Source organism: Pseudomonas sp. KnCO4 (assembly GCF_045344305.1).
GTDB classification, from domain to species: domain Bacteria; phylum Pseudomonadota; class Gammaproteobacteria; order Pseudomonadales; family Pseudomonadaceae; genus Aquipseudomonas; species Aquipseudomonas anuradhapurensis.
The window spans coordinates 4520695-4577567 of the sequence record NZ_CP174199.1 but is presented as its reverse complement, the minus strand read 5'-3'; the positions used below and the strand labels follow the sequence as shown (position 1 = coordinate 4577567).

The following is a 56873-nucleotide window of genomic DNA, read 5'->3' as shown; positions in this document are numbered from 1 at the left end:
GCAGCGCTTGCTGATCGGTAATGCGGTTGACCTGGAGCTCGATGGCAGCGGGCGTTTCCTGGTGCCGCCCCGTTTGCGTGAGTACGCCAAGCTCGACAAGAAGGCGATGCTGGTGGGGCAACTGAACAAATTCCAGCTGTGGGATGAAGATGCCTGGAACGCGGTTTCGGCAGCCGACCTCGCAGCTATTCAACAACCGGGTGCCATGCCCGACGAATTGCGTGACCTGATCCTGTGACCATAGATAGCGGCTTCAACCACATTACCGTCCTGCTCGACGAGGCTGTCGAGGCATTGGCCCTGCGCGCCGACGGTTGCTATCTGGACGGCACCTTCGGCCGTGGCGGACACAGCCGGCTGATTCTCAGCAAGCTCGGGCCGCAGGGGCGGCTGCTGGGGTTCGACAAGGATCCACAGGCGATTGCCACCGGGCAAGCGCTGGCGGCCGAAGACGGCCGCTTTGTCATTGTGCAGCGCAGCTTTGCCGAGCTGGGCGCGGAAGTGGCCGAGCGCGGCCTGCATGGCAAGGTCAGCGGCGTGTTGCTGGACCTGGGCGTGTCCTCGCCGCAGCTGGATGACCCGCAGCGGGGCTTCAGCTTCCTCAATGATGGCCCGCTGGACATGCGCATGAACCCGGACCAGGGCATCAGCGCCGCCGAATTCATCGCCACCGCGCCCGAGGAAGAAATCGCCCGGGTATTCAAGGAATACGGCGAAGAGCGTTTTGCCAAGCGCATGGCTCGCGCCGTGGTGCTGCGCCGCGAACAGCAGCCGTTCACCCGCACCGGCGACCTTGCCGAAGTGCTGAAGGTGGCCAACCCGGCCTGGGAGAAGGGCAAGAACCCGGCGACCCGTGCCTTCCAGGGCTTGCGCATCCATGTCAATAACGAACTCGGGGACCTCGAAACGGGCCTCGAGGCCGCGCTCGACGCGCTGGAAGTCGGTGGTCGCCTGGTGGTGATCAGTTTCCACTCGCTGGAAGACCGTATCGTCAAACTGTTCATGCGCAAGCTGGCCAAGGGTGAGGCAGACAACCTGCCGCGCAACCTGCCGGTGCAGCACAAGGCCTTCGAGCCGAAAATCAAGCTTGTCGGCAAGGCCCAGTTCGCCTCCGACGCCGAGCTCAAGGCCAACCCGCGGGCGCGTAGCGCGGTGATGCGGGTCGCGGAGAAGCTGCGGTGAGCAGGTTGTTTGCCAAACCTTTGCCAGGCGGAAGCTTCCTGATGCTTCTGCTGTTCGTTGCCGTGCTGGTTTCGGCCATCGCCGTGTCCTACAGCGCGCACTGGAACCGCCAGTTGCTCAACACCCTGTATGGCGAATTGAACGAGCGCGACAAGGCCCAGGCCGAGTGGGGCCGGCTGATTCTCGAGCAAAGCACCTGGACGGCTGCCAGCCGTATCGAAAGCCTGGCTTCCGAGCAACTGAAGATGCGCGTGCCCTCCGCTGACGAAGTACGGATGGTGGCGCCATGATGAAGCTCGAAGGCGCACTGTACCCGTGGCGCTTCCGCGTGGTGATCGCCTTGCTGGCGATCATGGTCGGTGCCATCTGCTGGCGCATCATCGACCTGCAGGTGGTCGACCGCGACTTCCTCAAGGGGCAGGGCGATGCGCGCAGCCTGCGGCACATCCCTATCCCGGCGCACCGCGGCCTGATCACTGACCGCAATGGCGAACCGCTGGCGGTCAGTACCCCGGTCACTACCCTGTGGGCCAACCCCAAGGAAATGCAGGCGTCCAAGGAGCGCTGGCCGCAGCTGGCCGCAGCGCTGGGGCAGAACCCGCAGCAGCTGATCGAGCGCCTGACCCAGCAGGCGAACAAAGAGTTCATCTACCTGGTCCGTGGCCTGACCCCGGAGCAGGGCCAGCACGTGCTCGACCTGAAAGTCCCCGGTGTATATGGCCTGGAAGAATTCCGCCGGTTCTACCCGGCCGGTGATGTCACCGCGCACATGGTCGGCTTCACCGACCTCGACGACCACGGCCGCGAAGGGGTGGAGCTGGCCTATGACGAGTGGCTGGCCGGCGTGCCCGGCAAACGGCAGGTGATCAAGGACCGGCGCGGCCGGCTGATCAAGGACATCCAGGTCACCAAGAACGCCAAGGCCGGCAAGACCTTGGCGTTGTCGATAGACCTGCGCCTGCAGTACCTGGCCACCCGGGAACTGCGCAACGCCATTGCCGAACAGGACGCCAAGGCCGGCAGCCTGGTGATCATGGACGTCAAGACCGGTGAAGTCCTGGCCATGGTCAACCAGCCGACCTACAACCCCAACAACCGTCGCAGCATGTTCCCCGCGGCGATGCGTAACCGGGCGATCATCGACGTGTTCGAGCCGGGCTCCACGGTCAAGCCGATTTCCATGAGCGCGGCACTGCAGAGTGGCCGCTGGAAACCGACCGACAAGGTCGAGGTGTACCCGGGTAGCCTGCAGATCGGTCGCTACACCATCAAGGACGTGTCCAAGAGCGAGGGGCCGATCCTCGACCTGACCGGCATCCTGATCAACTCCAGTAACGTCGGCATGAGCAAGATCGCCTTTGATATCGGCGGCGAGGCCATCTACCGGGTCATGTCCCAGGTCGGCCTGGGCCAGTACACCGGCCTTGGCTTCCCGGGCGAACGCGTCGGCAACCTGCCCAACCACCGCGAATGGCGCAAGGCCGAGACCGCGACCTTGTCGTATGGCTATGGCGTGTCGGTCACTGCCCTGCAACTGGTGCACGCCTACGCGGCGCTGGCCAACGACGGCAAGATGGTGCCGCTGTCGATCCTCAAGGTCGACAAGGCACCGGAAGCGGTGCAGGCCATACCGAAGGAAACCGCCGAAACCATCCAGGGCATGCTGCAGCAGGTGATCGAAGCGCCACGCGGTGTATTCCGCGCGCAGGTGCCGTTCTATCACGTGGCCGGCAAGTCCGGTACCGCGCGCAAGGCCACCGTGGGTTCCAAGGGCTACACCGAAAACGCCTACCGCTCGCTGTTCGCCGGCTTCGGGCCGATGAGCGACCCGCGCTACGCCATCGTCGTGGTCATCGACGAACCGGGCAAGGGCGGCTACTTCGGTGGCCTGGTTTCGGCACCGGTGTTCAGCAAGGTCATGTCCGGCACCCTGCGCCTGATGAACGTGCCGCCGGACAACCTGCCGCCACCCGCCCCTGTCGAACAATCGCAAGTCAATGCCGCAGCAACCGCCAAGGGAGGGCGTGGATGATGACAATGCCATTGAGCAAGCTTTTCGCCCACGCCAGCCGTGACCCGCTGATCCGTGAACTGAGCCTGGACAGCCGCAACGTGCGCCCGGGTGACCTGTTCCTGGCCGTGCCGGGCGCCAAGGTCGATGGCCGCGAGCATATTGCCGATGCCCTGGCCCGTGGCGCTGCCGCTGTGGCCTATGAAGAGCAGGGCGCCAACGTGCTGCCGCTGACCGAGGTGCCGCTGATCCCGGTCAAAGGCCTGGTCGCCCAGCTGTCGGATATCGCCGGTCGCTTCTATGGCGAGCCGAGTCGCCAGCTCGACCTGGTCGGCGTCACCGGCACCAACGGCAAGACCAGCGTCACCCAGCTGGTGGCCCAGGCCCTTGACCTGCTCGGCCAGCGCTGCGGCCTGATCGGCACCCTGGGTACCGGCTTCTACGGTGAACTGCAGAGCGGTCGCCTGACCACGCCGGACCCGATCGCCGTGCAGTCGACGCTCAACGACCTGAAAAAGGCTGGCGCCAAGGCTGTGGCCATGGAGGTTTCCTCCCACGCCCTGGAGCAGGGCCGTGTCGCCGCGCTGGAGTTCGACATCGCGGTGATGACCAACCTGTCCCGCGATCACCTCGACTATCACGGCAGCATGGAGGCCTACGAGGCCGCCAAGGCCAAGTTGTTCGCCTGGCCAAGCCTGCGCTGCCAGGTGGTCAACCTGGACGATGCCTTCGGCCGTCGCCTGGCCGACGACTTTGCCCGCCGCCCGAGCTTCGACCATGTCGAGACCCGGCTGCTCAGCTACAGCCTGGAAAACCCGGACGCCTCGCTGTTCTGCCGGGAAGCGCTGTTCAACGATGATGGCGTGCGGGCCACGCTGGTCACCGCCCAGGGCGAGCGTACCCTGCGCAGCCAGCTGCTGGGCCGCTTCAACCTCAGCAACATGCTCGCCGCCGTGGCCACGTTGCTGGCGCTGGACTATGCGCTGGACGAGATTCTCGACGTCACCCCGCAACTGCAGGGGCCGGTGGGCCGCATGCAGCGCCTGGGGGGCGGCGACAAGCCGCTGGTAGTGGTGGATTACGCACACACCCCGGACGCCCTGGAGAAGGTGCTCGAAGCCCTGCGCCCGCACGCGCACGGCAAGCTGCTGTGCCTGTTCGGCTGCGGCGGTGATCGTGATCGTGGCAAGCGCCCGCTGATGGCCCAGGTGGCCGAGCGCCTGGCCGACCGCGTGCTGGTCACCGATGACAATCCACGTAGCGAAGACCCGCTGCGCATCTTCGACGACATCCGCCCCGGTTTCGCCAGGCCTGCCAAGGTCGAGTTCGTCGCCGGTCGCGGCAATGCCATTGCGCACCTGATCGCCAGCGCCGCCGCCGACGACGTGGTCGTCCTGGCAGGCAAGGGGCACGAGGATTACCAGGAGATCAATGGCCAGCGCCAGGATTTCTCCGACCTGATCGAAGCCGAGAAGGCACTTGCAGCCTGGGGGGCGCCACATGCTTAAGCCGATGTCACTCAGCCAGCTGACCACAGCACTGGGTGGTCAGCAATTGGGCGCAGACGCCACGTTCACTGGGGTCAGCATCGACAGCCGTAGTGTTACTGCCGGGCAACTGTTCGTCGCCCTGGCCGGCCCGCGTTTCGATGGCCATGACTACCTGGCCGATGTGAAGGCCAAGGGCGCTGTCGCGGCGCTGGTCGAGCGCGAAGTGCCCGACGTCGACCTGCCCCAGCTGCGGGTAGTCGACTGCCGCCTGGCCCTCGGCCAGCTTGGCGCGCTGAACCGTGCCGCTTTCGCCAAGCCGGTAGTGGCCATTACCGGCTCCAGCGGCAAGACCACGGTCAAGGAGATGCTGGCCAGCATCCTGCGTACCCGTGGCCTGGTGCACGCCACCCGCGGCAACCTGAACAACGACCTCGGCGCACCGCTGACCTTGCTGGAAATCACCCCGGAGCACAGCGCCGCGGTCATCGAACTGGGCGCCTCGCGCATCGGCGAGATCCGCTACACCGTCGGCCTGACCCGACCGCAGGTGGTCATCATCAATAACGCCGGTACCGCCCACGTTGGCGAGTTCGGTGGCCCAGAGAAGATCGTCGAGGCCAAGGGCGAAATTCTCGAGGGCCTGGGCGAGGGGGGCACGGCCATCCTCAACCTGGCCGACAAGGCGTTCGGGATCTGGCGCAAGCGCGCCGGTGACCACCGCGTTATCAGTTTTGCCCTGGACAACCCGGAGGCCGACTTCCACGCCAGTGGCATCGGCCGTGATGCCCGTGGCTGCCCTTCGTTCACCTTGCACGGGCCTGACGGCAGCGTGCCGGTGCAGCTGAACCTGCTGGGTACCCATAACGTCAGCAACGCCCTGGCTGCTGCCGCTGCCGCGCATGCCGTCGGTCTGAGCCTGGACGGCATCGCCGCCGGCCTGGCCGCGGTGCAGCCGGTCAAAGGCCGCACCGTGGCGCAGCTCGCGCCGAATGGCGTGCGCGTGATCGATGACAGTTACAACGCAAATCCCACCTCCATGTGCGCGGCCATTGATATACTCGCCGGCTTTTCCGGGCGCACCGTCCTGGTGCTTGGGGATATCGGCGAACTGGGGCAATGGGCGGAAGAAGGCCACCGTCAGGTGGGCGCCTACGCATGTGGCAAGGTCGACGCCCTGTATGCCGTAGGCGCCAACATGGCGTATGCGGTACGGGCATTCGGTGCCAATGGTCGCCATTTCGCTACACAAGCTGAGCTGATCGACGCGGTTCGCGCCGAAAACGCCAGCGACACCACTATCTTGATCAAGGGCTCGCGCAGCGCTGCGATGGAAAACGTCGTGGCGGCTTTGTGCGGTGCCAGCGGGGAGAAACATTAATGCTGCTGCTGTTGGCCGAGTATCTGCAACAGTTCCACAAAGGCTTCGCGGTCTTCCAGTACCTGTCCCTGCGCGGGATCCTCGGTGTACTGACCGCGTTGTCGCTGGCGCTGTGGCTGGGGCCGTGGATGATCCGTACCCTGCAAATCCGCCAGATCGGCCAGGCCGTACGTAACGACGGCCCGCAATCGCACCTGTCCAAGTCCGGCACCCCGACCATGGGGGGCGCGCTGATCCTCTCCGCCATTGCCGTCAGCACCCTGCTGTGGGCCGACCTGACCAACCGCTACGTGTGGGTGGTGCTGATCGTGACCCTGGCGTTCGGTGCCATCGGCTGGGTCGACGACTACCGCAAGGTCATCGAGAAGAACTCGCGGGGCCTGCCGAGCCGCTGGAAGTACTTCTGGCAGTCGGTGTTTGGCCTGGCTGCAGCGGTGTTCCTGTACCAGACCGCGCCGACCAGCGTCGAGACCACGCTGATCCTGCCGTTCATCAAGGATGTCACCATCCCGCTGGGCATCGGTTTCGTCGTGCTGACCTACTTCGTCATCGTCGGCTCGAGCAACGCGGTCAACCTCACCGACGGCCTCGACGGCCTGGCGATCATGCCGACGGTGATGGTCGGCGGCGCCTTGGGCATCTTCTGCTACCTGTCGGGTAACGTGAAGTTCGCCGAATACCTGCTGATCCCCTACGTGCCGGGCTCCGGCGAGCTCATCGTGTTCTGCGGCGCACTGATCGGTGCCGGCCTGGGCTTCCTGTGGTTCAACACCTACCCGGCGCAGGTGTTCATGGGCGACGTCGGTGCACTGGCGCTGGGCGCTGCGCTGGGCACCATCGCGGTGATCGTCCGCCAGGAAATCGTGCTGTTCATCATGGGTGGCGTGTTCGTCATGGAAACCCTGTCGGTGGTGATCCAGGTCGCCTCCTTCAAGTTGACCGGCAAACGCGTGTTCCGCATGGCACCGATCCACCACCACTTTGAACTCAAGGGCTGGCCAGAGCCACGGGTGATCGTCCGCTTCTGGATCATCACCGTGATCCTGGTGCTGATCGGCCTGGCAACCCTGAAACTGAGGTAGATGAGCGTGTCTTTGATCGCTTCCGACCAATTCCGCATCGTTGTCGGCCTCGGCAAGAGCGGCATGTCCCTGGTTCGCTTCCTGGCGAGCCGGGGCATTGCCTTTGCGGTCGCCGACACCCGCGAGCAACCGCCGGAACTGGACACCCTGCGCCGTGATTACCCGCAGGTGGAAGTGCGCTGTGGTGAACTGGACGTGGACTTCCTGTGCCGTGCCAGCGAGCTGTACGTGAGCCCCGGCCTGGCCCTGGCCACCCCGGCCCTGCAGCAAGCGGCAGCGCGTGGCGTGAAGCTGTCCGGCGACATCGAGTTGTTCGCCCGCCATGCCAAGGCGCCGATCATTGCCATCAGTGGCTCCAATGCCAAGAGCACCGTGACCACCCTGGTCGGCGACATGGCGGCCAAGGCCGGCAAGCGTGTCGCGGTCGGTGGCAACCTCGGTACCCCGGCGCTGGACCTGCTGGGCGACGAGGTCGAGCTGTACGTGCTCGAGTTGTCCAGCTTCCAGCTGGAAACCACCGACCAGCTCAACGCTGAAGTGGCGACCGTGCTGAACATCAGCGAAGACCACATGGACCGCTACAGCGGCCTGCCGGCCTACCACCTGGCCAAGCACCGGATCTTCCGTGGGGCTCGCCAGGTCGTGGTCAATCGCCAGGACGCGCTGAGCCGGCCGCTGCCGGTGGAAGGCCGCCCGTGCTGGACCTTCGGCCTCAACCAGCCGGACTTCAAGGCCTTTGGCCTGCGTGAAGTCGACGGCGAAAAATACCTGGCGTTCGAGTTCCAGCTGCTGATGCCGGTGCGCGAGCTGAGGATTCGTGGCGCCCACAACCAGAGCAACGCGCTGGCCGCCCTGGCCCTGGGCCATGCTGCCGGCCTGCCGTTCGAGCCCATGCTCGAAGCCTTGCGCGAGTTCACCGGGCTGGCCCACCGTTGCCAGTGGGTCCGCGAGCGCAACGGGGTGAACTGGTACGACGATTCCAAGGCCACCAACGTCGGCGCCGCCCTGGCTGCCATCGAAGGCCTGGGCGCCGATATCGAGGGCAAGCTGGTGCTGATTGCCGGTGGTGATGGCAAGGGTGCCGATTTCGCCGCGCTGCGCGAGCCGGTCCAGCGCTTCTGCCGCGCCGTGGTGCTGCTTGGCCGTGACGCCGAGCGCCTGGCCGAAGCCCTCGGCGATGGCGTGCCGCTGCTGCGGGTCAAGACCCTCGACGATGCCGTACAGCAATGCGCCGACCTGGCCCAGGCGGGTGATGCCGTGCTGCTGTCGCCGGCGTGCGCCAGCCTCGACATGTTCCGCAACTTCGAAGAACGCGGGCGCCTGTTCGCCCAGGCGGCAGGAGGTCTTGCATGATCTTCGGCATTCTCAAGCCGTACCCGTCGCCGCTGATCAGCGGCCGGGGCATCGACCTGGACTTCCCGATGCTGGCCGGCTGCCTGGCACTGCTGGGCCTGGGCCTGGTGATGATCACCTCGGCCTCCTCGGAAGTGGCGGCGGTGCAGTCGGGCAACCCGCTTTACCACATGTTCCGCCACCTGGTGTACGTGTTCCTCGGCCTGGTGGCCTGTGGCGCGACCATGATGGTGCCGATCGCCACCTGGCAGCGCATGGGCTTCATGATGCTGCTGGGCGCCTTCGGCTTGCTGGTGCTGGTGCTGGTACCGGGTATCGGTCGTGAAGTGAACGGTTCCATGCGCTGGATCGGTTTCAGCTTCTTCAACGTGCAGCCTTCGGAAATTGCCAAGGTGTTCGTGGTCGTGTACCTGGCCGGCTACCTGGTACGTCGGCAGACCGAAGTGCGTGAAACCTGGATGGGCTTCTTCAAGCCGTTCATCGTGCTGCTGCCCATGGCTGCCCTGTTGCTGATGGAGCCGGACTTCGGCGCCACCGTGGTGATGATGGGCGCGGCGGCGGCCATGCTGTTCCTTGGCGGTGTCGGGCTGTTCCGCTTCAGCCTGATGGTGGTGCTGGCGGTGGTGGCAGTGTTCGTCCTGGTACAGGCCCAGCCTTACCGCATGGCGCGCCTGATCACCTTTACCGACCCGTGGTCCGATCAGTTCGGCTCGGGCTACCAGCTGACCCAGGCGCTGATTGCCTTTGGCCGTGGCGAATGGCTGGGCGTTGGCCTTGGCAACAGCGTGCAAAAGCAATTCTACCTGCCGGAAGCGCACACCGACTTCGTGTTCTCGGTGCTGGCCGAGGAGCTCGGTGTGGTCGGCTCGCTGCTGACCATCGCGCTGTTCGTGTTCGTTACCGTGCGGGCCTTGTATATCGGCCTGTGGGCCGAGAAAGCCAAGCAGTTCTTTGCCGCCTATGTCGCATTCGGGCTGGCCTTCCTGTGGATTGGCCAGTTCCTGATCAACATCGGGGTGAACGTCGGCCTGCTGCCGACCAAGGGCCTGACCCTGCCATTCCTCAGTTATGGCGGTAGCTCGCTGGTGATCTGCTGTGCCTGCGTCGGCCTGTTGCTGCGCATCGAGTGGGAAAGCCGCACGCACCTGGGCAGCGAGGAACATGAATTCAGCGAAAGCGATTTTGCCGAGGAGACCAGTCATGGCCGCTGACGGCAAGAACGTACTGATCATGGCCGGCGGTACCGGTGGCCACGTGTTCCCGGCACTGGCCTGCGCCCGTGAGTTCCAGGCGCGCGGTTACAGCGTGCACTGGCTGGGTACCCCGCGTGGCATCGAGAACGAGCTGGTGCCCCAGGCGGGTCTGCCGTTGCACCTGATCCAGGTCAGCGGCTTGCGCGGCAAGGGCAAGCTGTCATTGCTCAAGGCACCGTTCACCCTGGTCAAGGCCGTGCTGCAGGCCCGGCGCATCATCCGCCAGCTCAAGCCGGTGTGCGTGCTGGGCTTTGGTGGCTACGTGACCGGCCCTGGCGGCGTGGCCGCGCGGCTGTGTGGCGTGCCGCTGGTGATCCACGAGCAGAACGCCCGTGCCGGTACCGCCAATCGGTTGCTGGTGCCACTCTCGGCGCGGGTCTGCGAAGCTTTCCCGAACACCTTCGAGGCCAGCGACAAACGCCGCACCACCGGCAACCCGGTGCGCCCGGAGCTGTTCATGGACGCGCAACGCGCGCCCCTGGCCGAACGCCGTGCCCGCCTGTTGGTGCTCGGCGGCAGCCTGGGTGCGGAACCATTGAACAAATTGTTGCCTAAGGCCCTGTCCGAAGTGCCCGCCGCGCTGCGGCCAGAGGTGTTCCACCAGGCCGGCAAGCAACATGCGCCGATTACCGCCGAGCGTTACCGCGAGGCCGGTGTCGAGGCTCAGGTAGAGCCCTTCATCAAGGACATGGCCCAAGCCTATGGCTGGGCCGACATGGTGGTGTGCCGGGCCGGTGCCCTGACCGTCAGCGAGCTGGCGGCAGCGGGCCTGCCTTCGATGCTGGTGCCGTTGCCCCACGCCATCGACGACCACCAGACCCACAACGCCCAATATCTGGCCCGGGAAGGTGCTGCCTTCCTCATGCCACAAGCGACAACTGGCGCAGCGCAGCTCGCTGAACGCCTGAACGAGGTGCTGATGCAACCCGAGAAACTCAACGTCATGGCAGGCACCGCGCGGCGCCTGGCCAAACCTGCTGCAACCAGCACCGTGGTCGATATCTGCCTGGAGGTGGCCCATGGTTGAGAGCCAGAAAGCCATGCCCCAGCCGAAAATGGGCCGTATCCGCCGTATTCACTTCGTCGGTATCGGCGGCGTGGGCATGTGTGGCATCGCCGAAGTATTGCTGAACCTGGGCTATGAAGTGTCCGGTTCCGACCTCAAAGCCTCGCCGGTGACCGAGCGCCTGGAATCGTTCGGCGCCGAGATCTTCGTCGGGCACCGCGCCGAGAATGCCGCCACCGCCGACGTGCTGGTGGTGTCCAGCGCGATCAACCCGGCCAACCCGGAAGTCGCCACCGCGCTGGAACGGCGCATTCCGGTGGTGCCGCGTGCCGAGATGCTCGCCGAGCTCATGCGTTACCGCCATGGCGTGGCCGTTGCCGGTACCCACGGCAAGACCACTACCACCAGCCTACTGGCCTCGGTATTCGCCGCCGGCGGCCTGGACCCGACCTTCGTCATCGGTGGCCGCCTGACGGCTGCCGGGACCAACGCCCAGCTGGGCACCAGCCGCTACCTGATCGCCGAAGCAGACGAAAGCGACGCCAGCTTCCTGCACCTGCAGCCGATGGTGGCGGTGGTCACCAACATCGACGCCGACCACATGGCGACCTACGAAGGGGACTTCAACAAGCTGAAGAAAACCTTCGTCGAGTTCCTGCACAACCTGCCGTTCTACGGCCTGGCCGTGATGTGCCTGGACGACCCGGTGGTGCGCGAGATCCTGCCGCAGGTCAAGCGCCCGACCGTGACCTACGGCTTCAGCGAAGAAGCCGACGTGCGCGCCATCAATGTGCGCCAGCAGGGCATGCAGACCCATTTCACCGTGCTGCGGCGTGACCGCGAGCCGCTGGAAGTGTCGGTGAACATGCCTGGCAATCACAACGTGCTCAATGCCTTGGCCACCATCGCCATCGCCACTGACGAGGGCATCAGCGACGAGGCCATCGTCCAGGGCCTGTCCGGTTTCCAGGGCGTCGGTCGGCGCTTCCAGGTGTACGGCGAACTGCCGGTAGAAGGCGGCAGCGTGATGCTGGTCGACGACTACGGCCACCACCCGACCGAAGTGGCGGCAGTGATCAAGGCCGTGCGCGGTGGCTGGCCAAGCCGCCGCCTGGTGATCGTCTACCAGCCGCACCGCTACAGCCGCACCCGCGACCTGTACGACGATTTCGTCCAGGTGCTGGGCGATGCCAACGTGCTGCTGCTGATGGAAGTCTACCCGGCAGGCGAAGAGCCGATCCCCGGTGCCGACAGCCGCCAGCTGTGCCACAGCATCCGCCAGCGCGGCAAGCTGGACCCGATCTACATCGAACGTGGCGTCGAGCTGGCGCCACTGGTCAAGCCGCTGCTGCGCGCTGGCGACATCCTGATCTGCCAGGGTGCCGGTGATGTCGGCGGGCTGGCCCCGCAATTGATGAAAAGCCCGCTGTTCGCAGGCGCCAAGCAGGAGAAGTCGAAATGACCAGCGCCTACGCAAAACTGCACTCGACCCTGGACGTCAAGGCGTTCGGCCGCGTCGCGGTGCTCTACGGCGGCAAGAGTGCCGAACGGGAAGTGTCGCTGAAGTCCGGCGCCGCGGTGATCGACGCGCTGACCACCGCTGGTGTCGACGTGGTCGCCATCGACGTGGGTGACGACCTGCTCGAGCGCCTGCAAAGCGAGAAGATCGACCGCGCCTTCATCATCCTCCACGGCCGTGGCGGTGAAGACGGCAGCATGCAAGGCCTGCTCGAGTGCCTGGGCATCCCTTATACCGGCAGTGGCATCCTTGCCTCGGCGCTGGCCATGGACAAGTTGCGCACCAAGCAGGTGTGGCAGAGCCTGGGTATTCCAACCCCGCGCCACGCGGTGCTGGGCAGCGAACACGATTGCGTTGCCGCCGGCACTGAACTGGGCTTCCCCTTGATCGTCAAACCGGCCCATGAAGGTTCGAGTATCGGCATGGCCAAGGTGAACAGCGTGGAAGAGCTGGTCGCCGCCTGGAAAGATGCCGCCAAGTACGATTCGCAAGTCCTGGTCGAGCAATGGATCCACGGCCCGGAGTTCACCGTCGCGGTATTGCGCGGCCAGGTGTTGCCGCCGATCGCCCTGGGTACGCCGCACGTGTTCTACGACTACGACGCCAAGTACATCGCCAACGATACCCAGTACCGCATTCCGTGCGGCCTGGACAGTGTCAAGGAACAGGAACTGATCGACCTGACCGCGCGCGCCTGCGATGCCATCGGCATCGAAGGTTGGGGGCGGCTGGACGTGATGCAGGACGAGCAGGGCCGGTTCTGGCTGCTCGAAGTCAACACCGCACCCGGCATGACCGACCATAGCCTGGTGCCCATGGCGGCCCGCGCGGCCGGCCTGGACTTCCAGCAACTGGTGCTGGCGATCCTGGCCGAAAGCGTGGCGACGCGAGGTTAACAACCATGCAAGGCGCGATGATACGTCAGCAGCAACCCGTTACCGGCCGTAGCAAGCCGGTGCCGCGTGGTGCCAGCCGGCTGGTGGCCGACGAGCCCGTATCGGCGCGCCTGCCGCGGCCCAGCCTGGGCGGCCTCAAGCGCCTGCTGTGGCCGGTGGTGCTGGTGGCGGCCGGCTTTGGTGCCTATGAAGGCGCCATTCGGCTGATGCCGTACGCCGACCGGCCGATCACCAAGATCGACGTGCAGGGCGACCTCAGCTACATCAGCCAGCAGTCGGTGCAGCAACGCATTGCGCCCTACGTCGCGGCGAGCTTCTTCAGTGTCGACCTGCCGGCGATGCGTGCCGAGCTCGAGCAGATGCCGTGGATCGCCCATGCCGAAGTGCGCCGGGTGTGGCCCGACGAGGTGGTGATCCACCTGGAAGAACAGTTGCCGGTAGCTCGCTGGGGTGACGAGGCCCTGCTCAACAACCAGGGCCAGGCCTTCACCCCGCGCGAACTGGCCAACTACGAGCACCTGCCGCAACTGGCCGGGCCGCAGCGTGCGCAGCAACAAGTCATGCAGCAGTATCAGGTATTGAGCCAGATGCTGCGCCCCTTGGGCTTTTCCATCGCTCGCCTGGAGCTGCGCGAGCGAGGCAGCTGGTTCCTGACTACCGGTGCGAGCAGCGCCGGGCCGGGTATCGAGCTGCTGCTGGGGCGCGACCATCTGGTGGAGAAGATGCGCCGTTTCATTGCCATTTACGACAAGACGCTTAAAGAGCAGATCACCAACATCGCCCGCATCGATCTGCGATACGCCAACGGACTTGCCGTTGGATGGCGGGAACCGATTGCACCGACGACGGCCCAACCCGCCGTTGCGAAGAATTAGAGAGAGGCAGGACCATGGCAAACGCGCATAGCGGCAAAATGATCGTCGGGCTGGACATCGGCACCTCCAAGGTGGTGGCGCTGGTGGGCGAAGTGGGCGAGGACGGCACCCTGGAAATCGTCGGGATTGGTACCCATCCGTCCCGCGGCCTGAAAAAAGGCGTGGTGGTGAACATCGAGTCCACCGTGCAGTCGATCCAGCGCGCTGTCGAAGAAGCGCAGCTGATGGCCGGCTGCCGCATCCACTCGGCATTCGTCGGCGTGGCCGGCAACCACATCCGCAGCCTGAACTCCCACGGCATCGTCGCCATCCGCGACCGCGAAGTCAGCCTGGCCGACCTGGAGCGCGTGCTCGATGCCGCCCAGGCCGTGGCCATCCCGGCCGACCAGCGGGTGCTGCACACCCTGCCGCAGGACTACGTGATCGACAACCAGGAAGGCGTGCGCGAGCCGCTGGGCATGTCTGGCGTACGCCTGGAAGCCAAGGTCCACGTGGTCACTTGCGCGGTCAACGCGGCGCAGAACATCGAGAAGTGCGTACGCCGCTGCGGCCTGGAGATCGACGACATCATCCTCGAGCAGCTGGCCTCGGCCTATTCGGTGCTGACCGACGATGAAAAAGAGCTGGGCGTGTGCCTGGTCGACATCGGTGGCGGCACCACCGACATCGCCATCTTTACCGAGGGCGCGATCCGTCACACCGCGGTGATCCCGATCGCTGGCGACCAGGTGACCAACGATATCGCCATGGCCCTGCGTACGCCGACCCAGTACGCCGAAGAAATCAAGATCCGCTACGCCTGTGCCCTGGCCAAGCTGGCCGGTGCCGGCGAGACCATCAAGGTGCCGAGCGTGGGCGACCGCCCACCGCGCGAGCTGTCGCGCCAGGCCCTGGCCGAAGTGGTGGAGCCGCGTTACGACGAGCTCTTCACCCTGATCCAGGCCGAGCTGCGCCGCAGCGGCTACGAGGACCTGGTGCCGGCCGGCATCGTCCTTACCGGCGGCACCGCGAAGATGGAAGGCGCCGTGGAACTGGCCGAGGAAATCTTCCACATGCCGGTACGCCTGGGTGTACCGCACAGCGTTCGGGGGCTGAGCGACGTGGTTCGCAACCCGATCTATTCCACCGGCGTGGGCTTGCTCACCTACGGCCTGCAGAAGCAGACCGAAGACCTGCCCCTGACCGGTAACAGCAGCAACAACAGCTATGGCGATGAACCGAAGGCCCCGGTGCTTGAACGCTTCAAGCGCTGGGTCCAGGGCAACTTCTAAGTTTCAAAGCAGTAGTGGTAGGCGCGACAACTAGAGAACTGTAAGGAGAGGGAAAATGTTCGAGCTCGTAGACAACGTCCCGCAAAGCCCGGTCATCAAGGTGATCGGCGTTGGCGGTGGTGGCGGCAACGCCGTCAACCACATGGTCAAGAGCAGCATCGAAGGCGTGGAATTCATCTGCGCCAACACCGATGCCCAGGCGCTGAAAAACATCGGCGCGCGCACCATCCTGCAATTGGGCACTGGCGTGACCAAGGGCCTGGGTGCCGGTGCCAACCCGGAAGTCGGCCGCCAGGCCGCGCTGGAAGACCGTGAGCGCATCGCTGAAGTGCTGCAGGGCACCAACATGGTGTTCATCACCACTGGCATGGGCGGCGGTACCGGTACCGGTGCTGCGCCGATCATCGCCGAAGTGGCCAAGGAAATGGGCATTCTCACCGTTGCCGTGGTGACCCGTCCGTTCCCGTTCGAAGGCCGCAAGCGCATGCAGATCGCCGATGAAGGCATCCGCATGCTGGCCGAAAGCGTCGACTCGCTGATCACCATCCCGAACGAGAAGCTGCTGACCATCCTGGGCAAGGATGCCAGCCTGCTGTCCGCCTTCGCCAAGGCTGACGACGTACTCGCCGGTGCGGTGCGCGGTATTTCCGACATCATCAAGCGCCCGGGCATGATCAACGTCGACTTCGCCGACGTGCGCACCGTGATGGGTGAAATGGGCATGGCCATGATGGGTACCGGCTGCGCCAGCGGCCCGAACCGTGCGCGTGAAGCGACCGAGGCGGCCATCCGCAACCCGCTGCTGGAAGACGTCAACCTGCAGGGCGCCCGCGGCATCCTGGTGAACATCACCGCCGGCCCGGACCTGTCGCTGGGTGAGTACTCCGACGTGGGTAGCATCATCGAAGCCTTCGCCTCCGACCACGCCATGGTCAAGGTCGGCACCGTGATCGACCCGGACATGCGTGACGAGCTGCACGTGACTGTAGTGGCCACTGGCCTGGGCGCGCGCATCGAGAAGCCTGTGAAAGTGGTCGACAATACCCTGCAGACTGCCCAGCAGGCGTATGAAGCGTCCAACCCGGCGCCGGTTCGCCAGGAGCAGCCTGCAGTCAACTACCGTGACCTGGAGCGCCCGACCGTGATGCGCAACCAGGCCCATGCAGGCGCTGCTGCAGCGGCTAAACTCAACCCGCAGGATGACCTGGACTACCTCGATATCCCGGCATTCCTGCGTCGCCAGGCTGATTAATGGAATTTATCAGGGGTATAAAGGTGATTGGTATTCATCAAAGGTTGGGTCTGTTATCATCCCCAGCCTTTGTTGATACCTGTTCGCAATTTGCGCTGAAGCGGCCAATGCCATGATTAAACAACGCACCCTGAAGAATACCATCCGTGCCACAGGTGTCGGTCTGCACTCCGGGGAGAAGGTATACCTGACCCTCAAGCCTGCACCTGTTGACACCGGCATCGTCTTCCGCCGCGCCGACCTCGACCCTGTGGTCGAAATCCCGGCGCGCGCGGCCAACGTCGGCGAGACAACCATGTCGACGACGCTGGTCAACGGTGACGTCAAGGTCGATACGGTCGAGCACCTGCTCTCCGCCATGGCGGGCCTGGGCATCGATAACGCCTACGTCGAGCTCTCCGCCTCGGAAGTGCCGATCATGGATGGCAGCGCCGGACCCTTTGTATTCCTGATTCAGTCTGCCGGCCTGGAAGAGCAGGACGCAGCCAAGAAGTTCATCCGCATCCTGCGCGAGGTTACCGTGGAAGAGGGCGACAAGCGCGCCACTTTCCTGCCTTTCGACGGGTTCAAGGTGAGCTTCGAGATCGACTTCGATCACCCGGTGCTTCGCAACCGGACCCAGAGCGCCAGCGTCGACTTTTCCAGCACCTCGTTCGTGAAGGAAGTCAGCCGCGCGCGTACTTTCGGTTTCATGCGTGACATCGAATACCTGCGCAAGCACAACCTTGCGCTGGGTGGCAGTGTCGAGAACGCCATCGTGGTCGATGAGGACGGCGTGCTCAACGAAGACGGCCTTCGTTACGAAGACGAATTCGTCAAGCACAAGATCCTCGACGCCATCGGCGACCTCTACCTGCTGGGCAACAGCCTGATCGGCGAGTTCAAGGGCTTCAAGTCCGGCCACGCGCTGAACAACCAGCTGTTGCGCAAGCTGATTGCCGAAACCGATGCCTGGGAAGTGGTCACCTTCGAAGATGCCAGCACGGCACCGATCTCGTACATGCGCCCTGTTGCGGCCGTGTAAGTTCGAACACTCTCTAGTTCATTAAGGCCACCTTCGGGTGGCCTTTTTTATGGCTGGCGCATTTTGCCCGGCAGGTCCGGCCATTCGCGGGCACGCCCGCTCCCACAGGGTGCTCACCGCCTCTGGAGCGGCGCAGGACCTGTGGGAGCGGGCGTGCCCGCGAATGGACTGCGCAGCAGTCCCGAAGGTGTCAGCGCTTGTCCTGGGCGTGAGCTGCCAGCCTTTCCAGCGCTGCGCGCAGCTTGGGGTCAGTGATGCCCTCGGCGGTATCGCGCAGGCTTTCGGCTGCGTTATTGGACAGTTCCGCAGCATGGCCACCACGCTTGGCTGGCACCAGCGGGGGTTGGACCTTGTACAGGATGCGCCTGAGGTTGGCGAATGCCTCCATGCCCTGTAACGCCGACATCAGGCGTTTTTGCTGATAGCGCAGGCGGGTCGCCCAATGGCCGTCGGTTACCACCAGCAACAAGGTACCATCGCGCCACGACGCCACATGGCAGTGCTCGCGGGCGGCCGGTTGCAGCTGGCTTTCCAGCAGGCGTTGCAGGTGCTCCAGGCGTTCGGCCTGGTTCAGCAGCAGGCGCAGCGGGCGCACCTGGCGCAGCAGGGCCGAGGGCGGCTGGGCGGGGGAGGGTTTGTAGGCCATGGGGGTACGCATGAGGTTACATGGTCCGCAGTCTAACATCTCTATGGCCTGAACCGGCCTCTTCGCGGGCTTGCCCGCTCCCACAGGCATTACACGACACTTTGAGCTCTGTGGTGATCCTGTGGGAGCGGGCAAGCCCGCGAAAAGGCCGGTTCAGGCTATACAAGCCAAGAGTCATTCTCGACACCTTTCATCTTGCCGAACCTTGAACTCAGGGAAAATGCCCCTATCTAAAACCAGCCCCCGCCAAAACGCTGTACAAGCATCGTGGCAATCCACCACTTTCCTCACCATCGTTTCCGGGTAGAATGCTCGTTCGCATGCGGCCTCAGGGCTGCACGGGCGACTCATGGGGCCGCCCTCCATCCCTACGTGTGGAAGATCCTGCCGATATGTTTGCGCCTTTGTTAAAGAAACTTTTTGGAAGCAAGAACGAGCGTGAAGTCAAACGCATGCTCAAGACGGTGAACATCGTCAATGCTCTCGAAGAGAAGATGGTGGCCCTCTCCGACGAGCAACTGCGGGGCAAGACCGCAGAGTTCAAGGAGCGCCTGGCCAAAGGCGAGACACTGGACCAGTTGCTGCCGGAAGCCTTCGCCGTGGCCCGTGAGGCCGGCAAGCGCGTGATGGGCATGCGCCACTTCGACGTGCAGCTGATTGGCGGCATGACCCTGCACGAGGGCATGATCGCAGAAATGCGTACCGGTGAAGGCAAGACCTTGGTCGGTACCCTGGCCGTGTACCTCAACGCATTGTCGGGCAAGGGCGTGCACGTGGTCACCGTCAACGACTACCTGGCCCGCCGTGACGCCAACTGGATGCGCCCGCTGTACGAGTTCCTCGGCCTGTCCGTGGGCATCGTTTCGGCCTTCCAGCCGCCGGAAGAAAAGCGCGCGGCCTACGCGGCCGACATCACCTACGGCACCAACAACGAATTCGGCTTCGACTATCTGCGCGACAACATGGCGTTCAGCCAGGAAGAGAAGTTCCAGCGTGAACTGAACTTCGCCGTGATCGACGAAGTGGACTCCATCCTCATCGACGAAGCGCGTACCCCGCTGATCATTTCCGGGCAGGCCGAGGACAGCTCCAAGCTGTACATCGAGATCAACCGCCTGATTCCGCGCCTGAAGCAGCATATCGAGGAAGTGGAAGGCCAGGTCACCCAGGAAGGCCACTTCACCATCGACGAGAAGAGCCGCCAGGTCGAACTGAACGAAGCCGGTCACCAGTTCATCGAAGAGATGCTCACCCAGGCCGGCCTGCTGGCCGAGGGCGAGAGCCTGTACTCGGCGCACAACCTGAGCCTGCTGACCCACGTCTATGCCGGCCTGCGCGCGCACAAGCTGTTCCACCGCAACATCGAATACATCGTCCAGGACGGCCAGGTCCTGCTGATCGACGAGCACACCGGCCGTACCATGCCGGGCCGTCGTCTGTCCGAAGGCCTGCACCAGGCCATCGAAGCGAAAGAGAACCTGAACATCCAGGCCGAGAGCCAGACCCTGGCTTCGACCACCTTCCAGAACTACTTCCGCCTGTACACCAAGCTGTCCGGCATGACCGGTACCGCCGACACCGAAGCGTTCGAGTTCCAGTCGATCTACGGCCTCAACGTGATGGTCATTCCGCCGAACAAGCCGTTGGCGCGCAAGGACTTCAACGACCTGGTGTACCTGACTGCCGACGAGAAATACGCCGCGATCATCGCCGACATCAAGGAAAGCATGAAGCAGGGCCGCCCGGTGCTGGTCGGTACGGCGACCATCGAAACGTCGGAGCACATGTCCAACCTCCTGAAAAAGGAAGGTATCGAGCACAAGGTGCTCAACGCCAAGTACCACGAGAAGGAAGCCGAGATCATCGCCCAGGCGGGTGCGCCAGGTGCGCTGACCATCGCCACCAACATGGCCGGCCGTGGTACCGACATCCTGCTGGGCGGTAACTGGGAGGCCGAAGTGGCCGCCCTGGAAAACCCCACCGCCGAGCAGATCGCCCAGATCAAGGCCGACTGGCAGAAGCGCCACCAGCAGGTGATCGAGTCGGGTGGCCTGCATGTGATTGCCTCCGAGCGCCACGAGTCGCGCCGTATCGACAACCAGCTGCGTGGCCGTTCCGGCCGTCAGGGTGACCCGGGTTCCAGCCGCTTCTACCTGTCGCTGGAAGACAGCCTGATGCGTATCTTCGCCTCTGACCGGGTGAAGAACTTCATGAAGGCGCTGGGCATGCAGTCGGGCGAAGCGATCGAACACCGCATGGTCACCAACGCCATCGAGAAGGCCCAGCGCAAGGTCGAAGGCCGCAACTTCGACATCCGCAAGCAATTGCTCGAATACGACGACGTGGCCAACGAGCAGCGCAAGGTGATCTACCACATGCGCAACAGCCTGCTGGCCGCCGAGAACATCGGCGACACCATCGTCGAATTCCGCAAGGAAGTGCTGGACGCTACCATCAGCCAGCACATTCCGCCGCAGTCGCTGCCCGAGCAGTGGGACGTGGCCGGCCTGGAAGCTTCGCTGGCCAGCGATTTCGCCATCAAGCTGCCGATCCAGCAGTGGCTCGACGAGGACGATCACCTCTACGAGGAAACCCTGCGCGAGAAGCTGCTGAACGAAATCACCAGCGCTTATACCGAGAAGGAAGACCAGGCCGGTATCGAAGCCCTGCGTACCTTCGAGAAGCAGATCCTGCTGCGCGTGCTGGACGACCTGTGGAAAGACCACCTGTCGACCATGGACCACCTGCGTCACGGTATCCACCTGCGTGGTTATGCGCAGAAGAACCCGAAGCAGGAGTACAAGCGCGAGTCCTTCAGCCTGTTCCAGGAGCTGCTCGAGTCGATCAAGCGCGACACCATCCGCGTGCTGTCGCACGTTCAGGTGCGCCGCGAAGACCCGGCCGAAGAGGAAGCCCGCCTGCGCCGCGAGGCCGAGGAACTGGCCAGCCGCATGCAGTTCCAGCACGCCGCTGCGCCGGGCCTGGAAAGCGAGCAACTGAGCGAAGAGGGCGTCGAAGTGGCGGTTGCCTCGGCGCCGGTACGCAACGACCAGAAGCTGGGCCGCAACGAGCCGTGCTGGTGTGGTTCGGGCAAGAAGTTCAAGCATTGCCACGGGCAGATCGAATGATCTGACCAAGCTGTTGTAACCTGAAACATCCGGGGGCCGCTTTGCGGCCCTTCGCGACACAAGGCCGCTCCTGCAGGGAATTGCGTAACCCCTGCAGGAGCGGCCTTGTGTCGCGATGGGGCGCGAAGCGGCCCCGCTCTTCCATTACCTGTTCACCGTATTTTCTAGGAGCGCTCTAATGGCTGTTGGTCTTGGTCCTTTGCCCACCCTGCACCCGGTACCGGGTTTTGAACTCGGTATCGCTTCTGCCGGTATCAAGCGCCCGGGGCGCAAGGATGTGGTGGTCATGCGCTGTGCCGAAGGTTCCAGCGTGGCGGGGGTGTTCACCCTCAATGCCTTCTGCGCAGCGCCAGTGATCCTCTCCAAGCAGCGTGTACAGGGCACCGTGCGCTACCTGCTGACCAACACCGGCAACGCCAACGCCGGTACCGGCGCGCCAGGCCTGGCTGCTGCCGAGCGCACCTGCGCCAAACTGGCCGAGCTGGCCGGTGTACCAGCCGAGTCGGTACTGCCGTTCTCCACCGGCGTGATCGGCGAACCGCTGCCGGTCGAGAAGATCGAAGGCGCGTTGCAGGCCGCCCTCGACAACCTCTCGGAAAACCACTGGGCCGAAGCCGCCACCGGCATCATGACCACCGACACCCTGCCCAAGGGCGCCAGCCGCCAGTTTCAGCACGATGGCGTGACCGTTACCGTGACTGGCATCAGCAAGGGTGCCGGCATGATCCGCCCGAACATGGCCACCATGCTCGGCTACATTGCCACTGACGCCAAGGTTGCCCCGGCGGTGCTCAAGGACCTGATCCTCGACGGCGCCAACAAGTCGTTCAACCGCATCACCATCGATGGCGATACCTCGACCAACGACTGCTGCATGCTGATCGCCACCGGCAAGGCCAACCTGCCGGAAGTCAGCGAAGCCAGCGGCGCACTGTTCGAAGCGCTGAAGAAAGCCGTGTTCGAAGTGTGCATGGAAGTGGCCCAGGCCATCGTCCGTGACGGCGAAGGTGCCACCAAGTTCGTGACCGTGCAGGTCAACGGCGGCAGCAACCACCAGGAATGCCTGGATGTCGGTTACGCCGTGGCCCACTCGCCGCTGATCAAGACCGCGCTGTTCGCCTCCGACCCGAACTGGGGTCGCATCCTTGCCGCTGTCGGCCGTGCTGGCGTGCCGGAGCTGGATGTGAACCTGATCGACGTGTACCTGGACAACGTCTGCATCGCCAGCAAAGGCGGGCGCAGCCCGAGCTACACCGAAGCACAGGGTTCGGCGGTGATGGCCCAGGAAGAGATCACCATCCGTATCGAGCTTGGCCGTGGCCAGTGCAGCGAAACCATCTGGACCACCGACCTGTCCCACGAGTACGTGAAGATCAACGCCGAATACCGTACCTGATGTAAATGGGGCCGCTGTGCGGCCCTTTCGCGACACAAGGCCGCTCCTACAAGCGCTGGCGATCTCCTGTAGGAGCGGCCTTGCGTCGCGATGGGCTGCAACGCAGCCCGAAAAAATCCCAAACCGAATGGAGCCGAACCATGAGCTATCACCTGATCATCGGCGACAAGCTGTATTCCTCCTGGTCGCTGCGCGGCGCGCTGGCCCTCGAACTGGCTGGCGTGCCCTACGAAGAAACCCTGATCAAACTCAACCAGCCTGACACCCGTCAGCGCATCCTGGCCTTCTCCGCCACCGGCAAGGTGCCGCTGCTCAAGACCGAGCACGGGGTGATCGCCGACTCGCTGGCTATCGCCGAATACCTCAACGAGCGCCACCCCGAGGCCCAGCTGTGGCCGGCTGACGTGGCGGCCCGGGCCCAGGCCCGCTCGGCCTGCGCGCAGATGCACAGCGGCTTCCTCGCCCTGCGCAGTGCCATGCCGTTCGACCTGTCGCGCGACCAGGCGCTGGACAGCGTGCCGCTGGAGGTACAAATCGATATCGACCGTATCGTTGCGCTGTGGTCCGAATGCCGCCTGGTGGCCAAGGACAGCGGCCCGTTCCTGTTCGGCAAGCCGAGCGTGGCCGATGCCTTCTTCGCCCCGGTGGCCGTGCGCCTGCGCACCTACCGCGTGGAAGTGCCTGCCGAGGCGGCGGCCTATATCGAGACCATTTATCAGTGGCCGGCCTTCCAGGCCTGGCAACGGGCAGGCCTGGCGGAGCGTGAAGGGTGAAACGGATTCATGTTGTAGCAGCCGTCATTCGCGGCAGCGATGGCCGCATCCTGATCGCGCGCCGTGCCGATACCCAGCACCAAGGTGGCCTGTGGGAGTTCCCCGGTGGCAAGGTGGAGGCGGGCGAGGGCGTCGAAGCGGCGCTGGCCCGTGAGCTGCGCGAAGAGCTGGGCATCGAGGTAAGCCGTTCGCGCGCGCTGATCAAGGTCAGCCACGATTACCCGGACAAGCAGGTGCTGCTGGATGTCCGTGAGGTCGAGGCGTTTACCGGTGAACCGCATGGCGCCGAGGGCCAGCCGCTGGCTTGGGTTGCCCCGCGTGATTTGCCGCAATACCAATTCCCCGAGGCCAACAAGCCGATCGTTGCCGCCGCGCGCCTGCCGGACCAGTACCTGATTACCCCGGATGGCCTGGAAGTGCCGCAACTGCTCAAGGGGATCCAGAAGGCGGTGGCCGGCGGCATGCGCCTGATCCAGCTGCGTGCCCCGGACATGTACGACCCCAAGTACCGCGACGTGGCGGTGGACGCGGTCGGGCTGTGCGCGGGCAAGGCACAGCTGATGCTCAAGGGGCCGCTGGAATGGCTGGGTGACTTCCCTGCGGCGGGTTGGCACCTGACCGCCGCGCAATTGCGCAAGTATGCGCCCAATGGCCGGCCGTTCCCCCGTGAGCGTTGGCTGGCTGCTTCCTGCCATAGCGCTGAAGAGCTGGCGCTGGCGGAACAGATGGGTGTCGACTTCGTGACCTTGTCGCCAGTACAGGCAACCCAGACTCACCCTGACGCCGTGCCGCTGGGGTGGGATGAAGCGCAGCGGATGGTTGCCGGGTTCAACAAGCCGGTCTACCTGCTGGGCGGGGTCGGGCCAGGTGAGCGGGAGCAGGCCTGGGCTGCTGGGGCGCAGGGTGTGGCCGGGATCCGGGCGTTCTGGCCGGAGATTTGAGTCGCCGGTAACTGGGGCCGCTGTGCGGCCCATCGCGACACAAGGCCGCTCCTACAGGGGATACGCGATTGGTCGAGGATGCAGCGGTGTCGCGATGGGCTACAGGGATACGCGATTGGTGCGGTTCCTGTGTAGGAGCGGCCTTGTGTCGCGATGGGCTGCAAGGCAGCCCCAGCATCTCAGCCTTCAGACTTGGCAGCAGGCTGCCACAACACCTCGGCAACCCCCTGCCGTCGCCCGATGATCCGCGCCGCCACGAACAGCAGATCGGATAGCCGGTTGATATACGCTAACCCAACCCCCGCCAAAGGCTCCACGGCATTCAGATGCTGACACCGCCGCTCGGCACTGCGCGCCAGGCTGCGGCATACATGCGCCTGCGCCACCAGCGCCGAGCCACTGGGCAAGATGAAGTTCTTCAGCGGCCCCAGCTCTTCATTCCACACATCGATAGCCGCCTCCAGGCGTTCCACCTCCGCAAGGTCCAGCGCCTGGTAGCTGGGCATGGCCAGCTCACCGCCCAGGTCGAACAAACGGTGCTGGCAGGGCGCCAGCACCTGGCTCACTTCGTCCAGCCCTTGTTCGGCCAGCCCTGCCAGCAGCAACCCCAACTGGCTGTTCAGGCTGTCCACCTCGCCGATCGCCTCGATCCGTGGGTGGTCCTTGGGTACCCGGCGACCGTCGCCGAGCCCGGTCTCGCCCTTGTCGCCAGTGCGCGTGTAGATCTTCGACAGGCGATAGCCCATGTCATGCCTCCGGTTTGGCCGGCGCCGTCGCGGCCGGCTGGGCAAGGGGCAGGCGCAGGGTGAAGCAGGTGCCCTGGCCGGGCGTGGACTGCACTTCCATCTGCCCCTTGTGGTTGTTGGTGATGATGAAGTACGAAACCGACAGGCCCAGCCCGGTACCCTGGCCGATTTCCTTGGTGGTGAAGAACGGTTCGAAGGTACGCTTGCGCACCCCCTCGGGCATGCCGATGCCGTTGTCCTCGACCTGGATTTCCGCCCATGGCGGGTTCAGCCGGGTGCGCAGGGTGATGCGCCCGGGCTCGCTCGGCTGTGGCCGTTGGTGGATAGCCTGGGCGGCGTTCTTCAGCAGGTTGAGCAGCACTTGCTCCAGCTCGTTGGCGGTGCAAGGCACCGGGCCCAGTTCGGGGTCGAACTGGCGCACGATGGCGGTGCCCTTGAAGTCGAAGCCAATGGCCAGGTCGAAATCGTTGCCGGCAATCTCCAGCGCCTGGTCGATCAGCGCCGGCAGGTCGCACGGCGCCAGCTGGCGGTTGCTGCGGCGGCTGAAGCTGAGCATGTGGGTAACGATCTTCGCCGCCCGGGCACCGGCCTGCTGGATGCCGTCGAGCAATTGCGGTACATCGCGGCTTTCCAGATAGCGGTTGACCGTAGCCAGATCGATGCCCAGCTCTTCGGCCTGCTCGAGGTTGCGTGGCAGCTCTGGCGACAGGCGTCGGCGGATGTTCTGCACGTTATGCAGGATCGCGCCCAGCGGGTTGTTGATCTCGTGGGCCATGCCGGCGGCCAGGCCACCGACCGAAAGCATTTTTTCCGATTGCACCATCATTTCTTCCAGCGACAGGCGCTGGGTGATGTCGTCGATGCGGATGACCACGCCACGGCCACCGCCGCCGGTCAGCGGGTAGAAGGTCAGGGCGTAGTGGCGCAGGTCGTCGCCCTTGGGCCAGGTGACCCGCTCGATCTTCGCCACCCGGTGCTTTTCCACGGTTTCCTTCAGTTGCGGCAGGAACGGCTTGAGCGGTTCGAAGGCAATGAAGATCGGCTGGTTCAGCGCCTCGTCCAGCGGCGTGCCGGAAAGCACCGTGGCTTCGTGGTTCCACTGGGTCACGTAGAGCTGTTCGTCGAGGGCGATCAGCGCCGAGGGCATCGAGTCGATGATGCTGTTGAGGTAGTTCTGGAAACCGGTGAGCTTCTTCTCGATCTTGCTGCGCACCTGCACTTCCAGCTCCAGCTTGCGGTTGGTGTGGCGGGTTTCCTCGGCCAGGCCCTGGGCCTGGTCATAGGCTTCCTGGAACTCGTCGCGGGTGCGCTTGAGTTGCTGTTCGCGGGCTTCGATGCGTGACAGCATGGTGTTGAACGCTTCGGCCAGGCTGCCGATTTCGTCGTCATTGCCGCGCTGGGCACGCAGGGCGTAGCTTTCTTCGCGGGTGACCTGGCGGCTGAGTTCCTCGAGCTGGTTGATCGGCTGGGTGATCAGGCGTTTGATCTGCCGGGCAATGAAGATCCACAGCAGGATGCTGAACACCAGGATGGCCAGGCTGGCGCTGAGGGTGCCGGTGTAGAAGGCGGTAGGCAGTTCGCTGCTGGCCACCAGCAGCAGATGGGCTGGCGGGTTGGCCTCGCGTGGCATGCGGATCAGCTGGGTGCTGCGAAACTCCATCAGGCGCCAGCCATCGATGTTGCGAAAACGCTTGGGCAGGGCCAGCGGCTCGCCATGCTGCAGCTGCGCCAGCATGCGGCCGTCGCCACCGTAGACGGCGGCGGCGCGCAGTGGCGTGTAGCTGTCCAGCTCCTTGAGCAGGGCGCTGGCGGCGTCCGGGTTGTCGCCGGCGCGAGCGGCCAGCTGCGGGTTGGCCACCAGCCGGCCGATGGTGTGCAGCGCCTGTGGTGCCATGCTCTCCTGGGTGATCCAGTAGGCGGCGCTGATGAAGGTGAGGTTGGCCACCAGCAGGATGGTCACCAGCAGTACCAGCAGGGCCGCCAGCAGCTTCTGCCCGACCGGGAGGTTTTCCAGGCGTTGGCGCAGGGTCATGGGCGAGGCAATGTCCTTATCCGGTTGAAGGGGCCGCGTCAGTCGCAGGGCAAGCCACGCCCACGCAGGTTATCGACCAGGCGCTGCTGCAGGCGTTCCAGCGCTGGCAGCTGCAGGCCATGCCGGCTGGCGACGCGGCAGGCGTGGCCGAGCAGGTAATGCACCTCGGTGCGGCGGCCGGCGCGAACGTCCTGGTACATGGAAGAGTAGTTGGCTGCGGTGGCGACGATCACCCGCTGGACTTCTTCGTTCAGTTCCACCGCTGCCTGCGGCTGACCGCAGCGGCGCAGCAGCTGGGCCAGCTCGGCGCACACTGTGTCCACTTCGTCCAGGTGCCCCAGCAGCCCGCCGTTCTGGCAGTCGTGCAGTACGGTCAGCGGGTTGATGGCGCAATTGAGCGCGAGTTTGCGCCACAGGCGGGTGAGGATGTCCACCGTCCATTCGCCAGGGATGCCGGCTTCGTGCAGGTCATCGAACCAGGCCGGGAGCGCGGGGTTGCGCGGGTCGCCCAGCCAGTTGAAACCGTGGCCGGCAAAGCGTACCTGCCAGTCGCCCTCGCGAAACGCACCTTCGGTGCTGGAGGCGAAGATGCAGCGTGCGCGTGGGACCAGGTCGGCGACCTCGTCCTGGCTGCCCAGGCCATTCTGCAGCAGCAGTACCTCAGCGTCGTCGGCCAGCCGTGCGGCCACGCCGGCAATCGCCGGGGCGGCGTCGTAGGCCTTGCAGGCCACCAGCAGGCGGTGGATCGGGCCATGGGCCGACGCGGTTTCGGCCGGGATGGCGTAGTGGCGCGGCTGGTCCTGTTCTACCAGGGTCAGGCCGCCAGCCTGCTGGTAGGCCTGCAAGCGTTGCCCGTCGCGCAGGATCAGGCGCACTGCCTTGCCCGCGCGCGCCAGGCGGCAAGCCCACAGGCTGCCCAGGCTACCGGCGCCGAGAATATGCCAGGTGCTGCTCATATGCGTTTCGCAACCCGTTATAATGAGCCCGCATTTTAACCGTCAAACCCAGCGCGCTCCATCTTCAGCCTGAGCGCGCTTTTATTTTGGGAGAACAACCATGCCTTCGTTCGACGTGGTATCGGAACTGGACAAGCACGAAGTGCAGAACGCGGTCGACAACGCCATCAAGGACCTGGACCGCCGCTACGACCTCAAGGGCAAGGGCAGCTTCGAGTTCAAGGACAAGGAGCAGACCGTGATGCTCACCGCCGAGGAAGAGTTCCAGCTCGAAGCGATGCTGGAAATCCTGCGCCTGGCGCTGGTCAAGCGCAAGATCGACGTAAAGTGCCTGGAAACCAAGGACCCGTACGCCTCGGGCAAGGAAAAGAAACAGGAAGCCAAGTTCCGCGAAGGCATCGACAAGGACCTGGCGAAGAAGATCGTCGCCACCATCAAGGACGCCAAGCTGAAGGTGCAGGCTGCCATCCAGGGCGAGCAGGTGCGTGTTACCGGCAAGAAGCGTGACGACCTGCAGGAAGCCATCGCGCTGCTGCGGACCAAGGAATTCGACATGCCGCTGCAGTTCAACAACTTCCGCGACTGATGCAAGTGCCACCCGGAACCCGGATGGCGAAATGATGTCCATGGGGCCCGGGCTGCGCAAACACGCGCGGCCTGTTCTACCGTGTACTTGCCGCTCGGCATCAGGAGATGAATATGGATTTGAACGCTGAAGTCGATCAGCTGGTCCGCCAATCGCAGACCTGGATTCCGTTGATCATGGAATACGGCAGCCGTGTGCTGCTGGCATTGCTGACCCTGGCGGTCGGCTGGTGGATCATCAACAAGGTCAGCGCCCGCCTGGGCAAGCTGGTCGGCCTGCGCAACGCCGACCAGGCGCTGCAGGGCTTCATCAGCACCCTGTCGAACATCGTGCTGAAGGTGCTGCTGCTGGTCAGCGTGGCGTCGATGATTGGTATCGAGACCACCTCGTTCGTCGCCGCCATCGGTGCCGCCGGCCTGGCCATCGGCCTGGCCTTGCAAGGCAGCCTGGCGAACTTCGCCGGTGGCGTGCTGATTCTGATGTTCCGCCCGTTCCGCATCGGTGACTGGATCGAGGCGCAGGGCGTGGCCGGCACCGTCGACAGCATCCAGATCTTCCACACCGTGCTGCGCACCGGTGACAACAAGACCGTGATCATGCCTAACGGCAGCCTGTCCAACGGCATCATCACCAACACCAACCGCCAGCCGACGCGCAAGGTGGTGTTCGATGTGGGCGTGGACTACGAGGCCGACCTGCAGAAGGCACGCAACGTGTTGCTGGAGCTGGCGCAGGACCCGCGCGTGCTGCAAGACCCTGCGCCGCAGGCGGTGGTCGCCACCCTGGGCGACAGCGCCATTACCGTGTCGTTGCGCCTGTGGACCAAGACCGCCGATTACTGGGACGTGATGTTCATGCTCAACGAGCATGCGCGCGACCGGTTGAAGGCCGAAGGGATCGACATTCCGTTCCCGCAGCGGGTGATTCGCGTAGTGCAGGAGACTGCTGCGCAGTAGCACCGCGTTGTCATCGACCGGGGCCGCTTCGTGCCCCATCGCGACACCAGGCCGCTTTTACAGGGGATCGGGTAACCCTTGTAGGAGCGGCCTTGTGTCGCGATGGGGCGCGAAGCGGCCCCGGCCTTTCTACCCCTGATTACACTTGTTCACAGCAACACCAGGCCATTTCTGGCATATAGCCTGACCCCTCCTGCCACACCCGATACGCCATCATGAAACCACTGCTGTACATCACGCCCCTGCGCGCCTTGCTGTTCGGCCTTACCCTGGCCCTGTTCGAGCTGCTCACCTACCTGGCCAGCGACGCGGTCATGCCGGCCATGCCGGTGGTGGTCGGCGACCTGAACGCCAGCCCCGAATACATTCCCCACGCGCTCAACCTGTACCTGCTGGGTGGGGTGGTACTGCAATGGCTGATCGGCCCGCTGGCCGACCGCTATGGCCGGCGCCCGTTGCTGCTGATCGGCTGTGCCTGCTTCGGCCTGGCCTGCCTGGCCACCTTCTGGGTCGACAACATCGGCCTGTTCAACCTGTTGCGCCTGCTGCAGGGCATTGGCCTGGGCTTTGTGGTCACGGTCAGCTACCCGGCCTTGAACGAAGCCTTCAGCGAGGCAGACGCCGTGCGCATGATGGCGCTGCTGGCCAATATCGCGTTGCTGTCGCCCCTGCTCGGGCCGCTGGTAGGTACCTTGATGCTGCAGTGGCTGGATTGGCGCTGGCTGTTCGTGGCCTTTGCCGTGGGCGCGGTCCTGGCCTGGCTGTTGCTGTACCGGCTGATGCCGGAAACCCTCGGGGTGGAACGCCGGGACGGTTCGCGCCTGGCATTCACGCCGATTCACCTGCTGCCGCTGCTGGCCGGCTACGGCCAGTTGCTGGTCAACCGGCGTTTTGTCGCTGGCAGCGCGGCGCTGGGCCTGGTCGGCCTGCCGTTGATTGCCTGGATCGGCTTGTCGCCAGTGCTGCTGATCCACGATGAGGGGCTGAGCACGCTGGAATACGCCTTGTGGCAACTGCCAGTATTTGGCGGGCTGATCCTGGGCAACCTGATCATCAACCGCATTGCCGAGCGCTACCCGCTGCCGTCGTTGGTGCGTGGCGCGCTGTGGCCGTACCTGGCCGGGCTGGGCCTGATGCTGTTGGCGACCTGGTACTGGCCGAGCGTGACCAGCGTGGTGGCAGGCATGTCGCTGTATGCGCTGGGGCTGGGCGTGGCAAATGCGGTGCTGTACCGCATGACGCTGTTCGCCAGCGAACAGAGCAAGGGCCTGGTCTCGGCCATGCTGGGGATGATCACCATTGCCCTGCTGGGGCTGGGTGGTGCACTGCTGGCGATGATTGGCGCCGGGGCCAGTTTGCTGCATTTTGCCCTGGCGGCAGGTGTGGCGGGGGCGCTGGCGCTGTGGCCGTTGTGGTTCGTGGTGGGGCAGCGGCCTGGGGAAGGGGCTGTTACCGAATGATCTTTTGGGCCTGAACCGGCCGCTTCGCGGTCTACTCGCGAAGCGGCCGGTTCGGCCTGGAACAGCCCTCAGGGCCGCTCGGCTGCCGAGTTCTCCGCTGCCACCGGTTTGCCCGGCCCTGCCTCCTGGCGCCACTGCAGGGCGATCAGGATCAGCGTCGGCACGCCCAGCAAGGCGGTGATCAGGAAGAAGTCGTGGTAACCGAACTTCTCCACCATGACTCCCGAATAACCGCCGATCAGGCGCGGCAACAGCAGCATGATCGAGCTGAGCAACGCGTATTGGGTCGCCGAGAACTTCAGGTTGGTCAGGCTCGACAGGTAGGCGACGAAGGCCGAGGTGGCCAGGCCGGAGCTGAAGTTGTCCAGCGAGATGGTCACCACCAGCATCTGCAGGTTCGGGCCCATGTCGGCCAGCATCAGGAACAGGATGTTGGTAGCCGCCGAAGCTGCGCCACCGATGAACAGGATCGGCATGATGCCGAAGCGCACGATCAGCAGGCCGCCAACCCCGGCGCCGACCAGGGTCATGATCAGGCCGAAGATCTTGCTGACACTGGCGATCTGGTCCTTGGTGAAGCCCATGTCGATATAGAACACGTTGGCCATCACGCCCATCACCGTATCCGACATGCGATACGTGGCGATCAGGCCGAGCAACAGCAGCGCCTGCCAGCGGTAGCGGGCGATGAAGTCGTTGACCGGTGTCAACACCGGGGCCAGGCCGCGACGGCCCAGGCTCGACAGGCATGCCCAGGTCAGCAGCACATAAAGGATCAGGCGCAGGAAGGCACGGTCTTCGAGCAGCAGGTCGAGGGGGGTGGCATCACCGGAGATGACGCTGGCCCAGCCGGTGTTGAACATCTGGGTGAAGCTGGCGGGGACCGACACCAGCAGGATGATCAGCACGAACACCGAGGCCAGCTGGTGTACCAGCCCATAGCGCGCTGCCGACAGCTGGGTGCGCAGGGGGACGGGCGGTTCGCGCATGATCAGGGTGGTGAACACTGCGGGCAGCATCATCACCGCGAACATCACGTAGGTGCCGGCCCAGGCCTTGTGCAGGTAGCTGAAGCCGGTGGAGCCGAACCACTCGGCGAAGAACAGCGCGCCCGCCGTCGCCAGTAGCGCCGCTACCCGGTAGCCGGCCATGTAGCTGGCAGCGAGCGCAGCCTGGCGCTGGTCATCGGCGATTTCCAGGCGATAGGCGTCGACGGCGATGTCCTGGGTCGCCGAAGCGAAGGCCACCAGTACCGCCAGGGCAATCAGCCAGGACAAGTGTTGTTGTGGGTCGCACAGGCTCATGCCGACCAGCCCGATCACCACCAGCGATTGCGACAGCAACAGCCAGGACCGGCGGCGCCCCAGGCTGCCGAGCAAGGGCAGGCGCCATTGATCGAGCAGCGGCGACCACACCCACTTGAAGGCGTAGGCCAGGCCGATCAGGCTGGCGTAACCAATGGTCTCGCGGGCCACACCCGCTTCGCGCAACCACACCGAGAGGGTGGAGAACACCAGCATGTAGGGCAGACCGGCGGCGAAGCCGAGCAGCAAAAGTACCAAGGTTGACGGGCTGGCATAGGCAGCAAGCGCAGCGCGCCAGGTTTTACGGGGCATGGGCCAACATCTGCCTCAAGTTTGCGAAAACAAAGCGCGCACTCTAACCGCTGTGCTCCATCGGGCGCCAGCCATGGCGCGTCATATCCACACGATTGTTGGTTACATTCACACCCTCCGCGCGCAGCCGCGCCCGTTGTTCATCCCCCGACGGGGTACCCAGTGCCAGGCTGAGCCTGCCGCCCGCACCGAGCACCCGGTGCCAGGGCAGGCGAGTATCCGGGGGCAGTTGCCCGAGGGTGCGCCCGACCCAGCGTGCCGCCCGGCCAAGCCCGGCCAGCTCGGCCAGTTGACCATAGCTGACCACCTTGCCGGCCGGCACCTGGCCTAACACCGAATATAGCGCCGTTCGTCGGCCCTCGGCGTCGTCGAGGGCGTGTTCATGTGCAACAGACATCAGGCCCCCCCTGGGCTGCAGATGAAACCGGACCGACGGTGCGGCAAATGAGAGTTGAACTCAACGGCAGGCTCCCGGTCTGTCCTTGCTGTGGTCGTCGGTATCTGGATAATGCCCGGCTTTTTTGTCAAATCTAACCCGTAGTGCGTTTATGTATTCTAGATCGCTGTTGTGTCTGCTTGCTGTTTCCCTGTGCGCCTCGCCGGTGTTCGCCGATACCGTGTGGATGAAGAACGGTGACCGGCTCAGCGGCAAGATCAAGGTATTCGATGGTGGCAAGCTGCTGCTCGAAACCCCCTATGGCGGTTCCATCGCCCTGGACTGGAAACAGGTCCAGACCCTGGAGAGTGACCAGGAGTTGCTGGTCAAGCAGGACGCCTACAGCGGTGAGCGGGCCAAGTCGCTGAAGGCCGCCGAGCCCGGCAAGGTGACCCTGGCCAACGGCGAGGCGCCGAAGACCGTGGAGCTGGCCAGCATCGAGCAGATCATGAAGCCCAAGCCGCTGGTCGAGGACTTCGTGTGGAAGGGCAACGTCGACGTGGCGCTGGACTACAAACGTGCCGAGAACGATACCGACGACTATGACGTCGGCTTCAAGACCAGCGCCCGCCACGGTCGCTGGCGGCACAACGCCGAAGGCGAATACAACCGCGAGACCAAGGACGACGTCACCACCACCGACAACTGGAGCGCCGAGTACGCCCTGGACCGCTTCCTTACCGAGAAATGGTTCTGGCAAGGGCGCATGGAATACAAGCGCGACCACGTCGAAGACCTGGCCCGCCAGCGTACCGTGGGTACCGGCCCGGGCTACCAGTTCTGGGATGATGAACTGGGCGCGTTCTCGCTGGGCTCACTGATCAACCGCACCGACTTCGAATACCAGGACGGGGCCAAGGACAACTTCTATTCGGCGGCGCTGAAGTGGGACTACACCCGCTACCTGATCGGCAAGAACGTGCAGCTGTTCACCAACGGCGAGTTCGCCAAGCCGCTGGGTGGGGTGGCCGACTACGCGCTGGATGCCGAGGTTGGCCTGCGCTACAAGGTGACCGAGTGGGCCTCGCTCAACCTCAAGGCAGAGAAGGACATCATCACCGGTACGCGTGAGAGTGACCTGGACAAGACCCGCTATACCGCTGGGTTTGGCGTTACCTGGTAAATCTTTGCGGCCGCATTGGGCACAGGCTGTACGCGATCCTTGTAGGAGCGGCCTTGTGTCGCGATGGGCTGCAAAGCAGCCCCATTGGCACCGGACCTGAAAATGCTATCGTGTGGCCACCCAGTCTGCCGCCAGGAGCCCGCCCAGTGAGTACCACCGCCATCCGCCCCGCCCGGGAACTGTTGCTCAAGGAGTACCGCGGCGTGCTCTCGACCCATTCCCGGTCGATGCCCGGTTACCCGTTCGGCTCGGTCGTGCCGTATTGCCTGGACGCCCAGGGCCACCCGCTGATCCTGATCAGCCGCATCGCCCAGCACACCCACAACCTGCAGAAAGACCCCAAGTGCTCGCTGCTGGTCGGTGAGCGGGAAGCCGAGGACGTGCAAGCCGTGGGGCGCCTGACAGTCATGGCCGAAGCGCACAAGCTGGTCGACGAGGCTGCCATCGAGGCCGCCGCAGAACGCTACTACCGCTACTTCCCGGACGCTGCCAACTACCACAAGGCCCACGACTTCGACTTCTGGGTGCTGCAACCTGTACGCCACCGCTACATCGGCGGCTTCGGTGCGATCCACTGGCTTGACCAGGTGACCCTGGCCAACCCGTTCGCCGGCAAGGCCGAGGCGAGCATGGTCGAGCATATGAACAGTGACCATGCCAACGCCATTGCCCACTACGTCGAACTGACCGATTTGCCACGTCATGCGCCCGCGCAACTGGTCGGAGTGGACAGCGAAGGCATGCACCTGCGTATCGGTCAGGCAGTGCACTGGTTGCCTTTCCCCAATACTTGCAATACGCCGACACAAGTCCGCGAAGCCCTGGTTTTGCTGGCCCGCGCCGACCAATGGCCGGCTGTGACCAAGGCCGAGGCTTGAAAAGCCGAGCGCACGCATCCATCTGTTGGTCTTACAGGAAGGTTCTCTTCCGACGAGGAATGCTTTGATGCGTGCTTTTCTACTGTTGTTTCTCCTGTTTCCCGTGCTGGAGCTGTTCGTCTTCGTGAAGGTCAGCGCCGCCATCGGTTTCTTCCCGGCGCTGCTGTTGATCATCGCCGGTTCCGCGCTGGGTGTGCTGGTGATGCGGGTGGCCGGGCTGGCTACCGCGCTGCGCGCCCGGGAAAGCCTGCAGCGTGGCGAACTGCCCGCCGAGGACATGTTCCAGGGTTTAATGCTGGCCGTCGGTGGTGGCTTGCTGTTGCTGCCAGGGTTCATCAGCGACGTGCTGGGCCTGCTGTGCCTGCTGCCATTCACCCGTCACCTGGCCGCCCGCAAGATGCGTGAGCGCGCCGAGGCCCAGGCCCTGCGCCAGCGGGCGTTTCAGGACGACCCGTTCCAGGCGCAGCCGCGCGATGGCGGCCACCGCCCGAACGTGATCGAAGGCGAGTACGAGCGCCGCGACAAGTAAAACCCGGGGGCCGCTTCGCGCCCCTATCGCGACACAAGGCCGCTCCTACAGAGGTCGCAAGCCCCTGCAGGAGCGGCCTTGTGTCGCGATAGGGCTGCGAAGCGGCCCCAAGCTTTTCAGGCTGATGAAAAATTTTCTGAAGCAAGCCTTGTAATTGAATATGGCGGCCTCATGTATGTGGTCACCGCAAGGTTTCTGGTGGCAACACCAGACATGACTCAGGCGGTTCGCCCTGCGCGAGCTGCCTTCCGGCTACGCCGGACAGCATCAACCCGCCGGTGTCGACACCGGCCGATGAAAACCACAATTTGGGAGAGATCGACAATGAAGCTTCGTCCTCTGCATGACCGCGTCGTTATCCGTCGCAGCGAAGAAGAATCGAAAACCGCTGGCGGTATCGTCCTGCCGGGTTCGGCCGCTGAAAAGCCAAACCGCGGCGAAGTAGTCGCCGTCGGCACCGGTCGCATCCTGGACAACGGCGAAGTTCGCGCGTTGGCCGTGAAAGTGGGTGACAAAGTGGTTTTCGGCCCTTACTCGGGCAGCAACACCGTGAAAGTCGATGGCGAAGACCTGCTGGTCATGGCCGAGAACGAAATCCTCGCCGTCATCGAAGGCTGATTTCCCCGACTTCCCGTTACTCCAAAGAATTCCAAAGGATTAAACGATCATGGCTGCTAAAGACGTAAAATTTGGTGATTCCGCCCGTAAGAAAATGCTCGTTGGTGTCAACGTTCTGGCTGACGCCGTAAAAGCCACCCTGGGCCCGAAAGGCCGCAACGTGGTTCTGGCCAAGAGCTTCGGCGCGCCGACCATCACCAAGGACGGCGTTTCCGTCGCCAAGGAAATCGAGCTGAAGGACGCCTTCGAGAACATGGGCGCCCAGCTGGTCAAGGAAGTTGCTTCCAAGGCCAACGACGCTGCCGGTGACGGCACCACCACCGCTACCGTTCTGGCTCAGGCCATCGTCAACGAAGGCCTGAAGGCCGTCGCTGCCGGCATGAACCCGATGGACCTGAAGCGCGGTATCGACAAGGCCACTGCTGCCGTCGTCGCCGAGCTGAAGAACCTGTCCAAGCCATGCGCCGACTCCAAGGCCATCGCCCAGGTAGGTACCATCTCCGCCAACTCCGACAACTCCATCGGTGAAATCATTGCCGAAGCCATGGAAAAAGTCGGTAAAGAAGGCGTGATCACCGTTGAAGAAGGCTCGGGCCTGGAAAACGAACTGTCCGTCGTGGAAGGCATGCAGTTCGACCGTGGCTACCTGTCGCCGTACTTCGTGAACAAGCCGGACACCATGGTTGCCGAGCTGGAAAGCCCGCTGCTGCTGCTGGTCGACAAGAAGATCTCCAACATCCGTGAGCTGCTGCCAGTGCTGGAAGCCGTTGCCAAGGCCGGCCGCCCACTGCTGATCGTTGCCGAAGACGTCGAAGGCGAAGCGCTGGCTACCCTGGTGGTCAACAACATGCGCGGCATCGTCAAGGTTGCTGCGGTCAAGGCACCAGGCTTCGGCGACCGCCGCAAGGCCATGCTGCAGGACATCGCCGTCCTGACCGGCGGCCAGGTCATCTCCGAAGAAATCGGCCTGTCCCTGGAAACCGCTACCCTGGAGCACCTGGGTAACGCCAAGCGCGTCATCCTGTCCAAGGAAAACACCACCATCATCGACGGCGCTGGCGCCGACGGCGAGATCGAAGCACGCGTCAAGCAGATCCGTGCCCAGATCGAAGAAACTTCCTCGGACTACGACCGTGAGAAGCTGCAAGAGCGCCTGGCCAAGCTGGCTGGCGGTGTTGCCGTGATCAAGGTGGGTGCCGGCACCGAAGTTGAAATGAAAGAGAAGAAAGCCCGCGTAGAAGACGCCCTGCACGCTACCCGTGCAGCCGTTGAAGAAGGCGTGGTGCCTGGCGGTGGTGTGGCCCTGGTACGCTCGCTGGCGGCCATTGCCAACCTCAAAGGCGACAACGAAGACCAGAACGTAGGTATCGCCCTGCTGCGTCGCGCTGTCGAAGCGCCGCTGCGCCAGATCACTGCCAACGCCGGCGACGAGCCAAGCGTTGTCGCTGACAAGGTCAAGCAAGGTTCGGGTAACTTCGGTTACAACGCTGCTACCGGCGAATACGGCGACATGATCGAGATGGGTATCCTGGACCCAGCCAAGGTCACCCGTTCGGCGCTGCAAGCGGCTGCTTCGATCGGCGGTCTGATGATCACCACCGAAGCCATGGTTGCCGACCTGCCGGAAGACAAGCCAGCTGCTGGCATGCCTGACATGGGCGGCATGGGTGGCATGGGCGGCATGATGTAAGCCAGCCTTACCCCCTGCACCATCAAAAAGCCCCGGTTCGCTAGAACCGGGGCTTTTTTTGTTTTCCTGTCGGGGCCATTGCGGCTGCTGCGCAGCCCATCGCGACGCAAGGCCGCTCCTACAAGGAATTGCGTAACCTGAACTGCGCCCCTGACGTTGGACAAAAAATCCAACCTCAGGGGCGTACTTCAACCTGTAGGAGCGGCCTTGTGTCGCGATCGGGCCGCAAGGCGGCCCCTGGGTCAGGCGACGCTACGCTCAGCAGCAGGTACCTCAACCATTCCCCGCCGATACAGAACCAGGTAATACGACCCCAACCCGATCAACCAGCAGAACACCGCCGTCCACACGTTATGTGACAGGAAGTGCGCCCCTTGCATCATCCGCCCCAGCGACAGTACCGACCCGGCCACGAACGCCAGCGCCAATGCTGCCCGTGCCAAGCGCGGCTTGCGGTCACGCAGCATGAAGAACAGGCCGAACAGGCAGAACCCGGTCGCGGCATGCCCACCCGGCCAGCACAGCCCGGGCTTGTCGGTTGCCGGCCGTGGTTCCAGCAGCTTGCTGTAGGTTTCGCTGCCGCCAAACTGGGTCAGGCTCCATGGGCATTGCACCTGGGTCACCTTTTTCAGTGGCGTGACGAACGCCGTGGACAGGCCCAGCGCCAGCACCAGGCAGCCCAGCTCGCGACGCCAGCCGAACAGGCGCTTCCAGAAGAAGCTTGCGGCAAAGGTGAGCAACGACAGCACCCCAAGCAGGATCACCCCCTGCTTGACCCGGTCATGCAGGATGTTTTCCAGCAAGTAGCTGTGGCGACCGATGAACTGCCCGGCAACGGGGTCGAAGAACAGGTTGGCGATGTCCATGTCGACCGAGGTCAGTTCCAGCAGGATCAAGCCCAGCGCGGTTGCCAGGGGGATGCCCAGGTACAGCCAGAGATTGATGGGGCGAGGACGGCTTCGATACTGCATGGCGGCTCCAGGGCGCGAAAAAGATCGGGCATTGTCGGCTGCCCGCTATCCTGTGTGCGTGAAGGATCAGTGAAAAAACCGTCAAGGTCGGTGAATTCTTCGCAGGGCTGGCACCCTGCAGGCATAGGCCTTAAGCTGCGCCTGCCGCGCCACAGCGAGAAGCGCCGCACAGGAGAAACCGATGCGCATTCTTTTGGTTGAAGACAACCGCGATATCCTGGCCAACCTGGCCGATTACCTGAGCATGAAAGGCTACACCGTAGACTGCGCCCAGGATGGCCTGTCCGGCCTGCACCTGGCTGCCACCGAGCACTACGACCTGATCGTGCTCGACATCATGCTGCCCGGCATCGACGGCTATACCCTGTGCAAACGCCTGCGCGAAGACGCCCGTCGCGACACGCCGGTGATCATGCTCACTGCCCGCGATCAGTTGGATGACCGCCTGCAGGGCTTCCGCTCCGGTGCTGACGATTACCTGCTCAAGCCGTTCGCCCTGTCGGAACTGGCCGCACGCATCGAAGCGGTGCTGCGCCGAGCCCAGGGCGGTGGCCGCCGCACCCTGCAGGTGGCTGACCTCAGCTACGATCTCGACACCCTTGAAGTCACCCGCCAGGGCCGCCTGCTCAAGCTCAACCCGGTCGGCCTCAAGCTGCTTGCCGTATTGATGCAGAAGAGCCCGCACGTATTGCGCCGCGAAGTGCTGGAGGAGGCCCTGTGGGGCGACGACTGCCCCGACAGTGACAGCCTGCGCAGCCACGTGCACCAGCTGCGCCAGGTGATCGACAAACCGTTCGAAAAACCGCTGCTGCACACCGTCCATGGCGTCGGCTACCGCCTCGCCGAGGGCCGCGATGGAGTTTAAGCAAAGCCTTGCCCAGCGCATCATCATCGCCTTTGCCCTGATGAGCGCACTGGTGGCCGGGGCCTTCGCCTTCGGCATCGTCGGTACCGTGCACCTGGTCGAGGAGCGGCTGATCTCCTCGGTACTGGGCGGTGACCTGCAGCGCCTGCTGCGCATGGACAGTGTCAGTGACTGGAGCCACCGGCCACGCCCCGATCAGCTGTTCTACTTCAGCGGCGGGCGTGACGACTTCGAATTGCCCAAAGACCTGCGCCACCTCGACCGCGGCTTCCACGAGGTGTTCCGTGACCAGCTGTCGTACCACGCCATGGTCGAGATCGTCGATGGCCGCCGCTATGTCCTGCTGCAGGACCAAAGCGACTTCGAGGAACGCGAGCGCCTGCTGTTTGCAGTGGTGGTGGTGGGCTTCGTGCTCAGCCTGGTGCTGGCAGTGATCCTCGGCTGGCTGGTCGCGCGCCGGGTGATGGCGCCGGTGATCCGCCTGGCGCGCCAGGTGCGCCACCGTGATCAGTTGCTGGGCCTGGCCCCGCCGTTGGCGCCAGACTACGCGGCGGATGAAGTCGGCCAGCTGGCGGTGGCGTTCGACGATACCCTGGGCCGCCTGCGTGACGCGTTGACCCGCGAACGGCTGTTCACCAGCGACGTCAGCCACGAACTGCGCACGCCCTTGATGGTGCTGGCCACTTCTTGCGAACTGCTGATGGAAAACCCCAACCTCGACACCCGCGCACGCAGCCAGGTGGAGCGTGTGGCGCGGGCTACCGAGGAGATGCGCGAGCTGGTCAAGACCTTCCTGATGCTGGCCCGGGCGCAGCGCGACGAGGGCGCGGTAGCATCGCGCGCGACCCTGCGTGAAGTGGCCGACGAACTGGTCGGGGTGTGGCGTGACACCATCGAGCAGAAGGGCCTGGCGTTGTATTTCGACGGGCGAGTCAGTGCCAGCCCGGTGCTGTACAACGCCACTTTCCTGCAATCGGTGATGGGCAACTTGTTGCGCAATGCCGCGCACTATACCGACAGCGGCTACATCCGCCTGAGCCTCGAAGCCAATGGTTTCAGTGTCGAGGACAGCGGCGTGGGCATTCCTGAAGAGCAGCGCGAAGCCATGTTCCGGCCGTTCGTGCGCGGTGATGAACGGCGTGGCGAGGGCCTCGGCCTGGGCCTGTCGCTGGTGCAGCGAATCTGCGACGACCAGGGTTGGCAGGTCACGCTGACGTCAACCTTGCCGCATGGTTGCCGGTTCCATGTCGACCTGAGCAATACCGCGACCAAGGGCGACCCGGAGGCGGAGTAAAGCTTTGTAACAGCGCCCTCGGCGTATGACGTTTTTTTCACATGGGTATGACCTGATTCCTACGCTCGCTTGCCTAATGTGGGCGGAATGGAGTCAGGAGATGCCCGATGCGTAGTCCCATCAAGCTTGAATTTTCCGCGAAGTACGACAAACAGCACGCACGTGAGTACTTTCTCAAGCATCAGGACGGCTTGGCGCGACGCCTTTCCCACACGCGAGATGAGCAACTGGCACGTCGCGCCCTGGCCCTGGCAGGTGAGCCGGGCCTGGTCCTCGACCTGCCATGCGGTGCCGGCCGTTTCTGGCCACTGCTGGCGGAAAAGCCCAACCGGGTGATCATTGGTGCCGACAACTCCGAGGCGATGATCGAGACAGCCTGTGCCGCGCAACCGCCAGAGGTGGTGGCCCGGGTACGGCCCTTGCAGACTTCGGCGTTTGCCATCGACCTGCCGGACAACTCGGTGGACAGTATTTTCTGCATGCGGCTGTTCCACCATATAGGCGAAGCGGCCCACAGAAAGACGATTCTTTCGGAATTTCAACGGGTTAGCCGTGATAGTGTGATCCTGTCGTTGTGGGTGGACGGCAACTTCAAGGCCTGGCGCCGGAAAAAGCTGGAGCAGCGCCGCAGTGCCCGCAAAGCCGAGCAGGACAATTACCAGAACCGTTTCGTGTTACCGGCCGACACGGTTGAAGAAGAATTCAAGGCCGCCGGTTTCAGAATCCAGGAACGCCTCGACTTCCTGCCGTTCTATGCCATGTGGCGAGTCTATGTATTGCGTAAGGGGTAGTGTTTGATGGCTGTAGCCCAGAAAGGGGAGTCGCGGTTCGATTTTTACTGGCGCCAGCAGGGCGAGTGGGTCGAGGAGCCAAACCAGCGGCGGGGTGGCGAGAGTGGCGTGCAACGCCTCAACGATGCCGATGGCAAGCTGCTGTATGCCAAACGCCAGGTCGGGCACATCTACCGCAGCCTGCTGCACCCTTTCGGCCGGCCGACCGTATTGCGCGAACTCGATGCGTTGCACAGCTTCGAGCAACTGGGGGTGCGCGTGCCGCGCATCGTCTTCTGTGGGGCCGAACGCGATGCCGATCACCAATGGCGTGCGCTGCTGGTCAGTGAAGCACTCGACGGCTTCGTCGAACTCGACACCTGGCATGCCGAAGGTGCCCGTGAGCGTTATCCGCAAGTGGTGCATGAGCGCATGCTCAAGGACCTGGCGGACAACCTGGCGCGCATGCACCTGGGCCACTGGCAGCACGGCTGCCTGTATGGCAAGCATGTCTTCGTCAAGGTAATTGGCGAAGGCGAGCAGGCCCAGGTCGAGGTGGCGCTGCTGGACCTGGAGAAGTGCCGGCGGCGCATCAGCTGCCAACGAGCGGCGGGCAACGACCTGCGCCAGCTGCGCCGCCATTCGTCGTTGAACGACGCGGAGTGGCAAACCTTGCTCTATTTTTACCAGATGGCGTTTGGCAGCGCTGTCAAAGGGTTAGAGCAATGAAACTAGAAATTACTCGAGCTTTGTTTCTGGTAGCTGGCCTGGCGGTGACCACCGTGGCGGTGGCTGCATGGGAAGAGCCGAGGCCGACCGTGTTCAGCAAGGCCGAGATGGCCGACCAGTGCGCGTTGCCGCGGGACGTGAAACCGCAGCAGCAGGCCAAGGTTGCGCCGGATCAGGACCTGCTGTTGTTCCTGTTCGGGATGCGCCAGGGGTTGCGGCCGTTTGGCTGAACCCGGCGCTAGACAGAAATGCCAGAGGCCTCGCGATTGCGGGGCCTCTGGCATTTTGCAGCGGCTGGTTCAGGCCACCGCTGTTTCCCTGGCCACGTCCTTGTGCGCCAACAAGGTGTAGATGCAAGGCAACACGAACAGCGTGAACAGGGTGCCGATCGACATGCCGGTGGCAATCACCGTACCGATGTCAAAACGGCTGACCGCCCCGGCCCCGGTCGCCAGGATCAGCGGCACCATGCCAAATACCATCGCCGCCGTGGTCATCAGCACCGGCCGCAGGCGAATGGCCGCAGCTTCCTCGATCGCCTCACGTACGCTCAGGCCCAGTTCTTCACGCAACTGGTTGGCGAACTCGACGATCAGGATGCCATGCTTGCTGATCAGGCCGATCAACGTCACCAGCCCGACCTGGGTGTAGATGTTCATGCTCGATACACCGAGGAACAGCGGCAGCAACGCGCCGCAGATCGACAACGGTACCGTCACCAGGATCACCAGCGGGTCGCGGAAGCTTTCGAACTGCGCCGCCAGCACCAGAAAGATGATCGCCAGTGCCAAACCGAAGGTCACCCACAACGCGCTGCCTTCCTGCACGTACTGGCGCGCCACCCCGGCATAGTCGAAGGCGAAGCCCTCCGGGGCCTCTTCGCGGGCGATGCCCTGCACGGTCTGCAGCGCCTCACCGAGGCTGACCATCGGCACACCCTGGATGATCGCCGAGTTCAATTGCTGGAACTGGTTGAGCTGGCGAGGGCGTGCGCGGTCGCTGAGGGTGATCAGCGTCGACAACGGCAGCAACTGGCCCTGGTCGTTCTTCACGTAGTAGTCGTTCAGCCAGCCCGGGTTGTCGCGGTAGCGCCGTTCGACCTGGGCAATCACCTTGTAGCTGCGGCCTTCGAGGGTGAAGCGGTTGATTTCCCCCTCGCCCAGCAAAGTCGCCAGGGTGCCGCCCAGGGTGTCCATCGACACCCCCATCTGCGCCGCCTTGGCGCGGTCGATATCCACCACCACCTCGGGTTTGTCGAACGCCAGGTCGATGTCGAGGAAGGCGAACTTGCCGGACTCCTGGGCGCGGGCCTTGATGCGCTGGGCGACTTCCAGCAGGGCAGGGTAGTCACCGGCACTGTTGATCACGAACTGGAACGGCAGGCCTTCGCCAGTGCCGGGCAATGATGGCAGGTTGAAGCCGAAGATCTGCAGGCCGCCGATTTCCTCGAGCTTGGCTTGCACCAGCGGCAGCAATTCCATTTGCGTGCGCTCGCGCTCGTTCCACGGTTTCAGCAGGAAGCCACCGATACCGGTCTGCACGCCATTGAAACCGTTGATCTGGAACGACGAGTAGTACTCGGGGAAGGTCTTGAACAGCGGGGTGAACGTGTCGGTATAGGCGTTCAGGTAATCCAGGTTGGCGGTTTGCGGCGAGCTGCTCATCATGAAGATCACCCCCTGGTCCTCGTTGGGCGCCAGTTCGTTCTGGGTGAACTTCAGCAACACCGGGATCAGGCACAGGATGATCACGGCAAACACCAGCACGACCGGCCGGCTGTCGAGGGTAGCGTGCAGCAGGCGCTGATAGCGCACCTTGAGGCGCTCGAACAGCAAGTCGAGGCGGTGCGCCAGGCCGCTGGGGTTGTGCTCCTGGCGCAGCAGCAGGGCGCACATCATCGGCGACAGGGTGAGGGCAACGATGCCGGAGATGATCACCGCCCCGGCCAGGGTCAGGGCGAACTCCTTGAACAGCGCGCCGGTGAGGCCGGTGAGGAAGCCGATGGGGGCATAGACCGCCGCCAGGGTGATGGTCATCGACACAACCGGCATGGCGATTTCGCGGGCACCCTCCAAGGCGGCGTCGAACGGCGACTTGCCCTCTTCCATGTGCCGGTGGATGTTCTCCACCACGACGATGGCATCATCCACCACCAGGCCAATGGCCAACACCATGGCCAGCAGGGTCAGCAGGTTGAGCGAGTAGCCCATCATCTGCATGAAAAACAGCACGCCGATCATCGACAGCGGAATGGTCACCACCGGGATCAGCACCGAACGCAGGGCGCCGAGGAACAGGAACACCACCACGATGACGATCAGCACTGCTTCGCCGAGGGTCTTGATCACTTCGTCGATGGAGGCCTGGATGAACAGCGTGGCGTCGTACGCGATCGATACCTTCAGCGCCGAGGGCAGCTGGCTTTCCAGCTCGGGCATGATGCGCCGTACTTCCTTGATCACGTCCAGCGGGTTGGCCGCCGGGGTGGCCTTGATGCCGATGTACACCGACGGGGTGCCGTCGAACGAGCTGACCGTGTCGTAGTTTTCCGCGCCCATCTCGACCCGCGCCACATCGCCCAGCAGCACCCGGCTGTCACCGTTGGTCTTGACCGGCAGGGCCGCGAAGGCCTCGGCCGACTTCAGCTCGGTGCTGGCGTTGATGCTGGTGACGACATATTCGCCCTTGACCTCGCCAGCGGCGGAAAGGAAGTTGTAGCGGCGTACCGCAGTGGTCACGTCGCTGGCCGACAGGCCGTAGCCTGCCAGTTTCACCGGGTCGAGCCAGATGCGCATGGCGAACACCTGGTTGCCGAGGATTTCCGCCTCGGCCATGCCCGGCAGGGTGGCCAGCTTGGGCTGGATGACTCGCGACAGGTAGTCGGTAATCTGCGGGTTGCTCATTTCCTTGCTGTAGAAGCTGATGTACATCAGCGCCGAAGCATCGGCGGCTTCCTTGCTCAGGACCGGATCCTCGGCGTCCTGGGGCAGCTTGTTGCGCACCTCGTTGGCCTTGGCCAGCAGCTCGGTGAACAAGCGGTCGCTGTCGGCGCCGATGCGCGCGTAGATGGAGATGACCGAGAAGTTCTGCCGGCTTACCGACGTCATGTAGTCGATGCCTTCGGCGCTGGCCAGGCTTTGCTGCAGCGGCTGGGTGATATAGCCCTGGATGGTTTCGGCATTGGCACCGGGATAGGCGGTGGTGACCGTGATCAGGGCGTTTTCCATTTGCGGGTACTGGCGGATCTGCAGCTTGTTCCAGGCCTGGAAGCCCAGCAGCAGGATCAGCAGGCTGACCACGCTGGCCAGCACCGGGCGGCGGATGAACGGGTCGGTGAATGCCATGCCAGCCTCCTGTCAGTCCTTGCCCGGCGCGCCCGCTTCGGGCTTGAGGGCCTTGTCCTCGCCGATGCGGATCGCGGCCCCCGGGGTCAGTTTCAGTTGCCCGGCGGTGACCACCTGTTCCCCCGCCTGCAGGCCCTTGCTGACCACCACCACTCCGTCACGGCGCTCACCGGTCTGCACCGTGCGTTGCTCGGCGGTAAGCTGCGGCTGGCCCTTGTCGTCGTTTACCGGCTTGCCGTCCTTGTCCTTTTTCGGCGTGGCGACATACACCGAGTTGCCATACAGCGTGTAGGTGATGGCGCTCTCTGGCACCACCACGCGTGGCTGTGGGTTGGGCAGCAAGATCAACAGGCTGGCGAACATGCCCGGCAGCAGCTTGCCGTCCGGGTTGGCCATGGTCGCGCGCACCAGCAGGTTGCGCGTGGCTTCATCGACCTTGGGGTTGATCGCGCTCAGGCTGGCCGGGAAGGTCTGGCCCGGGTACGCGGCCACTTGCACCAGCACCTGCTGGCCCACGCTCAGGCGCGGCAGGGCCTGTTCCGGCACGTTGAAGTCGACGTAGAGGCTGGACAGGTCCTGCAGGGTAGCGATCACCGTGCCGGCAGCCAGGTAGTCGCCGACATCCACCTGGCGGATGCCGATGGTGCCGCTGAACGGGGCTTTGATGCTCTTCTTGCTCTTCGATGCCTTGAGTTGCTCGACCAGTGCCTGGTTGCGCCGGTACTGCGCGGTGAGGCGGTCGAACTCACCGCGGGAGATGGCCGCGTCACCGACCAGCTGGCTGCCGCGGCCGAAATCGACCTTGGCCAGGCCCAGGTCGGCCTGGGCGGTACCGAGCAGGGCGGTTTCCTGGTCGTCGTTGAGCTGCAGCAATAGTTGCCCGGCCTTGACTTGCTGGCCAGAGTCGAAGTGCAGGGCCTTGACGATGCCTTCCACTTCCAGGCTCAGCTCCACACCCTGGAGCGCCTTGAGGCTGCCAACGGCGGGCAGGCGCTCTTGCCACGGGCGCTGTTCGGCCAAGGCGGCTGCCACGGTGATGGGAGGCCGTGGGGCGGTGAACATCTGGATCTGCTGGTAGATCGAGAAGGCTTTGTAGCCCCCCAGGGCCAACACGATCAGCAGAACCACGGCCAACATGATGAGCATGCGGCGGCGCAACATAGGTCCGTTTCCTTGGATGCTGTTGTTATTCGTTGGGACACGACAACGGGCGTTCCTGCCCACGTGTGGATGGGAGGATTATCGACTGTTTTCCGCAGGAAGGGGAGTGCGATGCCTGTGCCGGCCTCTTCGCGGGCACGCCCGCTCCCACAGGGACCGCGTAACCCGCTGATTGCGCGGCCCCTGTGGGAGCGGGCATGCCCGCGAAGAGGCCGGTGCAGGCAGCAGCAAAATCACACCAGATGCAGGTGGTTGTCCCAGAAACCGGATGGCAGGTTCAGCGGTTGCCCGACCAGTTCGGCCTTGCGGCAATCATAGAAGCGGCAACGGCCCTGCCCGGAGGTGACCACGAAACCGTCCTGTACCGCGCCAACCCCGGCGCAATCGGGCATCGGTGCGTCCAGCCGCACCGCGCCGCTGTCCAGGTCCCAGACGAACAGGCGGTTGGCCCGTGGCGCGGTCAGTGCGACCAGCCGCAACTCGCTATGGATGGCGACACTGGCGGTGTACTGGGCCATGGCCTGCAACTGCCGCTCCGCCACCGGGAAAGCCTTGAACGGCTCGCCCGGGCGCTTGATCGCCAGCAGCTCGGCGGTTTCATCGGCAGGCCCCATGAACTGCTGGCAGGCGGCGATGGTGCCGTCGCTGCCCACCGCCAGGTGGCGCACACTGTTCATCTGCTGGGCCAAGGTTTCCTTGCTCAGCAGAGTGCCGTCGCGCTGCATCAGCACCAGGCTCGGCGCCATGGCGTCAAGGTTCATCTCCACCCGGCTTTCGGCTTCGGTGCGGATACCGCCGTTGGCCACCACCAAGGTCTCGCCGTCCGGCAGCCAGGCCAGCTCGTGCGGGCCGATGCCGTGGGTCGGCAGCTCGCCGCTGTGCACCAGGCGTTCGCCTTCGAAGCGGTACACGCCGAGCACGCCACGCCCCGGGTCGGTGGTGTCGTTCTCGGTGGCGTACAGCCATTCGCCACTCTTGTGCACCACCGCATGGCCGTAGAAATGCCGGTTTGGCTGCGAGTGTACGGTTTGCAACAGGCGCCCGTCGCGCAGGTCGACCAGGTAGCTTTCGGTACCCGGGCGGCGGGCGACGAACAGGGCGATCGGCAACTGCGGGTGGTGGATGATGGCATGGCAACGCTGGGCGACCTGGGTGCTGAACACCTGGGTGCCGTCCAGGCGGAAACCGACCGCATAGTGCTTGCCGTCGCCGTCGTCACGCGCCGACAGCAGCAGCGGTTCGCTGCCTTTGTTGCGGAACAGGCTCCAGCCGCCCAGGGTGAGGGCGCTGAGCAATACGCTACCGAGTTTGAGTGCCTGGCGTCGCAGCATGATCAGTCACCGTCGTTGGCATTGAAGCCCAGCTGGATGTTCAACGCCTTGGCCAGGTCGCCTTCGTGCAGGCGGTGGACGACGTTGAGGCTGTCGTAGATCTGGTTGAGGGTCTGCTGGCCGGCGTCGTCGGCCAGCAGTTCGCCCAGGGTCTTGTGGTTGTCTGCCAGCAATTTGAGCGCGGTCGCGTAGGCATCGTCGATCTTGTCTGCCAGGGCTTTCTGGTCGCTGGGCAGCAGGCCGCGCAGGCCCTGGTTGTCGACCCCGACCCACACCGCTTCGGCGGCCTTGAGGCTGGCCTGCAGGCTGTTCAGCGAGTTGTGGCTGCGCCAGGCTTCGGCCTGCAGCGGCTGCGGGATGCCCTTGCTCTGGCGGCCCATCGGCGCGCCGAGTTTCTTCTTCAGGCTGTCCAGCGCGGTCACCTGGGCACGCAGCAGGTCGGCAATCGCCTCATGGGAGTCGGCGTAGCGCTGGTTGGGGAACTTGGTCATCTGCGACAGCATGCCGTCGGTGCTGTTCCAGCTCTTGAGGATGTCTTCGGCCAGCGCCTTCTGGTGCTCACCGATGGCCACCAACAGCGGGCAGTAGCGGGCCTTCTGCTCGGCCGTGGCGATGTCCGGCTTGCTGTCGAACAAGATGTACTCGTAGGCCGAGAGGCCCCGCACCACGACGCTGGCCTTGCCCAGCGCTGCGGCATCGACCGGTGTGTCGGCGTTGACCAACTGCTCGACCTGGCGACCGACCAGGTTCTTCTTGTCCGGCCAGAACTGTACCTGCCAGGCGCGATTGCCTTCGGCCAGCGGGCCGACCAGCAGCGGTTGCAACTCGGCCCAGGCCTTTTGCGCGTTGAGGAAGTCGGCGCGGGCCTTGTCCAGGGTTTCCTTGCCTTCGCAATAGGCCAGGGCGCTGGCGGCCAGCATGCGGTCGGCTTCGACCCAGCGGCTGTAGGTGGGCAGGATCACCTGCTTGGCAATCGCAGCGGAGGTCACGGCTTGCGGGTCCTGCGGCGAGCAGGCGCCGAGGGCGAGTGCGGCGAGGCTGGTGAACAACAGTTTGGGTCGGAACATGCCGGCTCCTATGCGTGTTTCAAAGTGAGTTCAGGAAAGCCAGCAACGCGGCGCGCTGCCCGGCATCGAAAGTGAGCACGACGTTGCGCGCTGCCTCGGCTTCGCCGCCGTGCCAGAGCACGGCTTCGAGCAGGTTGCGGGCGCGGCCGTCATGCAGGAACTGGCTGTGGCCGCTGACCGTTTCGCTCAGGCCGATACCCCACAATGGCGGGGTACGCCAGTCCTGGCCGTTGGCAGCGAATTCGGTACGTTCGTCGGCCAGGCCCGGGCCCATGTCATGCAGCAGCAGGTCGCTGTAGGGGCGAATCAGCTGGTTGGCCAGCTCCGGCTCGGCGGCATTGGCGGCAGTGGTGAACTGCGGCGTGTGGCAGCCCTGGCAGCCGGCCTGGTAGAACAGGTTCTTGCCTGCCAGTACCTCTGGCGAGCCCACATCGCGGCGCGCCGGCACGGCTAGGTTGCGCGTGTAGAAGGTGACCAGGCGCAGGATGTTGTCGCTGACTTCCTTCTCGCCATCGGCACCGTCGCCATTGGGTGCGGCCAGGCAGGCGGCCTGGGCCGGGGTGCAATCGTCGTTGGGTTGCAGCGTGGTGGTCAGGCCCATGTCGCCGGCAAAGGCGTGCACGTTCTGCTGGTTGACGTTGGGCTGCCCGGCCTTCCAGCCGAAGCGGCCGACTACGGTCTTGCCCAGGGCGTCGTCCCATACTCGGTTGGCGCGCCCGCGGATACCGTCGTGGTTGCGGTCGTCCGGGTCTTCGTTGGCCAGCAGGTCGGCTTCGGGAATGGCTTCGAGCAGGCCCAGGCCGATCATCGGCGGCGCCACGCGTGCAGAAAAACGCGTGTCGGGGTGCATCACGCCATAGCCGAGCTGGGTGATCTGCAGGGCCGGCTTGCGCAGCTCGACCTGGTAACCATCCTTGAACGTCAGTGTTTCCCGGGTATAGCTGACACGTACCTTGCCTTCTGGTGTCACGCCGGGGATGGCCATGTCCTGCAACTGGGTGCCGTAGACCGGCTCCGGCACCACGCCGAGTCGCTCGACCACCTTGGCCAGGTACGGCTGGTCGGGGATCGACAGGCGCACCAGCATCGACACTGCGTTGCTGTCGCCCGGCTCTGGCGGGTGGCCGCGGCCGTCGCGCACGTGGCAGTTCTGGCAGGCATTGGTGTTGAACAGCGGGCCCAGGCCGTCACGTGCCGTGGTGGTGGACGGGGCGATGACCCATGGGTTGCGGAAGAAGCTGTTGCCCACGGCAAAGTCCAGGCGCCGCTCGGGCGAGAGGTTGGCCGAAGGCAGGGAATAGGCGTTGCGGTCATTGCGCTGCACGGTCGCCTGGCCAGCTGACAACGCTTCGCCGGGCTCGGCCTGGGTGAAACGCGGGGCGTCGTCACAGGCAGCGAGGGCAAAGGCCAGCAGCAGCGGAGAGAGTCGAAACAGCGACGAGGACATCGAGGATCCTGGGCGTATGCGAAAAACCGGCGTGCAAGCTTAGCAGGCCCAGGATCTTTGAATAAGAGCAATTTGCGTTTACTTGATGAAATCGTCGCTGCCCAAAACCGGCTCAGGCGATGTATAGCTCGAATTGCCGGTTGACCAGGCTGACGATCAGGTTCTTATTGCCTCCGTTGCGATTGTCGCCCGGCACTTCTTCGACTTCCAGGCTGGTGTAATCCATCGACGTGGCGCTGAGAAACTTGATTGCATCCTTGTGGGCGGGTTCCCAGTAGTCCTGGAAGAGCCAGATGCTGGTCTTGGCAGCCGGGCCCAGGATCAGCCGCATGGCTTTGTAGTTTTCTTCCGTCTTGCCGATCCAGGGGATGGCCAGCGAGCCATTCCAGACCTGCTGGGCGCCAACCGCCAGGCTGTGGCTGCGATTCTCACCGTCGATCAGGGTCAGGGTGTAGGGTGTGTTGTTGGCGATGGAACGCAAATAAGTCACGCTAGCCATTGGGTATTTCCTTTTGGTGGGTTTCCGGTCGTGGCAACGGGCCGCTCGGGGCGCGATAGACGTAGGCCGTGAGCAAGGTGATTTCGTTGAAGGGGGGATCGAGCTTGGCGGGGGCAAAGCGTCCCAGCAATTGCAGGCCCTGGGCGAAGGCGACTGACTCGAACCTGCGGCGGTCGGCTTCGTTGGGGTCGTACAGGTAGATCTTGCCGGGGCGTGCCACCACCCGGCACATCTCCTCGGCGACGTGCTGCGTGATCGGGGCACCCATCAAGGTGACATGGGGAACCTGGTAGGAATCGAGCGGGAAATCGGGGGCGTCGTATTCGTAGACGACGATCAGGTTGGGAATATGCTCGCCCGTGGCGGGGCCGTTGGAAACGCGTTGGCCCGCCTTGTTCAGGTTGTAGGCGTTGTTGAAGCCGGTAACCAGGTCGTGCCCATTCATGCGTTGCACGATGCGGCCTTCACCCCACACATCGAGAATTTGCAGCACGGTGCCTCCTGCGTGACATTCAAAGAAAGGTCACCAGCATGAGCACCCGGCCGACCAGCTGCCAGCGGGAAGCGTTGCCCCTGCCGGGCAAACGAAAACGCCCGGCACAAGGCCGGGCGTCTGGGTGATGCGCCGTTAGCGGATCAGAACTCGTGGTCTGCGGTATCCGGGTTCAGGTTGGCAATGCCCAGCTTGCCGGCGGCCTGTTCGATCGCGCCAGTCTGCTTGACCAGCGCGGCGATGGCGTCACGCACGATCTGGTTGCCGGCAGCGTTGTCGGCGGCGATCAGTTGGTCGTAGTGTTCGCCCTTGAGGGCGTGATCGACGATGACCTGGATCTTGGCTTCGGTGGCTTCCAGGTCGGCCTTGAGGGTGGCGTCGGTGGCCGGGTCGACCTTGGCCACCAGCGACGACAGGCTTGGGCCGGTCACCTTGCTGCCGTCCGGGCGGGTGTACTCGCCCAGGTACACGTTACGGATGCCCTTGGCGTCGTAGAAGTGCGAGTAATGGGTGTTGTCGCTGAAGCAGTCGTGCTCGTCTTCCGGCGAGTTGGCTTCCAGCGAAACCTTCATGCGCTCGCCGGCCAGCTCGCCCAGCGACAGGCTACCCATGCCGAACAGCATCTTGCGCAGGCCGTCGTTGACCGGCTCGGCTTCCAGCTTGGCGCGGTAGTTGTCGGCGACGTTCGGCGCCCAGTTGCCGACCATTTCCTCGAGGTCCTTGACCAGCAGGTCGGTAACCGCTTTCAGGTAGGCCCGGCGACGGTCGTTGTGGCCGCCGGTGGCGCCCTTGCCTTCCAGGTAGTCCGAGGCCGGACGGTTGCCCGCACCCGGACCGGTGCCGTTCAGGTCCTGGCCCCAGAGCAGGAACTCGATGGCGTGGTAGCCGGTAGCGACGTTGGCTTCGGAACCGCCCAGCTCGTTCAGGCTGGCCAGCTTCTCGGGGGTGATCTGCTTGACGTCGATCTTCTCTTCGCCGACCTGGATCTCGGTGTTGGCGATGATGTTGGCGCTGGCCGCCGGGTTGCCCAGGGCGTGCTCGTAGCTCTTGTCGACGTAGTCGATCAGGCCTTCGTCCAGCGGCCAGGCGTTCACCTGGCCTTCCCAGTCGTCGATGATGGTGTTGCCGAAGCGGAAGGCTTCGCTCTGCAGGTACGGTACGCGCGAGGCGACCCAGGCTTCGCGGGCGGCCTTCAGGGTTTCGTCGTTGGGCTTGGCCAGGAACGCGTCGACAGCGCTCTGCAGGGTCTTGGCGGTGCTCAGGGAGTCGCTGTACACGGCATACACCAACTCGGCGTAATGCTTGACTACGGCTTTGCCGGCGGCTTCGTCGACGGCCCCGGGCGCTGCAGCGGTGGTGCTGGCGGCAGCCGGTGCCTGGGCTTGCGGCGCGGCGGCCTTGTCGTCCTTGCCTTCACCGCAACCGGCGAGAGCGATGGCGATGGCCAGCAGACTGGCGGAGGCCAGAGGCATTCGAATCATTGTTGGTTTCCTGCGTCGTGTGGTTGGACCAAGGGGGAGACCGTGCGCCGTGGCACGCGAAACTACAACATCATGCGAAAGATTTGCATTTGCTGTAAAGGGGCGGGAATGTAAATTGCGCGAATGTCGCTCACCGCCTGCAGTCGCCCGGGGGGACTTCAGGACATCGAGACCTGGTTGCGCTGCGCCTGTTTGAGGAAGTTGGTCAGCTCGCGGGCCGACAGCGGTTTGCTGTAGTGGTAGCCCTGGCCTTCGTGACAGCCCTGGGCAACGATATAGCTTTCCTGCTCGGCGGTTTCCACGCCTTCGGCAATTACCTGCATGCCCAGGCTCTTGCCCAGCTGGATGATGGCGCGAACGATGGTGGCGTCGTCATCGTCGTCCAGCAGGTCCTGGACGAAACTCTTGTCGATCTTGATCTTGTCCAGCGGCAGCGATTTCAGGTAACTGAGCGACGAGTAGCCGGTGCCGAAGTCGTCGATGGCGATCAGCGCCCCGGAGCGGCGCAGGCTCAGCAGGTGCTGGGCGGCGGTGCTGATGTCTTCCATCAGGCCGGTTTCGGTCACTTCCAGCTCCAGGCTGCGCGGGGGCAGGCGGTAGGCCTGCAGCAGGTTGTTGACCACCCGCGGCAGTTCGTTGTGGTGCAGTTGCACGGTGGACAGGTTGACCGCCATGCGCAGGTCGCTGAAGCCCATGTCATGCCATTCGCGCAATTGCCGGCAGGCCTGGTCGAGCACCCACTCGCCGATGCCGATGATGCTGCCGTTCTGTTCGGCCAGGGGGATGAACTGGTCGGGTGGCACCATGCCCAGCTCCGGGTGCTGCCAGCGCAGCAGCGCCTCGACACCGACCACGCGGTGGTCGCGGTAGCTGATCTGTGGTTGGTACACCAGGTACAGCTGGTTGCGTGGCAGGGCTTCGCGCAGGTCCTTTTCCAGCTCGCGGCGACGGCGCATCTCGCTGTCGACGCTGGCGATGTAGAACTGGTAGCGGTTACGCGAACGGGCCTTGGCCAGGGTCATGGTCTGTTCGGCTTTCTGCAGCAGCTTTTCGGTACTGTCGCCATCTTCGGGGAACAGGGTGATGCCGATGGTGGCGCGCAGACGGATCTGCTGGTGGTGGTCGAGGTCGAACGGCACTTCCAGGTCGTCGAGGATGCTTTGCGCCAGTTCGGCCGCCTCGTAGGGTTGCTCGATATTGGCCTGGACCAGGGCGAACTGGTCGCCGCCCAGCCGTGCCAGGGCGCCCAGGCGGCCACTGTGGGCGCGCAGGCGGTCGGCCAGGGCCAGCAGCAGCTGGTCGCCGACCTGGTAGCTGAACTGCTCGTTGATACCCTTGAAGTCGTCCAGGCCTACGCACAGCACGGCCACGCGGTGTTGCAGACGGCCGCCGTCGATGAGGATCTTGTCCAATTGCTGCTGCAGCTGCTGGCGGTTGGGCAAGCCAGTGAGGAAATCGTACTGGGCCATGCGTTGCAGGCTGTTTTCCGCCTCGTGGCGCAAGTGGGTGTTGCGCTCGATCGAGGCCAGCAACTGGTTGGCGGTATTCACCCACAGGCCCAGTTCGTTCTTTTCATGGCCCTTGAGCAGCGGCAACTGGTGCTGGCTGGGGCGGTCGGGGTTGATCTGGGTGAGGTGCTCGATGATCTTCGACAATGGCTTGGTCAACAGCCAGTGGTAGACCAGATACAGCACCAGGCCCATGGCCAGGGCCCGCAGCACGCCGGAAATGAAGATGATCACCGCGTTGATCAGGAAATCCTTGCCGTAGGACGAGGTGTCGAGGGTGATGCTGAGGTCGCCGTAGTATTCGCTGAAGGGGCCGCGCCCGACCAGTTGCGTGGTATAGGTGCGTTCCTGGCCGAGGATCAGGTCGGTCAGCCAGCGCATGGCCATGTCCTGCAGCGGACGGGACTTCTCGGCCAGCATGGTTTCGTTGGGGTGGCCGATGGAGGCCATGCGCACCGACTCATCCTGGAACAGGCCTTCCATTACCTGCATGCCCATTTCCCGGTCGAGGCTGTACACCGCCTGGGTCGAAGGGTCGCGGAACATGTCGAGGATGCGCTGGGCATCGTTGTTTACGGCCTGGCGGGTCTTGTAGGTGTCATAGATGATTTGCGCACAGCTGAGCACGACGCCGACCGCCAGCGCCGACAGCAACACGACCCTGAGCAACTTGACCGACAAGCTGTTCCGCAATTCCAGCTTCAATGGGGTTTCCTTAATCCATGCGCATGGCATCATTTTGCCATCAACGATGACGATACACTACCGGCCGATCATGAGCAGTGTATCGGTTGCCTGACCCCGCAACTTGAATGCGCTGTATCAATCTTCCAAAGGTTTGATGTTAGCGTGGTATGCGGGCTGAGCAAGCGTTTTGCAGGTGGCGTGACTCAGCTTTTGAATCGACGAACGTTTTTTCCAGGATGGATGTGTACACATGCTCAAATTCAATGCTCACCTTGGCTTCCAGTTCAACGAACTGCCTTTTCTGCAGCGTATCGAAGCCGCCGCTGCCGCCGGATTTCGCGCGGTGGAATTCCCGTCGCCCTACGAATTCGATGCGAGTCTGCTGGCTGACCAGCTGGCGCAGCATGCGTTGTCACTGGTCCAGTTTGCCGCACCGGCCGGGGTTTCCAAGGGCCTCGCTGCAGTGGCAGGCAAGGAAGCCGAGTTCCGTGACGGGCTGCGCCAGGCTGTCAGCTATGCCCGCACCCTGGCCTGTGCGGATGTGCACCTGATGTCCGGGATAAGCCACGACGAAGGGGCCGGCAAGGTGTACGCGAGCAACCTGGACTATGCCGTGAAATACTTCCAGGACCAGGGGCTGCGGCCATTGATCGAAGTGATCTGCAGGCAGGAAATGCCGGGGTACTACATGTCCGATTTCAGCAAGGCGCAGCAGGTGCTGGAGGCGCATGCCAGTGTCGGGCTGATTCTGGATCTTTACCATGCACAGTTGCTGACCGGCAACGCGGCCGATGTGCTGTCACAGTTCTTTGCACGGACGGTGCATGTACAGGTGGCCGACTGCCCAGGGCGGCATCAGCCGGGAACGGGGCAGATGGACATTGCCGGGTTGTTCGCGATGCTGCAACAGCACGGTTATGCTGGATGGGTCGGGTGTGAGTACCGGCCTGCGGGTACTACCGTGGATAGCCTTGGCTGGCTTGATCAGTACGTGTCATGAAGGCCTGCGCGCTGACCCCGCGCAAACGCCCTGAAAAAAAACCGATGCCAGGGAACTGGCATCGGTTTTTGCGCAAGAGGCCAGGCTGAAGTCACAGCATCACGCCATGGGGCCGGGCGCCCTG

Annotated in this window: 50 protein-coding genes (1 of these 50 running past the window's edge); 34 read left to right on the top strand and 16 right to left on the bottom strand. The window is 64.0% G+C overall.

The features are described 5' to 3' along the window. The 16 genes from mraZ to lpxC all read left to right on the top strand — a co-directional run. Nucleotides 1-238, top strand: partial view of a division/cell wall cluster transcriptional repressor MraZ gene (gene mraZ, locus ACJA3S_RS21205; RefSeq protein WP_004575120.1) — the 3' portion only. 218 nt of this gene lie to the left of the window's left edge; only the last 238 of its 456 coding nucleotides appear in the window; its start codon lies off the left edge, out of view; the stop codon is at nt 236-238. Continuing rightward, nucleotides 235-1182, top strand: coding sequence for a 16S rRNA (cytosine(1402)-N(4))-methyltransferase RsmH (rsmH, locus tag ACJA3S_RS21200; protein ID WP_406819892.1), 948 nt, complete (start codon nt 235-237; stop codon nt 1180-1182). The genes mraZ and rsmH overlap by 4 nt, the downstream gene beginning before the upstream one ends. Further along, on the top strand, nt 1179-1472 hold the full coding sequence (ftsL, locus tag ACJA3S_RS21195) for a cell division protein FtsL (protein ID WP_056801817.1): 294 nt from the start codon (nt 1179-1181) through the stop codon (nt 1470-1472). Before rsmH ends, ftsL begins: the two co-directional genes overlap by 4 nt. Next, a complete protein-coding gene (locus ACJA3S_RS21190; RefSeq protein WP_406822287.1) occupies nt 1472-3214 on the top strand; it encodes a peptidoglycan D,D-transpeptidase FtsI family protein in 1743 nt (580 codons plus the stop codon). Before ftsL ends, ACJA3S_RS21190 begins: the two co-directional genes overlap by 1 nt. Continuing rightward, nucleotides 3211-4701: a UDP-N-acetylmuramoyl-L-alanyl-D-glutamate--2,6-diaminopimelate ligase gene (locus tag ACJA3S_RS21185; RefSeq protein ID WP_406819890.1), complete on the top strand. Its 1491-nt coding sequence runs from the start codon at nt 3211-3213 to the stop codon at nt 4699-4701. Before ACJA3S_RS21190 ends, ACJA3S_RS21185 begins: the two co-directional genes overlap by 4 nt. Then, on the top strand, nt 4694-6061 hold the full coding sequence (murF, locus tag ACJA3S_RS21180; RefSeq protein WP_406819888.1) for a UDP-N-acetylmuramoyl-tripeptide--D-alanyl-D-alanine ligase: 1368 nt from the start codon (nt 4694-4696) through the stop codon (nt 6059-6061). Before ACJA3S_RS21185 ends, murF begins: the two co-directional genes overlap by 8 nt. After that, nucleotides 6061-7143 (top strand): phospho-N-acetylmuramoyl-pentapeptide-transferase, encoded by a 1083-nt coding sequence (gene mraY, locus ACJA3S_RS21175; protein ID WP_406819887.1) that lies wholly within the window; start codon nt 6061-6063, stop codon nt 7141-7143. The genes murF and mraY overlap by 1 nt, the downstream gene beginning before the upstream one ends. A 6-nt stretch (nt 7144-7149) precedes the next feature. Further along, entirely contained in the window at nt 7150-8496 is a 1347-nt protein-coding gene (gene murD, locus ACJA3S_RS21170) for a UDP-N-acetylmuramoyl-L-alanine--D-glutamate ligase (protein WP_406819886.1), read from the top strand. Beyond that, nucleotides 8493-9707 (top strand): putative lipid II flippase FtsW, encoded by a 1215-nt coding sequence (gene ftsW / locus ACJA3S_RS21165; protein ID WP_372241534.1) that lies wholly within the window; start codon nt 8493-8495, stop codon nt 9705-9707. The genes murD and ftsW overlap by 4 nt, the downstream gene beginning before the upstream one ends. Next, nucleotides 9697-10776, top strand: coding sequence for an undecaprenyldiphospho-muramoylpentapeptide beta-N-acetylglucosaminyltransferase (murG, locus tag ACJA3S_RS21160; RefSeq protein WP_170032416.1), 1080 nt, complete (start codon nt 9697-9699; stop codon nt 10774-10776). Before ftsW ends, murG begins: the two co-directional genes overlap by 11 nt. Beyond that, nucleotides 10769-12217 (top strand): UDP-N-acetylmuramate--L-alanine ligase, encoded by a 1449-nt coding sequence (gene murC / locus ACJA3S_RS21155; protein WP_056801830.1) that lies wholly within the window; start codon nt 10769-10771, stop codon nt 12215-12217. Before murG ends, murC begins: the two co-directional genes overlap by 8 nt. Further along, complete coding sequence (locus tag ACJA3S_RS21150) at nt 12214-13170, top strand: D-alanine--D-alanine ligase (protein WP_406819885.1); 957 nt, start codon at nt 12214-12216, stop codon at nt 13168-13170. The genes murC and ACJA3S_RS21150 overlap by 4 nt, the downstream gene beginning before the upstream one ends. Nucleotides 13171-13175: 5 nt before the next feature. After that, nucleotides 13176-14045 (top strand): cell division protein FtsQ/DivIB, encoded by an 870-nt coding sequence (locus ACJA3S_RS21145; protein ID WP_186675142.1) that lies wholly within the window; start codon nt 13176-13178, stop codon nt 14043-14045. 14 nt (nt 14046-14059) lie between these two features. Continuing rightward, nucleotides 14060-15316 carry a cell division protein FtsA gene (gene ftsA / locus ACJA3S_RS21140; protein WP_015271706.1) on the top strand — a complete coding sequence of 419 codons (1257 nt, stop codon included), beginning with the start codon at nt 14060-14062 and terminating at the stop codon, nt 15314-15316. 55 nt (nt 15317-15371) lie between these two features. After that, nucleotides 15372-16568, top strand: a complete 1197-nt coding sequence (ftsZ, locus tag ACJA3S_RS21135; RefSeq protein WP_003251871.1) for a cell division protein FtsZ — start codon at nt 15372-15374, stop codon at nt 16566-16568. A gap of 112 nt (nt 16569-16680) precedes the next feature. Next, entirely contained in the window at nt 16681-17592 is a 912-nt protein-coding gene (gene lpxC, locus ACJA3S_RS21130; protein WP_112250319.1) for a UDP-3-O-acyl-N-acetylglucosamine deacetylase, read from the top strand. Between the two features lie 190 nt (nt 17593-17782). Here the strand turns inward: lpxC and ACJA3S_RS21125 are convergent, their stop codons facing one another. Then, nucleotides 17783-18238 carry a DUF721 domain-containing protein gene (locus tag ACJA3S_RS21125; RefSeq protein ID WP_170034271.1) on the bottom strand — a complete coding sequence of 152 codons (456 nt, stop codon included), beginning with the start codon at nt 18236-18238 and terminating at the stop codon, nt 17783-17785. 392 nt (nt 18239-18630) lie between these two features. Between ACJA3S_RS21125 and secA the strand changes: the two genes are divergently transcribed. From secA to ACJA3S_RS21105, 4 genes are all read left to right on the top strand, one after another. Beyond that, nucleotides 18631-21366 (top strand): preprotein translocase subunit SecA, encoded by a 2736-nt coding sequence (secA, locus tag ACJA3S_RS21120; RefSeq protein WP_406819884.1) that lies wholly within the window; start codon nt 18631-18633, stop codon nt 21364-21366. A 178-nt stretch (nt 21367-21544) separates the two neighbouring features. Further along, complete coding sequence (gene argJ, locus ACJA3S_RS21115; protein ID WP_406819883.1) at nt 21545-22762, top strand: bifunctional glutamate N-acetyltransferase/amino-acid acetyltransferase ArgJ; 1218 nt, start codon at nt 21545-21547, stop codon at nt 22760-22762. A gap of 140 nt (nt 22763-22902) precedes the next feature. Further along, the gene (locus ACJA3S_RS21110) at nt 22903-23535 is read left to right on the top strand and encodes a glutathione S-transferase family protein (RefSeq protein ID WP_406819882.1); all 633 of its coding nucleotides are present in this window, start codon (nt 22903-22905) and stop codon (nt 23533-23535) included. After that, complete coding sequence (locus ACJA3S_RS21105) at nt 23532-24476, top strand: Nudix family hydrolase (protein WP_406819881.1); 945 nt, start codon at nt 23532-23534, stop codon at nt 24474-24476. Before ACJA3S_RS21110 ends, ACJA3S_RS21105 begins: the two co-directional genes overlap by 4 nt. A gap of 179 nt (nt 24477-24655) precedes the next feature. On the opposite strand, the gene ACJA3S_RS21100 is transcribed toward ACJA3S_RS21105, so the two are convergent. Genes ACJA3S_RS21100 through ACJA3S_RS21090 form a run of 3 tightly spaced genes read right to left on the bottom strand, consistent with a single transcriptional unit; the run spans nt 24656 to nt 28210 of the window. Further along, nucleotides 24656-25222, bottom strand: coding sequence for a cob(I)yrinic acid a,c-diamide adenosyltransferase (locus ACJA3S_RS21100; RefSeq protein WP_170032402.1), 567 nt, complete (start codon nt 25220-25222; stop codon nt 24656-24658). A 1-nt stretch (nt 25223) separates the two neighbouring features. Beyond that, nucleotides 25224-27254 (bottom strand): ATP-binding protein, encoded by a 2031-nt coding sequence (locus tag ACJA3S_RS21095; RefSeq protein ID WP_406819880.1) that lies wholly within the window; start codon nt 27252-27254, stop codon nt 25224-25226. A gap of 38 nt (nt 27255-27292) precedes the next feature. Continuing rightward, a complete protein-coding gene (locus ACJA3S_RS21090; RefSeq protein ID WP_406819879.1) occupies nt 27293-28210 on the bottom strand; it encodes a putative 2-dehydropantoate 2-reductase in 918 nt (305 codons plus the stop codon). Nucleotides 28211-28310: 100 nt separating this feature from the next. Between ACJA3S_RS21090 and ACJA3S_RS21085 the strand changes: the two genes are divergently transcribed. From ACJA3S_RS21085 to ACJA3S_RS21075, 3 genes are all read left to right on the top strand, one after another. Further along, on the top strand, nt 28311-28796 hold the full coding sequence (locus ACJA3S_RS21085) for a YajQ family cyclic di-GMP-binding protein (protein ID WP_170032394.1): 486 nt from the start codon (nt 28311-28313) through the stop codon (nt 28794-28796). Nucleotides 28797-28909: 113 nt separating this feature from the next. After that, the gene (locus tag ACJA3S_RS21080) at nt 28910-29752 is read left to right on the top strand and encodes a mechanosensitive ion channel family protein (protein ID WP_170032392.1); all 843 of its coding nucleotides are present in this window, start codon (nt 28910-28912) and stop codon (nt 29750-29752) included. Between the two features lie 215 nt (nt 29753-29967). Next, complete coding sequence (locus ACJA3S_RS21075) at nt 29968-31212, top strand: MFS transporter (protein WP_406819878.1); 1245 nt, start codon at nt 29968-29970, stop codon at nt 31210-31212. A gap of 68 nt (nt 31213-31280) precedes the next feature. On the opposite strand, the gene ACJA3S_RS21070 is transcribed toward ACJA3S_RS21075, so the two are convergent. Together ACJA3S_RS21070 and ACJA3S_RS21065 are read right to left on the bottom strand one after the other, a co-directional pair. Continuing rightward, entirely contained in the window at nt 31281-32828 is a 1548-nt protein-coding gene (locus ACJA3S_RS21070) for an AmpG family muropeptide MFS transporter (protein WP_406819877.1), read from the bottom strand. 43 nt (nt 32829-32871) lie between these two features. Next, the gene (locus ACJA3S_RS21065; RefSeq protein ID WP_406819876.1) at nt 32872-33225 is read right to left on the bottom strand and encodes an MGMT family protein; all 354 of its coding nucleotides are present in this window, start codon (nt 33223-33225) and stop codon (nt 32872-32874) included. Nucleotides 33226-33376: 151 nt separating this feature from the next. On the opposite strand from ACJA3S_RS21065, the gene ACJA3S_RS21060 reads away from it, so the two are divergent. The 5 genes from ACJA3S_RS21060 (at nt 33377) to groL (ending at nt 38102) form a co-directional block, all read left to right on the top strand. Beyond that, entirely contained in the window at nt 33377-34387 is a 1011-nt protein-coding gene (locus ACJA3S_RS21060) for a DUF481 domain-containing protein (protein WP_186685317.1), read from the top strand. 146 nt (nt 34388-34533) lie between these two features. Further along, a complete protein-coding gene (locus ACJA3S_RS21055) occupies nt 34534-35265 on the top strand; it encodes a HugZ family protein (RefSeq protein ID WP_406819875.1) in 732 nt (243 codons plus the stop codon). Nucleotides 35266-35332: 67 nt separating this feature from the next. After that, nucleotides 35333-35794 carry an FxsA family protein gene (locus ACJA3S_RS21050; protein WP_406819874.1) on the top strand — a complete coding sequence of 154 codons (462 nt, stop codon included), beginning with the start codon at nt 35333-35335 and terminating at the stop codon, nt 35792-35794. A gap of 324 nt (nt 35795-36118) precedes the next feature. After that, nucleotides 36119-36412, top strand: a complete 294-nt coding sequence (locus tag ACJA3S_RS21045; protein WP_003260750.1) for a co-chaperone GroES — start codon at nt 36119-36121, stop codon at nt 36410-36412. 49 nt (nt 36413-36461) lie between these two features. Next, entirely contained in the window at nt 36462-38102 is a 1641-nt protein-coding gene (groL, locus tag ACJA3S_RS21040; protein WP_406819873.1) for a chaperonin GroEL, read from the top strand. A gap of 242 nt (nt 38103-38344) precedes the next feature. On the opposite strand, the gene ACJA3S_RS21035 is transcribed toward groL, so the two are convergent. Next, complete coding sequence (locus ACJA3S_RS21035; protein ID WP_406819872.1) at nt 38345-39073, bottom strand: phosphatase PAP2 family protein; 729 nt, start codon at nt 39071-39073, stop codon at nt 38345-38347. A 181-nt stretch (nt 39074-39254) separates the two neighbouring features. Between ACJA3S_RS21035 and colR the strand changes: the two genes are divergently transcribed. The 5 genes from colR (at nt 39255) to ACJA3S_RS21010 (ending at nt 42961) form a co-directional block, all read left to right on the top strand. Then, nucleotides 39255-39938: a two-component system response regulator ColR gene (colR, locus tag ACJA3S_RS21030; protein WP_186675124.1), complete on the top strand. Its 684-nt coding sequence runs from the start codon at nt 39255-39257 to the stop codon at nt 39936-39938. After that, entirely contained in the window at nt 39928-41232 is a 1305-nt protein-coding gene (locus ACJA3S_RS21025) for a sensor histidine kinase (protein WP_406819871.1), read from the top strand. Before colR ends, ACJA3S_RS21025 begins: the two co-directional genes overlap by 11 nt. Before the next feature lie 107 nt (nt 41233-41339). Next, the gene (locus ACJA3S_RS21020) at nt 41340-42023 is read left to right on the top strand and encodes a class I SAM-dependent methyltransferase (protein WP_406819870.1); all 684 of its coding nucleotides are present in this window, start codon (nt 41340-41342) and stop codon (nt 42021-42023) included. Nucleotides 42024-42029: 6 nt separating this feature from the next. Beyond that, nucleotides 42030-42731, top strand: a complete 702-nt coding sequence (locus ACJA3S_RS21015; protein ID WP_406819869.1) for a lipopolysaccharide kinase InaA family protein — start codon at nt 42030-42032, stop codon at nt 42729-42731. Continuing rightward, nucleotides 42728-42961: a hypothetical protein gene (locus ACJA3S_RS21010; RefSeq protein WP_170032362.1), complete on the top strand. Its 234-nt coding sequence runs from the start codon at nt 42728-42730 to the stop codon at nt 42959-42961. The genes ACJA3S_RS21015 and ACJA3S_RS21010 overlap by 4 nt, the downstream gene beginning before the upstream one ends. A 69-nt stretch (nt 42962-43030) precedes the next feature. Here the strand turns inward: ACJA3S_RS21010 and ACJA3S_RS21005 are convergent, their stop codons facing one another. From ACJA3S_RS21005 to ACJA3S_RS20965, 9 genes are all read right to left on the bottom strand, one after another. Continuing rightward, the gene (locus tag ACJA3S_RS21005; protein WP_406819868.1) at nt 43031-46075 is read right to left on the bottom strand and encodes a multidrug efflux RND transporter permease subunit; all 3045 of its coding nucleotides are present in this window, start codon (nt 46073-46075) and stop codon (nt 43031-43033) included. 12 nt (nt 46076-46087) lie between these two features. Then, nucleotides 46088-47236 (bottom strand): efflux RND transporter periplasmic adaptor subunit, encoded by a 1149-nt coding sequence (locus ACJA3S_RS21000; protein ID WP_406819867.1) that lies wholly within the window; start codon nt 47234-47236, stop codon nt 46088-46090. Between the two features lie 233 nt (nt 47237-47469). Then, nucleotides 47470-48567: a DUF1513 domain-containing protein gene (locus tag ACJA3S_RS20995; RefSeq protein WP_170032352.1), complete on the bottom strand. Its 1098-nt coding sequence runs from the start codon at nt 48565-48567 to the stop codon at nt 47470-47472. A gap of 2 nt (nt 48568-48569) precedes the next feature. Beyond that, on the bottom strand, nt 48570-49634 hold the full coding sequence (locus ACJA3S_RS20990) for an imelysin family protein (RefSeq protein ID WP_170032350.1): 1065 nt from the start codon (nt 49632-49634) through the stop codon (nt 48570-48572). A gap of 19 nt (nt 49635-49653) precedes the next feature. Continuing rightward, on the bottom strand, nt 49654-51081 hold the full coding sequence (locus ACJA3S_RS20985) for a di-heme oxidoredictase family protein (RefSeq protein ID WP_406819866.1): 1428 nt from the start codon (nt 51079-51081) through the stop codon (nt 49654-49656). A 112-nt stretch (nt 51082-51193) separates the two neighbouring features. Further along, complete coding sequence (locus tag ACJA3S_RS20980; RefSeq protein WP_406819865.1) at nt 51194-51580, bottom strand: hypothetical protein; 387 nt, start codon at nt 51578-51580, stop codon at nt 51194-51196. Next, nucleotides 51573-52073: a hypothetical protein gene (locus ACJA3S_RS20975; RefSeq protein ID WP_406819864.1), complete on the bottom strand. Its 501-nt coding sequence runs from the start codon at nt 52071-52073 to the stop codon at nt 51573-51575. The genes ACJA3S_RS20980 and ACJA3S_RS20975 overlap by 8 nt, the downstream gene beginning before the upstream one ends. A gap of 143 nt (nt 52074-52216) precedes the next feature. Then, nucleotides 52217-53554: an imelysin family protein gene (locus ACJA3S_RS20970; RefSeq protein WP_406819863.1), complete on the bottom strand. Its 1338-nt coding sequence runs from the start codon at nt 53552-53554 to the stop codon at nt 52217-52219. A 158-nt stretch (nt 53555-53712) separates the two neighbouring features. Continuing rightward, nucleotides 53713-55767, bottom strand: a complete 2055-nt coding sequence (locus ACJA3S_RS20965; protein ID WP_406819862.1) for a putative bifunctional diguanylate cyclase/phosphodiesterase — start codon at nt 55765-55767, stop codon at nt 53713-53715. A 232-nt stretch (nt 55768-55999) separates the two neighbouring features. On the opposite strand from ACJA3S_RS20965, the gene ACJA3S_RS20960 reads away from it, so the two are divergent. Continuing rightward, nucleotides 56000-56749 (top strand): hydroxypyruvate isomerase family protein, encoded by a 750-nt coding sequence (locus tag ACJA3S_RS20960; RefSeq protein ID WP_406819861.1) that lies wholly within the window; start codon nt 56000-56002, stop codon nt 56747-56749. Nucleotides 56750-56873: the final 124 nt, after the last annotated feature.

Bases quoted from the DNA above. Each gene is read 5' to 3' on its own strand.
- ACJA3S_RS21190 (WP_406822287.1), top strand. From the start codon at position 1,472: ATGAAGCTCGAAGGCGCACTGTACCCGTGGCGCTTCCGCGTGGTGATC.
- ACJA3S_RS21185 (WP_406819890.1), top strand. From the start codon at position 3,211: ATGATGACAATGCCATTGAGCAAGCTTTTCGCCCACGCCAGCCGTGAC.
- murF (WP_406819888.1), top strand. From the start codon at position 4,694: ATGCTTAAGCCGATGTCACTCAGCCAGCTGACCACAGCACTGGGTGGT.
- mraY (WP_406819887.1), top strand. From the start codon at position 6,061: ATGCTGCTGCTGTTGGCCGAGTATCTGCAACAGTTCCACAAAGGCTTC.
- ftsW (WP_372241534.1), top strand. From the start codon at position 8,493: ATGATCTTCGGCATTCTCAAGCCGTACCCGTCGCCGCTGATCAGCGGC.
- murG (WP_170032416.1), top strand. From the start codon at position 9,697: ATGGCCGCTGACGGCAAGAACGTACTGATCATGGCCGGCGGTACCGGT.
- murC (WP_056801830.1), top strand. From the start codon at position 10,769: ATGGTTGAGAGCCAGAAAGCCATGCCCCAGCCGAAAATGGGCCGTATC.
- ACJA3S_RS21150 (WP_406819885.1), top strand. From the start codon at position 12,214: ATGACCAGCGCCTACGCAAAACTGCACTCGACCCTGGACGTCAAGGCG.
- ACJA3S_RS21145 (WP_186675142.1), top strand. From the start codon at position 13,176: ATGCAAGGCGCGATGATACGTCAGCAGCAACCCGTTACCGGCCGTAGC.
- ftsA (WP_015271706.1), top strand. From the start codon at position 14,060: ATGGCAAACGCGCATAGCGGCAAAATGATCGTCGGGCTGGACATCGGC.
- ftsZ (WP_003251871.1), top strand. From the start codon at position 15,372: ATGTTCGAGCTCGTAGACAACGTCCCGCAAAGCCCGGTCATCAAGGTG.
- lpxC (WP_112250319.1), top strand. From the start codon at position 16,681: ATGATTAAACAACGCACCCTGAAGAATACCATCCGTGCCACAGGTGTC.
- ACJA3S_RS21125 (WP_170034271.1), bottom strand. From the start codon at position 18,238: ATGGCCTACAAACCCTCCCCCGCCCAGCCGCCCTCGGCCCTGCTGCGC.
- secA (WP_406819884.1), top strand. From the start codon at position 18,631: ATGTTTGCGCCTTTGTTAAAGAAACTTTTTGGAAGCAAGAACGAGCGT.
- argJ (WP_406819883.1), top strand. From the start codon at position 21,545: ATGGCTGTTGGTCTTGGTCCTTTGCCCACCCTGCACCCGGTACCGGGT.
- ACJA3S_RS21110 (WP_406819882.1), top strand. From the start codon at position 22,903: ATGAGCTATCACCTGATCATCGGCGACAAGCTGTATTCCTCCTGGTCG.
- ACJA3S_RS21100 (WP_170032402.1), bottom strand. From the start codon at position 25,222: ATGGGCTATCGCCTGTCGAAGATCTACACGCGCACTGGCGACAAGGGC.
- ACJA3S_RS21095 (WP_406819880.1), bottom strand. From the start codon at position 27,254: ATGACCCTGCGCCAACGCCTGGAAAACCTCCCGGTCGGGCAGAAGCTG.
- ACJA3S_RS21090 (WP_406819879.1), bottom strand. From the start codon at position 28,210: ATGAGCAGCACCTGGCATATTCTCGGCGCCGGTAGCCTGGGCAGCCTG.
- ACJA3S_RS21085 (WP_170032394.1), top strand. From the start codon at position 28,311: ATGCCTTCGTTCGACGTGGTATCGGAACTGGACAAGCACGAAGTGCAG.
- ACJA3S_RS21080 (WP_170032392.1), top strand. From the start codon at position 28,910: ATGGATTTGAACGCTGAAGTCGATCAGCTGGTCCGCCAATCGCAGACC.
- ACJA3S_RS21075 (WP_406819878.1), top strand. From the start codon at position 29,968: ATGAAACCACTGCTGTACATCACGCCCCTGCGCGCCTTGCTGTTCGGC.
- ACJA3S_RS21070 (WP_406819877.1), bottom strand. From the start codon at position 32,828: ATGCCCCGTAAAACCTGGCGCGCTGCGCTTGCTGCCTATGCCAGCCCG.
- ACJA3S_RS21065 (WP_406819876.1), bottom strand. From the start codon at position 33,225: ATGTCTGTTGCACATGAACACGCCCTCGACGACGCCGAGGGCCGACGA.
- ACJA3S_RS21060 (WP_186685317.1), top strand. From the start codon at position 33,377: ATGTATTCTAGATCGCTGTTGTGTCTGCTTGCTGTTTCCCTGTGCGCC.
- ACJA3S_RS21050 (WP_406819874.1), top strand. From the start codon at position 35,333: ATGCGTGCTTTTCTACTGTTGTTTCTCCTGTTTCCCGTGCTGGAGCTG.
- ACJA3S_RS21045 (WP_003260750.1), top strand. From the start codon at position 36,119: ATGAAGCTTCGTCCTCTGCATGACCGCGTCGTTATCCGTCGCAGCGAA.
- groL (WP_406819873.1), top strand. From the start codon at position 36,462: ATGGCTGCTAAAGACGTAAAATTTGGTGATTCCGCCCGTAAGAAAATG.
- ACJA3S_RS21035 (WP_406819872.1), bottom strand. From the start codon at position 39,073: ATGCAGTATCGAAGCCGTCCTCGCCCCATCAATCTCTGGCTGTACCTG.
- colR (WP_186675124.1), top strand. From the start codon at position 39,255: ATGCGCATTCTTTTGGTTGAAGACAACCGCGATATCCTGGCCAACCTG.
- ACJA3S_RS21025 (WP_406819871.1), top strand. From the start codon at position 39,928: ATGGAGTTTAAGCAAAGCCTTGCCCAGCGCATCATCATCGCCTTTGCC.
- ACJA3S_RS21020 (WP_406819870.1), top strand. From the start codon at position 41,340: ATGCGTAGTCCCATCAAGCTTGAATTTTCCGCGAAGTACGACAAACAG.
- ACJA3S_RS21015 (WP_406819869.1), top strand. From the start codon at position 42,030: ATGGCTGTAGCCCAGAAAGGGGAGTCGCGGTTCGATTTTTACTGGCGC.
- ACJA3S_RS21010 (WP_170032362.1), top strand. From the start codon at position 42,728: ATGAAACTAGAAATTACTCGAGCTTTGTTTCTGGTAGCTGGCCTGGCG.
- ACJA3S_RS21005 (WP_406819868.1), bottom strand. From the start codon at position 46,075: ATGGCATTCACCGACCCGTTCATCCGCCGCCCGGTGCTGGCCAGCGTG.
- ACJA3S_RS21000 (WP_406819867.1), bottom strand. From the start codon at position 47,236: ATGTTGCGCCGCCGCATGCTCATCATGTTGGCCGTGGTTCTGCTGATC.
- ACJA3S_RS20995 (WP_170032352.1), bottom strand. From the start codon at position 48,567: ATGCTGCGACGCCAGGCACTCAAACTCGGTAGCGTATTGCTCAGCGCC.
- ACJA3S_RS20990 (WP_170032350.1), bottom strand. From the start codon at position 49,634: ATGTTCCGACCCAAACTGTTGTTCACCAGCCTCGCCGCACTCGCCCTC.
- ACJA3S_RS20985 (WP_406819866.1), bottom strand. From the start codon at position 51,081: ATGTCCTCGTCGCTGTTTCGACTCTCTCCGCTGCTGCTGGCCTTTGCC.
- ACJA3S_RS20980 (WP_406819865.1), bottom strand. From the start codon at position 51,580: ATGGCTAGCGTGACTTATTTGCGTTCCATCGCCAACAACACACCCTAC.
- ACJA3S_RS20970 (WP_406819863.1), bottom strand. From the start codon at position 53,554: ATGATTCGAATGCCTCTGGCCTCCGCCAGTCTGCTGGCCATCGCCATC.
- ACJA3S_RS20960 (WP_406819861.1), top strand. From the start codon at position 56,000: ATGCTCAAATTCAATGCTCACCTTGGCTTCCAGTTCAACGAACTGCCT.